This is a genomic window from Acidobacteriota bacterium, from assembly GCA_028875575.1.
Classification (GTDB): Bacteria; Acidobacteriota; Terriglobia; order Versatilivoradales; family Versatilivoraceae; genus Versatilivorator.
This window is the reverse complement of sequence record JAPPDF010000092.1, coordinates 1-57,671: the sequence shown is the minus strand read 5'-3', so window position 1 is coordinate 57,671 and position 57,671 is coordinate 1. Positions and strand designations below refer to the sequence as shown.

The window sequence follows — 57,671 nt, the reverse complement described above, 5'->3', positions numbered from 1 at the left end:
GACGCCAGGGCGGCAGGCCCGACCGCGGAGGCATGCGGGCCCTGGCGACCAGCCAGGACGGCGGAGCCACCTGGTCCGAACTCTCCTTCGACCCGACCCTCATCGAGCCGATCTGCCAAGCCAGCCTCATACGCCACGTCGGACACGGCGCCGCCGAGTCACCCTCCCGGCTCCTCTTCTCGAATCCGGCCAGCAAGACAGACCGAGTCGACCTGACAGTGCGGCTCAGCTACGACTCGGGAAAAACCTGGCCCGTCTCAAGACTCCTGAACCCCGGCCGCTCGGCCTACTCCAACCTGGCAATCCTCCCGGACGGATCGATCGGCTGTCTCTACGAACGTGGAAAGTCGATACCGTACGAGACCATCACCTTCGCCCGGTTCACCATGGATTGGTTGATGGGGGGAGGGTGAGGTGTTTGGCTGCGTTTGATGCTAGGAAGCAAGCGGGGGACGGGTAGAAGGATAGCTAGGCACTCACTTTTCCTGCAATACGAAGTGATCGGTCGCGGGAACACTCCGGTCCGCCTGATTCGGAGCAACGGGTTCGTGGAGCGGTTCCAACATATGCCGCTGGAGGAGCAGTCGCGCATCCAGGGCCATGAGAAGTTCTATGAGACCCTGAAAGAGAAGCAAAAGGGCTTAAAGGACTACCTTTTCCGCTACAGTGCCCCAAACCGCCTCGTCAAGACCTCAACTCTAGGAGTATACGCCTACTCAGTCCATCCGGGATATACTGTGCAAGGGTTTCAAGGGAGAAACTAGACTTCTGAGTAGGCTACCATCCCTGCCAGGCGGGCTATGAGGTGATTGCTGTCATTGCACATGCTAAATACCCGACATTAACACCAAATGTGGCAGGAAGGTTTTCTGGTTTTTGGGGTCGTGATTCAGGTATGTAGCTGGGTGGCTATTCATCTACCAAAAATCAAGGGAATCGGATATTGAAAACACTCCCACAAATCAGTGCGGTTTCGGAACAACTGCCTATTATCAGTCAAAATCGCCTTGGGGTTGAGATCATATGCGGTGCGGCAGGTAGTGGCAAAACATCGACTGCACTCCTGAGGCTCAAGTCGCTGTTTTTTATGTTTGCAGCTCGGCGAAAACGCCAAGGTGACCCTGAGCCTATACGAGCACTAGTATTGACCTTCAATCGGACACTCGCAGGATACGTTCGGGCGCTCGCCGAACAACAAGTTTCAGAAAATATGCACATCGACCTTGAGATTGAAACTTTCGGCCGATGGGCCATGTCACACCTTGATATTCCCGAGGTCCAAGACAACTTAGCGAGGGTCCACTTGAGAAATGCCGCGCAACGGATAAGTGAACTTACCCCTGACTATGTCGTCAATGAGGTCGAGTATCTAACAGGGAGATTCGCTCCCGAAGACATCGAAGACTACATCACTGTGGAACGGACTGGTCGAGGGACCCGTCCACGGATAGGACGAGAGTTACGCCGGCGAATTCTCTCCGAGGTTGTTGAGCCGTACCAAGCATGGCTGGACAATCAACAAGCATTAGACTGGAACATGGTTTCCATCGAAATGATGCGTGCCGAAAATCCTATTGAATACGACGTTGTGGTCGTCGATGAAAGCCAAGATTTTTCTGCAAATCAACTGAGGGCTATTCGTCATCATCTCGCAGCCGAACACGCAATTACATTTGTTATTGATACAGTCCAACGTATTTACGCTCGAGGATTTACCTGGGCGGAGGCAGGGTACTTAGTACGGCGGGAGCGCTCACATATGCTGCGGACGAATCATCGAAATACTCGAGAGATAGCTACCTTTGCTGCTGGAATTCTAGATGGAATAAGCGTCGAAGGAGACGGAGCTCTGCCAAATTTACACGCCGCTCAAAGGCAGGGGCAACTGCCGATTGTGCTCCATGGGCTATACAATAAACAAGCTGAATGGGCTATAAACTATATTATCGATAAGGTCGATCTGGGGCGAGAATCGGTCGCCTTTTTGAAACCGAAGGGTGGAAAATGGTTCTCAGAAATTGAGCGCCGTTTGAAGATCCATAACATTCCTTACGTGGGCATTACACGTAAATCAGAGTGGCCAGACGGGCCGGAGAACGTAGCACTTTCTACGTTTAATTCTGCAAAGGGCCTCGAATTTGACTATGTATTCATTCTTGGCCTCAACGATAAAAATACGCCCCATGATGACGTGGAAGTTGACGACAGAGTGTTTGTGCTTCGCCGTCTCCTTGCCGTTGCCGTTGCCCGAGCAAGAAAGGAAGTTGTCATAGGTTACAAGCCAGGAGAGGAATCCAGACTTGTGAGCTATTTTGTGGACGGTACATTTCGTGAGATAGGGGTTTGAGCTTACAAGAAATTATCCGTCAGCGAGGGATTGAGAGCGCGTTGCACTTTACAACCAATCGAGGGTTGGTAGGTACGCTTGCTGTCAAAGCACTATTGTCACGTTGCAGGCTTCAAAGTGAAAATTTATTGGAGCATGTCTTGCATGTTAATGCTGCAAGGCGTCCGGAAGCCGCAGCCGATTTTGACAAAAGCGCGAATTGGCTAGATTATGTAAATCTGTCTATTTCTGAGATCAATACGCGGTTTCTAGGGGTATCCAAACGCTGGCACAATAATGCCGATGTATGGTGGTGCATTCTAGAGTTTGGCTCCACCATTATGACTCATGACGACGTGCTCTTCGCAACGACCAACAATTCCTACCAGCTGTGTAAGCGTGGTGTTGGAGCGCACGGATTACAAGCACTTTTTGCACCAGTCGTACATCGCAAAGAACGGTGGTCTGTGATGCGCCTAGGTAGACCAACCCATTTGCCAACCTGCGAACAGGCTGAAGTTCTTTATCCTAATTCACTGGATACGAAGTATCTCAAGTGTATTTATGTAGAGGAAAACGATCATCACGACGTGGTAGGTGGGTGGCTCCAAGAGTTTGGCTTGGACGACGTCGATGTGATTGTGTCAAGTGCAAAATTCAAAGGACGCCCAAATTGAATCTCGAAAACCAATCTTCAACATGGGAATCAACACCGCATGTTGCGCGGGAACGGGCTGTTGTCCAATCTGCACTTTGGGCGGCAACTGGCGATGCATTAGGTTGGATCACCGAGTTGTCGCACGGGCTCAGGGGTGTAGTTCGACGAACAGGGGTTAGTAGAATAACTAAACCTGTAGCGTGGAAACGCATCATCGGTGGTCGAGGTGGCCCAAGGGTGAATCTGTTGGCTGGAACATATTCCGACGACACTCAAATAAGGCTTGCCGTCGCAAGGTCGATTCGCGGAGACGGATCATTCGATGTAGAGGCATTTGCGAAGGTAGAATTGACGGTGTGGCCAACATACGCTCTGGGTGCCGGCCTGGGAACCAAAACTGCAGCAGTTAGCTTGTCACGACGTAGCGTGAATTGGTATTCCAATTTCTACAATCGCGGCGGAAAGAAGTATACAGATAGTGGTGGTAACGGGGCTGCCATGAGAATTCAGCCACATGTTTGGTCCTCGTCGAGCGGCGGTGATTCCTTGATTGTGGACGTCCTAAGGGATGCTATTGTCACTCACGGCCATCCGCATGGATTCTGTGGAGCTATTTTTCATGCTCTCTGCTTGGAAGATGCATTTAGGAAACGTGAATTGCCGAGACCCGAAGAATGGGCAGTTTACATTGATCGGTTCTTGGACCTGCCTCGCCTGGTTGCAGAAGAACCTCAGCTAGCCGCTTTTTGGAAGCCGGCGTGGGAAACTAGTGCAGGGGTGTCATTAAGTCGTGCAGTTACAAAGATCAGGGATGATGGTCTACGGGATCTTGAGTTTGTCACAGAGTTGAAAGACTCTTCACCCGTAGAAGGCTACAAGCAGATAGTTAGGCAATTGGGATGCTTGAAGCCACAGTTCCGGGGATCTGGATTGAAAACCGCACTCGCAGCAATTGTACTCGCGTATCTTTTTCGTAATTTTGAAGTAGAAGACGCTTTACAAACTGCGGTTAATGAACTTGAGAGTGATACCGACACTATTGCCACTATGGGAGGCGCACTACTGGGCGTGATTTCGAGGCGGGAGCCCGATTGGCCCTTGCAGGACCATAGTTATATTGTCAGTGAGGCAAAGAGGCTAGCTGCCATTTCTCGCGGCCAACATCAAGACAGTTTCACATACCCTGATCTTGGAAACTGGGATCCACCTGCTAGGCAGAATTCTTCAATAGGATGGTTTAACGGTAAGCTCGCGATTGCCGGGCTAGGACCCCTAACCTCAGTAGGTACGGAATACGCTTCACGTGATGCCGTTTGGCAGTGGTTTGAATTGCCTTTTGGCCAGACGATTCTGGCCAAGCGCAAGTCAAACCTACAGGATAGAATTGTGTTTTCTCAACTTCCAGATCCTAGGCAGCGGGCGGAAACAAAAAGAGATGTGACAACTACACGTAGTGGCAATGAACCGCGACAGAAAGGATTGGCATTTCAGGATCGTCGTTCAGAAAAGCAAGCTGGGAAGTTAGGTAGAGATTCGCCTTCTCAGCGGTCCAATCAAATTCACCGGGGTACGGTTGATTCATGGACGGATGATGTGATTTCATCTGGTTTTGATGACTATACTCTTGGAAAGTCCCTGAACTACTGCATAGATCAAACACGGTCTGTCGACAGTGCAATTGGTTTCGCTGCAATAATCGCCAAGGCAAAACTCGCACGCCAACGTAAACGTCGATAAAGCCTTTTGTGACCTATCAATAAATCCTCTCCTTTGAAAAGGATCTATTGAGAGAGCTTCTTCGAGGTTTGTTGTTCAGCCTGTTGAGGCTTTCCGGACCGTACTCCATTGAGAAAAATGATCCGGGCAAGATGGGTGCGGTCGATTTATAGAAGCCCTTTCATCCCGCTTGACGAACACAGGCCAAAGTCACATCTGCAAGTCATCCAGAAACTCGGACGCGGGGGCGACTCCCGATATCATCAAATAGTCCCGAGCACGGGTGCAGGCGACATAAAGCAAGTGTCTCTCTGTGCTGTAGACATCCTCGAGGTCCGCGTCATCCGCGACGGTTTCGATCCGTTCCTGTAGTGGAATCACCTCGTCGTCACAAGCCATGACCGCAACAGCGCGGAACTCCAATCCTTTAGCTAGGTGCATGGTGCTGATTGATACGCAGTCGTTGTTCGTCTCCACGCCTTCATCCAGGACCTGGAACGAGAACCCGGCGTCGCGGACCGCCCGGCGCGCTCGGTCAAGTTCCTTCCCCGAGCGCACGAATATTGCCATTTCCTGAGTCCCCACACCGCTGTCTCGGCGTTCCCGCAACCATGCGGCAACAGCCGCACCTTCTTCTTGCTCGGTCTCGAACAGATGAATTGCCGGGCGTTCGCCACTGAAGGCTGAGACCGTCCCGCGCCGATCCTCTACGTTGCCATCGACATCGGCAAGTTCGGGACCGAGCAATCGATCTGCCTGCATCCGGATCTGATGGGAGGTTCGATAGTTGAGTTTGAGAGTCTGAGATCTTCCCCGAACATCGACCCCCAGCGCTTTCCAGGAAAACGGCGTTTGAAAGATCCGCTGCCCTAAGTCGCCTGCAAAAAAGAGGCCGTTTGGCCTGTGGGCACCCAATGCCGCCAGAAAACGCAGTTGGGCAACGCTGACGTCCTGTGCCTCGTCCACGATCACGAAGTCGAACGGTGGGTTCCGTCGATCCTTGAGAGTCGCCACCAGCAAGCTGAACAGTTCGGCCTGGGTGCGCAGACCACGGTCCCGAAGTTCAGCCTTGACCCGTGCAAAGAGGGACCAGAGCGTCATGCGCTGTTCTACAGGCAAGCGTGTCTTGCGGCCAAGCCGCTTTGCGTCTCGGTAGGCTTCCCAATGATCCAACTGCCAGGCGTCAACGACGTTGTCCCACTCGCTCAACAGGAATCGAGAGCTGAATTGGTGCGGTGTCTCTGCTTCTCCGGCAGTTCTCGTAAGTAGGTCCCGAACCATTTCGCGGTTGGCGATCCTTGGGCGGCCGAGCTGAGCACGAAAGAGCCGCTCGCCAACCCTGTCGATGGCGTCGACTTCCAGACGTTCTGCAAGCCGAGGCTCGTTGTAAATCAACCGCCGGAGTTTCGTCCGCAGAACATCAGCCAAAGTGTCTGAAATCGTGGTTAGCAGAACCCTGGCGTGCGGGTTGGCGCGCGTGAGAAACACGGCCCGGTGGATTGCCACGATGGTCTTTCCTGTGCCGGCGGCACCGGCCACGCGAAACGGGCCGCCGTAGTCGGTCTCCACGATTTGCCGTTGCGCGGGATGAAGAAAGACTGCCCACTTGTCCCAGGGATAGTCGAGGGCGCGCTCCAGTTCTTCCATATTGCTCATCAACCGGAAGCGGCGCTGTGCGTCAGGATGATCGAATGGATCGGCGGCTACCCCGTATTGCGCTGTGGATTCTGCTACTTTCCGGGACTCGGATATTTCAAAGGGAACGGCGGCCGAAACTTCCGGCTGAACGATTTGCGGCGTTACACCTACAGCCAACTCGAGCAGTGCCTCCCCTGCCTCGCTCGGCAGATGATCGGTCAGTTCCAGAAAATTGTCCTCATTGGCGTTGCGTACATCGTCCAACCATTCAGCCGGGACGCCGTAGCTCAGCAGATCGTTCTCGGAGATGCCTGAAAAGAGGGGTGGCTTGGGTGACACTTCCTGATCCGTTGCCGCACAACTGGGCACGGTGATTTCTTGAATCGTTTTTCGCAATTCAATCAGTTGGGCCGCGCCCGTTTTGGGGTGGGTTTCCAGTTTGCGCCGCTCAGCCCATTTATAGGCGCTGTCGTGGTGATCCACGTAACAGAGCATCAGGCTGTTCTGGTCTCGGTGCACAATCATTCGGACATCGCGGCTGACGCGGACGGACCAGAAATTGGGATCTTGGGATTTATCCAGCTTGTGGAATCGCAATCCGGGCCGAGCCGGATTCAATTGAAGATCGAAGGCAGTGGTCTTTGCCGCCTTCTGCTCGTTGCCAGTGAGCTTGGCGAGGCTGTCGATGAAGGTGTTGGCGATTCGGAATTGCACTTCATGCCTCGGGTGAGGCGAGGTGGAAGGTTACCCTGACGCGCTTGGCCCGGTCGTCGTGAACGATTTCGGGCTCGGTCCTATTGAACCCACGCATTGCCCTGCGCATCACGGGCCAGCCCCTGCCCCGCTACTCCAGGAAGCTCATGACCTGCATGTAGTTTGCCATCGACTCCTTCCTCGACCGCGGATGACCACCGGCTCGGACGCTTTCGACGCTCGGGGGAAAAATGGGGACGTTCTTGAATTAGTGAAATAACTCTCCCAGTTTGTTATTCCTGACTGACCAAAACGGCAAAGCAGATGCCTTCCCGAGCACTTCGGCACATTCGCAGGCACAGACACGGCGATGCGTCCTCAAAATGCGTCCGAATGGTTGCACCAAGCAGTTCCCACAACGGTATCCTGGACTTTTCCTTCCACTCTAGGCGTCGAGAGAAACACCAGACCGGGTAATTCCACTATTTCAACAACGTCCCCTATTGAACACTACGAGTCTGCGCCGCAAAATGTTAATCGCACGGAATGATGCAGGTCAGGGCAGACAGACTTTCCAATGATTTCCTCACGCGATCAGCCACAATGACCCGTTGCTTGATCTGACGGATTCAACGGGTGTTTTTATGTGGGGTGGGTACACGTACACCTTCGGTTGGAGCCGCCCGACGGGCGGGGTAGCGCACGTACTGCAGGTCCGACTCGGCCTGTTGTTCCCGTAGTTTCTGGAAGATTTTCTTGATGTCGTGGCCGCACTGGGCTGCAAGTGCGTCTCGTATTGCGCGAACCTCAGACACAATAGGGTCATTTCTCATCGTCGATGTCCTCCATTAATTCTTCAGGGGTGCAGATCACCGGAGATTCAAAACCAGCTAGCCGACAGACCGACTCGATCCGCGGCCTTGTCACCGCATTGGCGAGGTGGCGGAAGTTCCAAGTGACAAAATACTCGACGCCGTTGGCTGCGGCGATAGCAATGTGCGCGGCGTCTCGCATTGCGGTCTCGGGCACGGCCCTGGCCCTGATCAGTCGTTCGGCTAATTCCTGCGCTTCTGCAGTCGCGTCGAGCGACGAAAGTGAAGCGAGCAGGGTGAGCCGGGTGTGGACGGCGTCAGGGTCACCAGCGCCGGCCTCTTGGCGAACCAACTCGGAAATGACCAACTCGAACCTTTCCGCCGCGGTCGTCCACCAGTCTCGGGTACTCTGCTGATGTCCAGCAACAACTACGTCGCGCGCCGGGCGGGCCGTCAGGTAGCTGATAACGGTGGTTTCGATGTATACACGACGTTTCATCAAATATCCGCTCTCTCACACCCGAAAGACCTTCATCACTTCATCCCCGAGGTGGTTGATGACCTTGACGGCAATTCGGCCGGAATTGGGCTTGGGGAACGGCCGGGAGGTGTCGCTGTGGAGGGTTTCCCAGGCTTCCTGGTTGATTTCGGCCCTTAGGGTGGTCTTGAGGGATTTGTAGGGGTCATTGGCGCCGAGGAAGTAGGCGTGGCGGACGAAGAAGCTCTCCTGGTTGTAGTCGGTGTCGACGAACCAGCAGGCGATGCCGTCGGCGTTGTCGCTGCGGATCTCGCCGGTGTTTGGGTGAAAGACGTCCACGCCGTTGACCTTGACTTGGATTTGGTTGTCTTCCGCGTCGATGATGTCGATATCCGGTTCGCCAAAGATGACGAAGAGGTTGCCCTTGCCGGTGTTCTTGAGGTCGTCGGCCATGTGGAGGTCGGCGTTCATGCGGGCCTTGAGGATGGGAATGCGGCCCAGTTTGCTGAACTCAGAGGCGTGGGCGTCGTAGTTGAAGGCGCAGGCGATCAGGACGTCGAAGTCTGCGTCGGCGGCTTCTCGGGCGGCTTGCACGAGATCGGGTCGGGAAACAGTGCCGAATTCGGGGCCGATGAAGACGCCGGCGCGTCTCTGGGGGCCGGCATCGGCGTTGCCTTCGACGTAGGTTCCCTCGGCGCAGACGAGATCACCGGGCCAGGGTCTGAGAGACGAGAAGGCGATGCGGTCCTCCTTGTGGGCTTGCTGGACGCCGGAGGTCTTGAGATTGTCAAGTATCAACCCGGTGAAGTCCTGAGTGTCGCCGTAGCCGAGCCGGGCTTCCGCGACGTTTCTAGCTCGATCATCGGCCTGTTCAATGAGTTCGTCGTCCTCATTCACGCCCAGAAGGCGGTGGGGCGAAAGGCTTTCCACCGTAAAAGGTCCGGCAACGCGGACTTTTTTCTTGTCTTCGTAAGGCTTGTCGTAGAGGTATTCGTAGTCGGCCTTGGCGGCGATCGAGGCGTCGATTTCGCGCTGACGAGCGACTATCGCCTTCCAGAAAGCTTCATGCATAGGAAGCGCCGCCTCAGTCCATTCCTGGGGGATTCCTCGCGGAATTTCCCACTCTTCAAGTGTTTTGGTCCGACCAATAGCCACCGACAACCGGTTGCGGAGCGGTGCCAACCGCTCCTCATGCTTCTCACAGATCACGTCGATTTCGGTATTGTTGGCGATGGACTTGAGAGTGATGTGAGGGACGCGTTCGTACACGAAACCGTGACGAATGTCGCTGTAGGTAGGAGCTTCCGAAGGAACCTTCTGAACAAGCTCGCCTTCCTTGATTTGTCCGTCGCGGCTGTCGGCGAGAAGGTAGTAGGGGAAGCGGGAGCCCATGACGCGGGAGCGGGCCAACGCCAAAGCGACCCTGGAAGTGTCAATGGTGATCCAGCGGCGTCCCCATTGCTCGGCGACGTACGCGGTGGTACCAGAGCCACAGGTAGGATCGAGGACGAGGTCGCCGGGGTCGGTAGCCAACAGCAAGCACCTGCTGACTATTTTTGCATTCGTTTGGACGACATAGATCATGTCCTGAACGTTACCCGCAGTGTCATCCCACATGTTCGTAAACTCAATCACAGGTGAATCCTCAACGACAAAAAACTTAAAGCCAAGGCCCTCCTTGTCAGTGACGGAAATGCGCCCGGCGTACTTCAGCCTCTGGAACTGCTCCGGATTGCCTCGCCAACGACGGCCTTTGCGCGGCCAGTAACTATTTCCGTTCATCTCAACGGCAAAGTGTTCCCCCGTCCCTTCTAGATCCTGAATTCTGAATACTCGTGTTCCTTCGGGCACGAGCCATGGAGCCCGTTTCTCGTCAGTTGTCAGCGGTCTAGTTATGCCGTCAGGAAGTTCTCCCCATAAGGCGAGCTTCTTAGGATCCTCTGTAGAACCTTCATTGACCTCGCGGGATCTATACAGTTTGCGGACCTTGCAGGCATCAACGTCCTTTGCGTACCAGAGAATGTAGTTGAATGCGTTCTTAATTGTCTTACTGCTTGGAGCGCCCTTTTTCCAGACAATCGTCGCAACTGCGTTTTGTGGGCCAAAGACCTCGTCGACCAGTATCCTCAAGAGATGCACATTTTCGTCACTGATCTGTACGAAGACCGACCCACTGTCCGCCAATAAGTCTCGCGCCACTGTCAATCGATCCCGCAGATAAGTCAGATAGGAGTGAATCCCATCCCGCCAGATATCCCGGAATGCCTTCACCTGCTCCGGCTCGCGGGTGATATGCAGGACATTGCCGTCCTTGACATCGCGGCTGGTGGTAGACCACTGGAAGTTGGAGTTGAACTTGATGCCATACGGTGGGTCGATATACATACATTGCACCTTGCCGCGCAGCCCCTCCCGCTCCGCCAGTGACGCCATCACCTGCAGGCTGTCCCCGAGGATCATCCGGTTCGACCAGTTGGCGTCGTGCTGGTAGAACTCGGTGGCGGCCGCTTCGCTGGGCAGACCGTTGAAGTCGGCGAACAGGTCGGCCTGTAAGGGGGATCTGCCGTCTTCCTTCTTCCTCTCTTTGCTTCGCTGCCGTAGGTCGTCGATCAGCACCTTCGGATGCACCTTTTCCTGAATGAATAGCGGCGGCGCCTGCACCACCAGATCCGACCAGTCCTGGTGGTCCTTGCCGCGCCAGACTAGCTGCGGGTCGAGGTCCCGGTTGCGGCGCTGATAGGCGACCTGGATGGGATTGCGGTCGTCCTCCGCCATCACCGCCTGGTACTCGGCCGTGGGAATGTTGGTGCGCTTGACCTTGCCGTGGGTGAGGGTCGCCACGACTTTGGGCTTCCTGGGCCTTGATGTTTTCGCCATCGGTCAGCTCATGTCCTGAACGGGTTTGCGATGGTCACTCCGTCAATTTGCTGTCCGTGCTGCAGGTCTTCGCTGTAGAGGGTTTTACAGCCCGCTTCGAGCGCGGCGGCAACGATCAGGCTGTCGTAGAAGCTAAACTGATAACGCGACTGGATGTCCAGGGATGATCGATAGAGGCGAAGACTCGGCTGAACCCGCAACAAGGGCGCGAGCACAGATTGCAGGTACTTTTCCATCTCATTCCTGTTCAGCTTAATTTCCGCCTTACGAATCGCCGTGTTGAGACATTCCTGGACGACCTGAGAACTGATACAGGCAGTTCCGCTCGCTATCCCATGCCGGATCAAATGTTCTGCAATCGCGGCCTTGCGGGTGTCAAGTCGCTCAAGCTGATACACGAAGACGTTAGTGTCAATGAAATTTTCAACGCTCATTCATTTCATCTCGCGTCAACTTGCGTCCAACGCGCAACTTGCCTTGCAACTCACGCATGACTCTCATGGCCTCGGCAGCCTGCCGTTCACGCCCAATTATCGCTCTTTCGATCATCTGGTCGAACGCCCGTTCCACTATGGCCTCGAAGTCCGACTGCATCTCGTAAACGTCCGTAAGTTCGGCAAAGGCCCAGCGGCCGTAGCGGCCATGACGGTTCACCCCGGGCACCCAGTAGGTGTCCATGGTGGCCTTCTTCTCCTTGGCATCCTCCCTTCGATAGCCCTTGATCTCGACGACGAGGTGCAGGAGATCGTCTTGACCACGGCCGTCGTCGACCAGAACGATGAAGTCCGGGAGATAGGTCCGGGTTTCGGAGCCGTAGCGGTAGGGAACCTCCAGGCCCAGATTGTGGTTCTTGACGTATGCCCTGACGCGAGGGTGGGATTCGGCCACGCGGCAGAATTCAGCTTCCCAGTCGCTATCGAGAACGACCCAGTTGACGTGGCAGCGGCGGGCATCGGTCTCCCATCGGCTGGTCCTGGTCGTATTGAAATTCACGTGGGCTGTCGAGCCGAACGGGTTGTAGGGATCCAGCACCGCCTTGACCGGCCGGCTCTCGATTTCCGCTTGAGTTATGGCGTCCGTGATGCGCCCGCAGGCCATGTCGGCCAGTTCCTGGTACATGAGCTGGGCAGGGTAGGTGCCGCCTTTGCAGACGAGGCAGCTTTCGAGCCATTGCCTGGTGATACGCTTGAGCTGCCCGAAAAGATAGAGCCTGGGTTCTTCACCCGGGTCGCGCCACTTGGTGTCGAGCAGCCGGTGGGTGAGATGGAAGAGCAGGGTCGAGGGGCGCAGGTCGTTTGTGTGAACCAAGTTGAGATCGACACCCTCACCGATGATCCCCTGGTTCCTGGTGATCGACGGACCAACCAGGTCCGGCGTGAGGTGCAACACCGAGTCAGGAATGAAGTGGGCCTTGAGCCGCTCCTGGGGCAACTCCACCCGGTATCCGGCCACTCGCGGGAAGCGGACTTCCAGTGGGTCCCGTTCGGGCCGCACGGCCTTTACCTGAACAGTCTCTCGCGGCGGCACTGGCTCTACCACAACAGGCTTGGCCGTGAAGTCGAAGGGGATGCCCAGGACATCGGCGTACTCGACGTTGAACTTGCCGCAATCATTGAGGTCGTAGGATTGGCGGCGCAAAGCCCGGCCAACCACCTGTTCGCATAGCAACTGGGTGCCGAAGGCGCGCACGCCCAGCACGTGGCTGACGGTGTTGGCATCCCATCCTTCGGTTAGCATCGACACCGACACCACGCAGCGGATCGAATCTCCCAGCCGGCCGGGTTTGCCCACGGTGTTCATGACCTCGCGGAGCAGGTCCTGGTCGCTGATTTTCTCGGCCTGGAGGCGGTCGCCGGTGCGCTCGATGATTTCCCTCCGAAAGCGGTCGATCTCATCGGCGGCCATCTTACGAAAGCCCCGGTCCAGCGCGTCGCCGGACTCCAGTTCCTCACTGTTTATCAGGAGGGTCCGAGGCCTCGGGTACGGGTTACCATGCTCGTCAAAGTTGCGAAATAGCTCCAGTCGCCCGTTTCGGAGTGAAGTGGAGCCGCCTTCGTTCTTGCGGTGAAAGCCGGAGATATAGTCGTAGACTAGTTTGGAGGTTGAAATGTTGTTGCAGACCACGATGAAGCAGGGCGGTACTTCAATGCCCGCTGTTTCCCAAAGGTCGAAGATCTTCCGGTAGTGGCCGTAGAGGGCTTCCAGGGCGGTTTGAAGCTCCACGGGCAGGCTGAGGGGATCGAGGGAATTGGCCTTGCCACTCCCCTTCCTCGGCATCCGGGTGCGGATGTGTTCCCACAGGTTGCGAAACTTGGGAGAGTCACCGCCGGGGATATTGTCGGCCACAGGCACCCGGGGCAATTTGACGATGCCGCATTCGATGGCGTCCATGAGCGAAAAGTCGTTCATGGTCCAGTGGAACAAGGTACCTTCGACATAGCCCGAACCGCGCAGAAAGAAGGGCGTCGCCGAAAGATCTATCACGCGGTTGATGCCCAGTTTCCTGCCGACGATTTCCAGTCCCGATATCCACAATCGGGCGGCTTCCCTGTTTTTTTCGGCTTCCTTGCGGTCATCTCCCTTGAGCGTGCCTTCCTCCTTCTCGCCCGGCTTTTCGCGATAGCAGTGGTGTGCCTCATCGTTGAGAACCAGGACTTTCTTGACTCCCATGAGCTCGGGCATGACCCGCTGGAGCATCTGCCCCTCGGTTTCCAGGGTTTTCAGCGATTCGCCCCGCCCCTGAAGCAGGGACCGGCCGCCCTTGGACAGTGGCAGGCGCTCACGTCGCTTGAAAGCGTGATAGTTGGTGATGACAATCTTCGCCTTTTCCAGATCGGGGAGCATGTCGCTCGGAACCAGCTCACGGCTTTGGTAATAGCTGTCCGGATCGTTGGGCTGCAGCACGCGCAGGCGGTCCTTGATGGTGATCCCCGGGGTGACCACCAGAAAGCCGCGGGTGAACCTGGGACTCTGGGGGCGGCGGACCGCATTGATGGTCTGCCAGGCAATCAACATGGCCATGACGGTGGTTTTGCCTGCTCCGGTCGCCAACTTGAGAGCCAACCGAGAAAGGCCCGGATTGGCTTCATTATTGGTATTGGCAAGATGTTCGAGAAACCGCTTGCCTCTGGGACCGGCCTGCGGCGCCACTTCAGTGAGCCAAACGGCGGTCTCCAGGGCTTCAACCTGGCAAAAGAAAGGGCGAATACCGGTGAATCGGTGGTGCCGCCAGTGACGGACCAGACGGGCTGTCTCCGGGGTGACTTGCCATTGATTCGGGTCTGGGAGTTTCCGCCACTGATCGACTTGTTGACGAACTGCATTGATAATTGCGGTGTGCTCGTACTGCTGTTTCTCGGTCGATAGACCCTTCCCCTCATCGAATATCAATTTGGCTTGTGTCTTGGCCGCCTTTTGCTTTTTTGGCTTTGGGATTGGTGTGATGAAATCGGCCGGTCGGCGGCTGTCGATGATCCTCTGAGTCGGCTGGCCGGTTTTATCCAGCTCCCAGTGTCGTTTGGGGTACTCGTAAGGCGAGTTGAGGACGGGTTGTTCGAAGAATGGGTTCGTCAATGGCCGCGCTGCTCCTCTTTGTTGAGTACTGCCGCTTGGTCCAAGGTAGTTGTTACTGGTACTGCGGTATTAATTTAGCGCAAACGTTGCTCTGATATCTTCCAGATGTTTCATGAGGCAGTCAATCTGCTTTGCTGGCTATGTTGGATGGTACGCGGCTGGAGTGATGGTTAGTGGATCTCTGGTTCCAAAAAAGGCGCGGTCTCCGGAGATCCGGTTGCGGTTCAGTCGGGCATGGTGTGGGTGACCAGGAGAGCCGCCAGGAGGCCTAGAGCGGTCGCGATGCCCGCCATGTGATGGTCGCGGCGGTAGGCCTTGGGAAAGATCTCGGTGGCGAGCGATGCGATGACCGCGCCTCCCGCGAAGACATGCATCAGCGCGAGATACTCTTCCGGCGCACCGTGAAACAGCAGGTTTCCGGCTACCGTAGCCACGACCAGGACCAGTGCCGTGCCGAACCATAGCGCCAGGATGCGGCCGCGCCGCCAGCCCATTGCGCGCATCCCCTTGGCGCCGCTGGCGCCTTCGGGCAAGTTGGAGAGAAAGATAGCGGTGGCGAGGCCTGCGACCTCCCAAGCGCCGGCGCCGATCAGCATCACTCCCAGTGCGACGTTCTCCGGCACCCCGTCGAGGGTGACTGCGGCCAGAAGGCCGACGCCGCCCTCATCCCCCCAGCGTTCGTCGATGAGATAGTCGATGAGGGCGAAAGTTCCCGCCCCGATCAACAGCGCCAATCCCGTCGCGGTCAGGCTAATGAATTCGCGAGCGGGCACGATCAGCTCGAGCACCGCGGAGAACATCAGTGCGCCGCCGCCCGCGGCCAGGACAAACCCCTCGGTACGGTCGCCGAAGCGACCGTACAGTCCCCACAGTGCGCCCAGAACAAGCGCCAGGGAGACGGCAGCGGCGACGGCAAGCAGAGTCACGGAATGCGGCCCCAATGATGGGATGGATGCGGGTATCGGAAAGGTGGGAGCAGTCCAGCTACTCCCCAACCTTCTTCCCCTTCGGCAACGGTTTCCAGCGCACGGCCTGCAGGGTGTAGCGGCGGCCGGTGGGGCGGCCCACACGGCTGAGCTGGCCGTCGCCGGCCAGGGTGACGATGGTGCCATCCTTCAGCACCACCGAGCCGGAGTAGCCGTGGCCCCGGGTGAGCTTGTAGAGCTCGGGTTCCCAGGTTTGGCCCTCATCCCAACTGACCCGGGCCAGCATGGCGCCCCCGTCGGCGTAGGGGTAGCGGTTCTCGAAGGTGGCCACCACGCCGCCTCCCGGCAGAGCGACCAGGTCTCCGTGAGCCTGGCCGTACATGCGGGTGAGGGGGCGATGGCTGTGCCAGGTGCGTCCCCCATCGTCCGAGTTGGCCAACTGCACCGTCTTGCTGTCGTGTTTCCCGCTTTCGTTGCGAAAGGCTGCCAACATCCGCCGGCCGCCCAGGTGCAGGAAGCCGGTTTCGGCGACCCGGGGTACGACGGAGTCCAGCTTCCAGGTCTTTCCGTTGTCGGTGCTGCGGAAGATAACCATGCCGCCTTCGCGCTTGACACTCGGGTCCAGCGATCCTCCGTATCCATCCAGATTGGCCAGCAGCTCACCTCCGCCCAGGCTGACGATGTGATTGCCGTCGCCCCCGGCTTTCTTGAAGGCATGTTTCAGGGGATCGCTGGCTTGCCAGGTCCGGCCGCCGTCGCTGGATCGGGAGATGACCTCCGGGTAGGTGGGGTTCTCCGACTCGGGGTCGATGGGGAGCAGTCCCCGGTGAGCGTGGGCCAGAAAGATGTATTCGTCGTTGCCTCCGAAGGCGGCGGTGCTGACCGGTTGTCCCTCCCGGGCGCCGGCAAGGTTGTCCAGCTTCCTTCCCTGCCAGCTTCGGCCTGCGTCGGTGGAACGGTAGAGGTAGCGGCCGAAGGCGGCGTGGATGGTACCGTCGCCGGTCCGGCTGACTCGCCCCGTCAGCTTCCAGGGCGAGTTGGGAACCGGCAGTCGCAGCCGCTGGGCGGGCAGCGTTCCCAGCTTGCGATAGACGGCTCGCATGGCTCCCAGGGTGGTCAGGGGCGAATCCAGCGCCCACTTGCCGGCCGGCTGCCAATAGGGATCGGCCTCCAGCACCTCGATCGGATAGTCGAGCGACGGGTCCTCACGGCTCTCGAAGATTTGAGCCTGGACGGGGGAGGCGGCAACGGTGAAGACCAGTGCGCCAAGGAGAATAGCAAGGGTTATTTGGTGTCTCATGGGCGAACATTTTTCAGAATGTGGCGATATTGTCAAGTGAGGGAGTGGGGAAGGGGAGGCAGAGCCAGGGTGTGGCCCCGCTTTACCCCCCGCCGCGTCAGCCTTCGCTTGGCGGCTCGGCTTCGGTGATCCCCCCGGGAGCGCGGGCGTCCCTCCCGCCCAAAGCCTGGCACAGCCTCGGCCATCTTTGCCCATTGCGATCAACCGGGAACGGCACCCTGGCTTTCCGTCGGCCTGGCGGTTGCCGACCAGGCCGACCTGGTGGCTGGCTGAAGCATCGCAGGGAACCAGCGGAGGCCAAGGACATAAGGATGCGGGCGGGACGCCCGCGCTCCCGGGGGGCTTAGAACCGGAACACGGCCAGCACGGGGAGGTGGTCGCTAGCGGCGATGCTTTCGGGGTCGTTGGGGTCGAGGGCGGCCGCTCCGCGAGCCACGATTTCGATGGACTCCAGGCGGTCGGCGATGTCGGGCGTGCAGAAGATGTAGTCGATGCCGCCCCGGGTGCGGTCTCCCTTGAGGCTGGTGGCGGTATGGGGCAGGCCCAGGTGGACGAATCCATCCACCAGGCCCATCTCGTGGAATCGCTTGTAGAGGCCGTGGGTCCGCTGAATGTTCCAGTCGCCCATCCAGATCATGGGACGTTTCAGGGCTCGGTCCAGGCGGCAGACTTCCTCGATGAGGTCCATCTCGGCGTCCGGCGCCGGATCGTAGTGTCCACCGTAGATCAGGATCTCCTGTCCTCCCGGCAGGCGAACCAGTGAACGCCCCAGAAACCGCTTCACGACCACTTGGCCCTCCATCTCCAGGAAGGTCAGATTCAGGTTGTCCAGCAGCGGGTATCGACTCAGGGTGGCGCCGGCGCAGTGCTTGTGGTGGGAGGCCGGGAAGAAGCTGGCCAGGTATCCCAGTCGTTCGATCAGCCGGAGCTGCAGGGGCTTGTCATAGTCACATTCCTGCAGGGATGCCAGGTGGGCGTCCAGCATCCCCAGGGTCCTGAGCTGGATATCCAGCTTTTCTTGGGGGTCGCTCTTCCAGCGCGCCGTTCCAAGGTCCTCCGGGTAGCCTCTGAAGTTGTGAATGTTGAAGGTCAACACCCGAAGCCGGAGCCCGGTGTCGCGGGCCTCGACCGGCGGTGGCGGCAGGGTGGCGTTGTGGGCCTGCAGGGCTTCCAGGGTCTTGATGACAGTGCCGCTCATGCTGAGCCACTTCCGCTCGCTTTCCGTCTGGTCGGTTCCGGCCGCAATGGCCGACAGGGCGATCAGGAGGACGAGCAGCAGAGCCAATGCTTTGTTGTTCATGGGATCAAGACTCCGGAGCGCAATCGATGGCCCTGCCCCCTAACGTCGCTGGGGGGTGGGGAGGGGTTGGTCAAGCCCTGATGGAGTACGGCGAGCGTTTTTCGTGAAACCGGGCCAGCTTCAGGTAAAAGACAAGCAGCAGTGCGGAATACGTCAAGGGGTACAGAACCAGTATAAACAGCGTGCCGGCCAGATCCATACGCGGCGGGGTCAGGAACAAGATGGCCACAAGCGCTATCGGCACAGCGGCCAGCAGCATGGCCATCGTCATGATAGCCACAGCCCTGTTGGGTGTGATGCGGAGCACCTGTCGGCATCGGGGACATGCGATCTCGGCCTTTTCCAGGGAGCCCAAATTGAATCCCTTCCGGACCACTTGGCGAGGCAATTCATCTTGGCATTTCGGACAGTTGGGTGCCATAAGTCCTCCCAGGGTTCAAGTCTTGGCCGCATCGGTGAGACTATCTGGTCCGCTCCCAGCGGCTGGCGTCGATGCCGGGTCCCTCATTGGCCATGTTGGGAGGTTTGTTCCCCCCTTCGAAGTGCCAGATGCGGGTGTTTGGGTCGCCCATGAGTTCCCGCACGTCGGAGGGCACCTTGGCCAGCTCCTCCGGGTCCCACGGCTTGATCTTGTCGCTGGGTCCGGCCCATGAGGGGCGGTAGGCGAGGCCCAGCATCTCGCGGGCGTAGGTGCCGATGTTGGGGTAGTTCCCGTGAAAGACGTTCTGGTTGATCAACACTGCCGAGCCCGCCCGGCAGGTGACCATGGCCTGCTCGGGATGCGCGTCATAGCGCAGGTAGGGATTGCCGTCATGGTGAAAACTCAGATGGGAGCGCGGCACCACCTTGAAGGCCGACACCTCGGGAGTGAGGTCCTGCAGGTAGTAGAGCACTCGAATCAGGCGGGGGCAGCTCTGCTCGTAGCCAAAAATCTCCGACCCCCAGGGCTGCCCGTCGCAGTGCAGGCTGATTCCGGGATGGCCGGGCTCGGAGCGGGAGTAGTCATAGCTCATGAAGATCAGCTCGGGGCCGCACAGCGCCTTGAGGAAGTCAATGAGCGGCGGATGGGCGATCAGCTCGGTGATAGCTCCGCCCCGGAACTGGATATCCTGGCATCCCCTCTGATAAACGCTGTAGTCGACGTGGAAGGTCTCGAACTTGCCGGTCTCGGCCTGAAGGCGCCGGATGTGGTCGGGGTCCAGCAGGTCGGGGAGGACCAGGTAGCCCTCCACCTCCAGGTGTTCTATGCGTTTCCCCAGGGTCATTCCGGCCCAATCAGTCTCGACGATGCGGTCTTTGCGATCATTTTGTTTGAGCACGTCTCTCAGTTCTCCCGTAGCAATCGAAGAGGTGCGGCAGGCCCGCACCGCGGGCCGCCTGCAGGTCAGCCACAGTTTACCAGATGGTGTTCGTCCGGCAGACTTTCGGTGACTTTTTCAGGGGAGTTTTGAGGGCAGGGATTGGGGTGGGCTGTGGGGTGGCTGTAATCGAACATCGGGGACGATTGCTGTCGCTGCCTTCGCGGCTCAGCACAAGCGCATACTCTATCCACTGTTGCGAGTCGGCGGCAAGGCCAGCCCGCGCCAGGTTTACACCCACTGCTAAGTGCTGCCGCGGCTTCGCCGTTCGTCTCGAACCCCCGGACTGACGCCCGGGGTATCATTCCGCTATTGAGGGGGGAGTCGGCGCGAAAGCCAAGCCCGGATTCCCATCGCACCACGCCCCGGGCGAATCGCACCGCCGTGGTATGATGCCGCCTTCGGGAGCAACGAGGAGGGGCAACAATGGAAACACCGTTGGAGGGGATCAACCGCCGTCAATTCCTGAGCAGCACTGCGGTTATGGCAACCACACCCGCCTGGGTCGGAGCCGCAACGGCGGCTGCCGGCCAGGAGTCGGGGAAGCCGGCAAGCCTGGTGGAGGTTATGGCAGAGCTGGCGCCCCAGGGAGTTTCCCTGAAACCGGGTCCCGGGTTCGCCATGGAGCGGAACGGAGAGATGCTGGACTGGAATCTCGAGTCCCTCGAGTCGGAGTCCGCCGATCTCTGGAAGTTTCGCTACCGCTCCCAGGACGGGCTCGAGGCTGCCGGAAGCCTGCGGTTGGACCGGACCCTGCGAGCGGCCGAATACCGGGTGAAGCTGACCAACACCTCCGACGGGCGTTCCCAGCCCCTGACCCGCCTCTATTCTCTCTTTCTACGGCTGGGCGGAGTCACCGATCCCCGGATCATGGCCTGTTCCGGGGCCGGCAGCGCCTCCTATTTTCCCCACGCCCGCGAGTTCCCTTCGGATGCCTTTCGCCCCCGCTGGATCGAACCCTTCCACTACCGTCCGGTGGAGTTCGCCAGCCACCGGAACCTGAGCGGGTGCCCCACCGGCTCCTGCGAGGTAGCGGTTCCCGTCAAGCAGCGGGGCTTCGGTGAACGCTGGACCGGGTCCTCTTCCCAGGATCTTCCCCTGTTCATGGTCAGCCAGGGCCCCGATTCGGACCAGCCCGGGCTCTTCTTCGGCATTGAATGGTCCACCTTCTGGCAGGCCCGCGTCGCCTATGACGGATCACCCTCCGACGTGAAAATCGAGGTCGGTCCCTTGATCAAGGACCTGGTTCTGGATCCGGGGGAGAGCCTGGACCTTCCGGTGGTCCACCTGGGCTTCTTCGAGATGGGCTTCGAGTCGGGCACCAACGGCTTGCGCCGCTACATTCACCAGCGCCTGACGCCCCACTACCGTGGAAAACCCATGGTGCCGCACGTGGCCTACACGCTCTGGCCCGGCATCAGCGTGACCTACACCGAGGAGGAGCTCCGCCGCCAGGTGGATGCGGCGGCCGAGGCCGGGGTGGAGATGTTCTGCGTGGACGCCGACTGGTACAAGGGAGGGCATTCCCGGGGCAGGGGCAACTGGGAGGTGGATCCCGAGAAGTTTCCCCGGGGGTTGGAGCCCTTTGCCGACTATGTCCGCTCCAAGGGGATGGGGATGGGACTCTACTTCGAGGCCGTAGCCTTTCCCTGGACCAGGCTGGCCCGGGAACATCCCGAGTTCTTCTACAAGCTTCCCGAGGGGTTCCACCCGCTCAAGTACAACTTCAGCTTGCCCGAGGCCTGCGACCACTGGATCGACCTTGTCGGCGGCTTCGTGGAGCGCTATGACCTGCGCTATATCCGGGCCGATTTCTATACCGATCCCATGCGGGGCGAGGAATCCTTTCACTGGGACCTGGTGGACTCCGACGGTAAAACCCGCTTCGCCCACGTGCGCGGGCTCTATCAGGTGTGGGAAACACTGACCAGCCGGCACCCCCGCCTGATGCTGGAGCTGAACGCCGGGGGCGGCAACGCCATTGATCTGGGCAGCCTGAGGCGTCACCACTGCGCCTGGGCCAACGACATGAGCGGGCATCCCCACTCCTGCCGCATGATCCAGCTCGGAGCCAATGCCTTCATCCCCGCCAATTACATGGGCCTGGCGGTGGGACCCGACCGGGAGGGCCGGGACCACGGTCTGGATGTCGGCTTTCCGGACCAGGCCTTTCTGAGCCGCATGACCGGGCAGATGCTTCTGCACGGCGGGCTGGCCGCCTGGCCGCCGGAAGTATTGCGGCGCGCCAAGCACTGGGTGGGGATTTACAAGAAGATCCGGCCGCTGCTGGTGAAGGACTTCTACCGGTTGCTGTCGGTGCCCAACAGCGAGGCCGATTGGGACGCTGCCCAGTTCTGCGACGGCTCCAACGAAGGAGCCGTTTTCGTCTTCCGTTACCTGGGGCGCCGCCCTCGCCAATCCGTTTTCCTGCAGTCCCTGGACGCCGGCCGCCGCTATCGCCTGCGGGACGAGGGCACCGGAGAAAGCCGGGTCCTGTCGGGGAGTGAGCTGATGCACGGCGGTCTCACGGTTCCGCTGGCTCCCAATTCGGCCAGGTTGTTCTCGTATCGGGCGGTGTGACTGGGGTGGGGCGGTGCGCGGTGGGTCGGTTGAGGGATGGATGCAGCCGCCGCGGCGGAACCGGATTCCTATCCTCCCGTGCCCCCCGGTAGCGCCGCGCCGGGTCCAGCCTCCATCCGGAAGTAATCGAACTCCATGGCTCGCATTCTCATTGCCGGTTGCGGCTACGTGGGGCAGGAATTGGGTCTGCGCCTGGTTCGCGAGGGGCACTTTGTTTGCGGCTTGCGGCGCGGTCCGAGTCGGCTGCCGCCGGGGCTGCGCGGGTTCAGCGCCGATCTCACCCGGCCGGAGACGCTGGGGGACCTGCCCGGGCCCTTCGATGTGGTGTTCTACACGGCCGGGGCCGATCGTCGCTCGGAAGCGGGCTATCGATCGGCCTACCTACAGGGGCTGGGGAACCTGATTGGGGCGCTGCAGGGGCAGAACCCTCCCGTGCGCAGGATATTCTTCACCTCCAGCACGGCGGTCTACGGCCAGTCCAGCGGCGAATGGATAGACGAGGATTCAGCGGCCGAGGCCCGCCACTTCCGGGGGCGGTTGCTCAGAGAGGCCGAACAGGTGTTGCTGGAAAGCCCGATCGCGGGCACCGTAGTTCGGGTCGGAGGGATCTATGGGCCGGGCCGGCAGCGGCTGATCGACAGCGTCCGGCGAGGGGAGGCCTGCTGTTTCGAAGGGCCGCCCCGCTATCTGAACCATGTCCATCGAGACGACTGCTCGGGAGCGCTGGCTCATTTGATGGGGGTCGACAACCCGCGGTCTCTCTACCTGCTGGTGGACCAGGAGCCGGCCGAACAGTGCGGGGTCCTGCGCTGGATCTCGCGGCGGTTGAGGGTTCCGGAGCCGTCCCGGGTGTCCCCGGAGCCAGGCAAGCCCGCCCGGGGCACCAAGCGGTGTCGCAACACCCGGTTGCTGGATTCGGGCTACGCCTTTCGATATCCGACCTTTAGGGAAGGGTATGAGGCGTTGATTGCCGGAGCGCCCCATTAAAAGATGTCGAAGCGTTCCTGGGGGAAGAGGGGGTCGCTCTTGATCACCAGGTCTTTCTTCAGGCTCGACTCCAACTCGTCGACGACCGAGGCCTCGGTGGTCTTGAGGGCCTTGGCTACCCTGGGGTGCACGCGGATCGTGATCTCCGGATCTTCGATGGCGCTGGCCATCTTCCGCGCTTCCCCTTGAATCTCGTAACAGACGGTTTGGGGAGATTTCACCATTCCCGACCCGCAGCATTCGGAACAGGGCTCGCACAACGCTTTCAGCAGCGATTGCTTCACCCGCTTGCGGGTAATGGCCACCAGGCCGAAGTCATTGAATTGAAGCACCTTCGAGGGTGACTTGTCCCGCCTCAGAGCCTGCTCCAGCGTCTGGGTCACCTTGAGCCGGTTCTTGCGGTCCTCCATGTCGATGAAGTCGCAAACGATGATGCCTCCCAGGTCGCGCAGCCGCAGTTGACGGGCAATCTCCTTGGCTGCCTCCATATTGGTCTTGGCAATGGTGTCTTCCAGCTTGTTCGACTTGCCCACGTACTTTCCGGTGTTCACGTCGATGGCCACCAGGGCCTCGGCCTGGTCGATGACGATATAGCCTCCCGATTTCAGCCAGACCTTGGAGCGCAGGGCCTTGTCCAGTTCCGCCTGGACCCCGAACTCCTCGAATATGGGTGTCTCCCGGGTGTAGAGCTTGACCTTCTTGACCAGGCTGGGCTGGAATCGGTGGATCAACTCCACGATGGAGGCGTAGGCCAACTCGTTATCCACCCGGATCGCGGAGAATTCGCGGTTGAACTGGTCCCTGAGAATCCGCTGCACCAGGTTCAATTCCCGGTGGATGATGGCGGGGGCGGACTTCTTGTCGGACTGGGTCTTGACCTCCGTCCAGAGGGCCCGAAGAAAACCGATGTCGGCCTTGAATTCGTCCTCTCCCTTGTACTCACCGGCCGTACGAACGATGAACCCGCCCGGCAGATCCCCACGGTTGTCCTGGATGATCCTCCTGAGTCGCTGGCGCTCGTCTCCGGAGCTGATCTTGCGGGAGACTCCGATGTGGTTGACCGTGGGCATGTAGACCAGGTAGCGACCGGGAATGGCTATGTGGGACGTAATCCGCGCTCCCTTGGTCCCCAGCGGCTCCTTGGCGATCTGGACCAGGATCTCCTGACCCTCCTTGAGGAGGTCGGCGATCATGGGTGCGGGGGAGGACGCCTCCCGACGCTGCCGATCCTCGCCGCGATTCTGGGAGCGGCGCCGGTCGGGTGACCGGCGGAAGAACCGTGGCGTGCTGGGACGACTGCGATACTGGGCGTTGGAGGCCCGAGGCCTGGAAGCGGGGCCGGAGGATGTCTTGGCTGCCCCGACCGTTTCGCTTTCAGGTTCGGCGGCCTCTCCTGTCGAGTTCGGATCCTCGGGCTGATTCGGGTCGGATGGGCCTTCGCCGGCGCTTGCGGACGGCCCGTCAGCTGGAGAATCCGGGCTTTCGGCGACCTCGGCCGGAGCCGGTTCCCGAGCCTGGTCCGTCTCGGTCGAGATTGCGTCCTGTTCCTCGGGGCTGTCCACCGCGGTCGAGGCTTCGGCTGCCGCCACCTGTTCCCCGGCGTCATCGTCGGTTGCGGCGGCAGCGGCGCCGGGTTCATCGGCGGCGACCTCCGCGGCCGGCTCGGCGACCTCGGGAGTCGGTTCTCCAGCGGAATCGGTCTCCTCGGCGGCGTCCGATTCCGGTGGCGCCTGCGCGTCCGTTTCCCAGGCAGCTTCAGCTTCCTCGCCCGGTTCCTCGGCCCCCGACTCTGCCTGAGCCGGGCCGGGAGGGGTCTCCTCGGTGGCTGCTTCGGGCTCTTCCGACAGTGTCACCGAGTCCGCGGCTGCCTCGGAAGAGGCTTCCGTTGTCGGCTCGGAGTCGCCGGTGGATGGTCCGGATTCGGCGGTTGTCTCCTCCACTTCGACTGTCACGGATTCGGCGGTCGGCTCTTCCGCTTGGGCGGTCGGTTCCTCCACTTCCGCGGTCCCGGCTTCGCCGTCGGCATGAACCTCCGCTTCAGTGTCCGGGCCCTTCGCTGCTTCAGGGGATGCTGCAGAGGCATCTGCCTCAGCGCTCTCGGTGGCAGCTTGCCTGGAACGCCTTCTGCCCCTTCTACCCTTGAGGGGACGGGACTCGGGCTCGGTTGCAGGGGCCGGCTCTCCTGCCGCGGTAGGTTCGGGCTGGACCGTCGTTTCCTCTGCTGCGGACGGTTCGGACTGAGCGAGGGGCTCGGTTGTTGAGGCTGTCTCGGCTGTCGCAGCCGGTTCGGACTGAACGGTGTCCTGAGGCTCGCCTTCGGGTTCCACCGCCGGGGGCGGCTCGGAAACCGCCGCGTATTTGGCCAGTGTTTCGCCGGGAAGGACGGAAAGGGACTCGGGTGGGCCGGAAACCGAAGCTGGGGGTGGGGGCGGCGCGGGGCTTTCCGCCGCTGCGGCGCTGGGCTCTGAAGGAGCTGCCTCCTGGCGCTTCCCTCGCAAGCGGCCCCGCCTGGCCCTCCGGGGGCGCATGCGACGGTCCGGATGGCGGGCGCCACCGGAGTCTTCTCCGCCCGGTGCGGGTTGCCTGGCGGTTTCGGGACCTGGGGCCTGGTCCGGCTTGGCGACAGGCTCGTCGGCCGTGCCTGCAATCAGGTCATATTCGTCAGTGTCTTCGAAAAAATCGGAGACATAGAGAAAGGCATCGCGTTCCAGGCCGACGTTGACAAAAGCCGACTGCATTCCCGGAAGCACCTTGGTCACTCGACCCTTGCAGATGCTTCCTACGATTCCTTGGTCTCCTTCGCGCTCGATGTGGATTTCAACGACTTCGCCGCCCTCCAGGATGGCGGCCTTGGTTTCTTGTGACGAAGCGGAAACAATAAGCTCCTTCGACATGAGGTACTCCTCCTTGGTGAAACACTGAGGAGCTGTTCGGTGGGGCAGAGGGTGGGTTGTAGAGAGTCGAATGCCCGGGTTGGTGGGGCATACTCGACCCTAGATCGAGCGAGAGTCCTGTCGATCCCATCATGGATCTAATCCTTTGGCCATGCCAATGCCTGGCTTCCGCTGACGAGCAAGTCGGGCTCGCCGGGAACACTACCGTTCAAGCTCTTGGGTGTTTCTCAATAGCCCCGATCCGCTCGACAATCCCTGTCGAGCCGGGATCGAGTTGCAATATTTGGAACAAACGTTGGTAAATTTCAGGGCCGGCTCGGAGCTTCAAACCCGGCCGCCCCAGTTAGCGTCAATAGACCAGAAGTCCGGTCGGAATCCTATTTCCGAGACAGGACACTAGTAAATGTACCGTCTCATTCCGACGTTGATGATCAATCCCAGCAATATGAACGTGGTGAGCATCGAAGACCCTCCATAGCTCAGCAATGGAAGGGGAATACCCGTGATGGGCGCCAAGCCCACCACCATGCCGACGTTCACCAGGATATGGAAAAAGAGCACGCTCACCGACCCCAGCACGAGAAACACTCCAAGCTTGTCGCGCGCGGTCTGTGCAATGCGTATCGAACGCATGATGATCAGAAAGTAGAAAGCCAGAATAATGAACGATCCAGCGAATCCAAGCTCTTCGCCTACGACCGAAAATATGAAGTCGGTATGGCGTTCGGGAAGAAAACCCAGCGCCGTCTGGCTTCCCTGGGTGACTCCCTTCCCCAATAGACCGCCGGAGCCCATGGCTATGCGGGACTGGATCGCCTGGTAACCCTGGCCGCTAGGGTCCCGTTCCGGCTCCAGGAACGTGTAGACACGCTCCTTCTGATACGGCTTGAGACTATACCATCCGGCGGCACTAATCAAGGTCACCACGACAACCCCGGCCAGGATCCACCTGCGGCGGAGCCCTCCAAGCACCAGGCCGACGGCAAGCGGCGGAGCCAGGGTGATGGCCGAACCCAGGTCGGGTTGCAGCAGAATCAGTCCCAGGGGGAGTCCAACCAGAAGGCAGGCCTTGATGATATGGCTGGAGGTGAGGAAGTGGGTGCGGTTCTCGCTCAGGAACCGGGAAAGCGTCAGTACGATTGCCACCTTGGCGAATTCCGCGGGCTGGATCTTGAAGGCGCCCAGCGGAATCCATCCACGCGTGCCGTGTATGGCCGGGGCAATGAACAGGACCAGAAGCAGCGAGAGTACTGCAACCAGGTAGATGTAGGGCACCTGCTGGGACAGGAGTCGATAGTCCAGGCTGACCACCAGGGCGAGGACTACCAGTCCCAGGATGATGTAGTAGAGCTGTTTGACGTAATAGGATTCCGACAGCTCGTATTGGGTGGCGCTGTAGATCTCAACCACGCCCACGGCGGCGATGGCCAGGGCCAGGGACAACATCACCCAGTCACACTGCTTGAGATAGGGCAGGATCTGTTTTGGCAAGTTAGGTCGTTTCTCTGTCTCGGAGGAGCACTAGTCCGCATTTCTCACCAGGCCGCTGACGGCATGACGAAGGGTAGTTTATCTCTCAGTACCTTGATTGGCTCCATGTCAAGGGCTTGGGCATCACAGACGGCGCTGGGCATGCCCTGGCTTGTCCTTTCCCCTTCAGCGCGCACAGGCTCCCTCGACCGTAGTGACCGCTACGCTCTTCGGTCGCGAGCACGCGCTGAAGGAAACAATGCCTGCACCATGATCATGCCCCCTGGTGAGAAATGCGGGCTAGTTCACCCTTTCGGAAGGCAGGGAAAAGGTGATTTGCTCCGAGGAGACCCCGGGTTGAGACTGCTTTTTCTTGTGCTTGTCGAAATAGACCTGGAACATGGCCTGAAGGACAGGCGCCGCACTGGCGCCGCCGCTTCCTCCCTGTTCCACGAAAACGGCAGCCGCAATTTCCGGAAGGTCTCTGGGGGCGAAGCCGACGAACCAGGCGTTGTCCTGGAACGATTCGCCATCCACTTTCAAGCGCGCCCGCCCTTCCCGACTGATGACCTGGGCCGTCCCCGTTTTGCCGCAGACATCGAATCCCTGCACGGCAGCCCGCCGGCCGGTGCCGTACTCGTTGACGACACCCCACAGTCCCTGACTGATGAGCCGTACTGTTCGGGGTTGGAGAGGAGGGTCCGGCTTGAATGCGGCAGGCAAGCGCGTGCCCGCGCGAGTGCGATCCTCGGACGGTACCACGTGGGGCACGTTGTAGACTCCTCCCATGCCCAATCCCCCCAGGGCCCGGGCGAGTTGAATGGGGGTCAGAGAAACCGCCCCCTGGCCGACGGCCACCGAAATGGTTTCTCCGGGATACCAGTTGGCATTGTAGATTCGCCGCTTCCATTCGGGCGAGGGGATGACTCCCGGATTTTCGCCTAGCAGATCGATTCCGGTCTTGTATCCCAATCCCATGGCCTTGGCATGGACCGCAATCTTGTCAATCCCCAGTTTTCGACCCAGGCGATAGAAAAAGACGTTGCAGGAAGACACAATGGCGCTGTGCAGATTGACCTCTCCGTGTCCTTCCTTTTTCCAACAGGCGAAGCGGCGGCCGTAGATCCGCGTGCCCCCGGTACAGTACTCGGTATGGGTCGGGGTCAGTACCCCTTCCTGCAGGCCGGCGACGGCCAGGAATATCTTGAATACCGAACCCGGGGGAAAGCGGCTCTGAATCGCTCGGTTCTGCATGGGTTTTTGGGGATCCAGCAACAGTTGGTCCCACTTCTGCCGGCTGATGCGGGTGGCGAAGCTGTTGGGATCGAACGCGGGGCGGCTCAGCAGGCAGAGCACCTCCCCGGTCTTGGGATCAACGGCGACGGCTGCTCCTGCCTTGTCTCCGAAGGCTCTCTCAGCGGCCCGCTGAATATCGATATCGATGGTCAGGCGCAGGTTGTTTCCGGCGTAGGGCGGGATCAGGTCGATGGTTTCGATCTCGCGGCCGCGACTGTCGACCCGTACCGTCTTTTTCCCGTCCACCCCCCTGAGGATGTGGTCGTAGACCCGTTCCACGCCCTTTTGGCCAACGATGTCGCCGGGTTTGGCCGTGTCTCCGAATATCCCCGATTCCAGTTGATTCTCCGATATCTCGGTCACGTAACCCAGCAGGTGAGCCGCCACCTCGTCTTCAGGATAGTTTCTGATGGGATGGGGAACCACCTGAATGGCCGGAAGCTCCTGGCGGTGGGCCTCGATGAAGGAAATATCGCCGATTCCGGCATCCTCCTTGAGGACCAGGGGCAGGTGCCTGGGCCGGCGTAGCTGCTTCTCGATTTGGGACTTCAGGAAGCCGGGCTCGAACTGGAGGCCCTCCGTCAGGAGATCAAGGGAGGATTCGAGCTCGGAGAGGTCCTTTCGGGTTACGCTGAGAGTATAGGAACGGCGGTTGTTGGCCAGCGGCCTTCCATAGCGATCCAGGATCTTGCCTCGAGGCGCCACCCAGCGGATGGATCGGACCTGATTCTGCTCGGCACGGGCGGCGTAATGGTTGTGGCGCAGGATCTGCACCTTCCACAGTCCGGCCAGCAGCAGCAGGAACCCCAGGATGATCGACACCTGAAGAATCGGGATTCGAGCCTGAGCGGCCTCCTTGTCTTTGTAGAAGTCTCGAAGTTGCATCGATCAGCGTGCTCGTTCTTTCAGGATTCGATCGAAAAGAGTGAAGATCGGCAGCCCCAGGCCGGCGCAAACCAGACCACCCACCAGCAATTGGTCGAACATGAGGCTCTCGTACCGGTCCAGGAAAGCAACCCGCAGGACCCAGGAGAGGGAGCCGGAGACCAGAAAGGCCAGCCCGAGAATGCTGGTGCGCATAATCCAGCCGTCCATCGCAATCATGGTGCCGCCCACGTAGACCAGGATGCACACCGACAGATTACAGAATCCGCTGAGTCCCAGAAGGTGGACGCCCTGACTGTCCTGCAGCAGGCCGACCAGCGCTCCCAGGAAGAGTATCCAGGGCAGGTTGGCTTGGGTCAGCGTCATGTAAACCAGGACGATCAGCGGCAGATTCAACAAGGAAGCGGCATTGGGGAAGAAGTGGGCGGACACGCCTTCAATGACCACCATCCCCGTCAGCAGCAGTACGTCCACCAGGGACTGGATGAGGGATTGCATCATCCGGTCGACTCTTTCTTGAGAATCAGGACCTCTTCAAGTTTTTGCATGCGGGCGGCGATGGCGACCTTGACCTGCTGCAAACCGGTCTGCAAAGAGGTCGCCGACAGCACGCTTCCAACCAGCAGTCCCTTGGGATATATCCGATCCAGTCCCGAGGTGATCACTCGCTCACCGGGTGCAGCCTCTTCGGAGGGGGGGACATAGTGAATGGTGGCCGTCTGTTGGCCCGTGCCCCTCAGGACGCCGGTAGCCCGGCTGGTTTCCAGCAGGATGCCCACGCCGCTGTCCAGGTCGGAGATCAACTGGACCACCGCGCTGTTCCTGGAAACGTGCACGATTCGACCCACCACGCCTTCGGAGTTGATCACCGGGCAATCCCAACTGATCCCCGAGCTGGAACCCTTGTCCACGACTCTGGAGCTGTAACCCATGCGATCGTCTCCGCCGATCACGTTGGCTGCCACGCTGGGTCGGTTCAGAGCGGCCTTGACCAGATCCAAAACCTCCAACCGTTTGAGCCTGTTGACCTCTTCCTTGTAGACCAGGAGGGTTTGCCGGTAATCCTCCACCTCGCTCTTGAGGCGCTCATGCTCCTCCTTGTCGACCCTCAAGCGGACGTAGTCCTCCCATAGCCCGCTCAGGCTGCTGACGCCTCCGACAGCTCCCCTCAGGAAGGGCAGAACGAACTCCATGGCCCAGGTGCGCAAAAGGGGAGTGGAACTGGCCTTCGGGATCTGGGAGGAGAGCAGGGCCAGGTGAGCCGCCAGGGTTACAATGACGATCAGCGCTTCTCTTCGCGACTGGAATAGCGGCTTCATGGATGCCACGCCTCCGGAGGGCTCTCAACCCATGCCGGTTTGTGGTCCGGTCGTGACGTCGTCAGTAGGAGTCGACGGAGATTTTCTTGAGGAGATCGAAATCTCCCAACATTTGTCCCGTACCGCGGACCACGCAGGACAGGGGATCTTCCGCCACGGTGACCGGCAGCCCGGTTTCCTCCCGGATGCACTTGTCCAGGTTCCGAAGCAAGGCGCCTCCTCCGGTCAGGATAAGGCCCTTGTCCACGATGTCGGCCGAGAGTTCGGGAGGGGTTTTTTCCAGCACCGCCCGGATCGCATTGACGATGGCCCCCACGCCCTCCGCCAGAGCTTCACGAATCTCGCCGTCGGTAATGACCACGGTTTTCGGGATTCCCTCGACCAGGTTGCGTCCCTTGATCTCCATGGTGACCGGTTCGTCCAGGGGGTAGGCCGAACCGACTTCGATCTTTATCTGTTCCGCGGTGCGTTCGCCGATCAGCAGGTTGTGCTTGGCTCGGATGTATCGAATGATGGAGTCGTCCAGCTCGTGGCCGGCCAGCCTGACGGAACGACCGTAGACTATCCCGGACAAGGAGATAACGGCGATGTCGGTGGTTCCGCCTCCGATGTCCACCACCAGATTCCCTGAAGGTTCCGAGACCGGCAGCCCTGCCCCGAGCGCCGCCACCATGGCCTGCTCCACCAGGTAGACCTCGCTGGCCTTGGATCTGTAGGCGGAGTCGATGACCGCCCGCTTCTCGACCTGAGTGATTTCCGAGGGAACTCCGATGACGATCCTGGGGTGGACCAGCAACTTGCGGCCATGGGCCTTGCGGATGAAATAGGTCAGCATCCTTTCGGTGATCTTGAAGTCGGCGATGACGCCGTCCTTCAACGGCCGGATGGCAACGATGTTTGCCGGGGTGCGTCCCAGCATGTACTTGGCCTCCCGGCCCACGGCTTCCACCGCACCGTTGGATTCGTTGACGGCCACGATGGAGGGTTCATCGACAACAATTCCCTTGCCCTTGGCGTAAACCAGGGAGTTGGCCGTGCCCAGGTCAATGGCGAGGTCGCTGGAAAAGAGGTGGAAGGCGGTTCGAAAACTCATGCGGTCTACAACTGAAACAGATTCAGGTAGCGTTGGGAAAAATCATGCCTGGACCGCGGACGAAGCGGGCGACAACCCTGTTGCGATTGCCCCAGCATAGCAAAGTTTCCCTTAATTTACAAACACTTAACCGGCACTTGTGCGGGGGATTGCTGTCCGACGTTTGCGGCTCTGGTATAATGGCATTTTTGAGGTTTGTCCGTTGTTGGCATATGGCTGTCGCACTTTTGACGGCTGCTCAACAGGAGAGTGTGAAGACCAATGATCCTGGATCTCATGCGTCGGCGAAAGCGGTTGTTCGCCTGGTTGTTTCTGCCGCTGCTGGTGGTAGGGCTGGTGGCTTACCTGATCCCGGGAGCCGGCATGCAATGGGGGCAAGAGATCGGGGCGCCCTTTGTCGCCCGGGTGGGCGGCGCCGAGATCTCGCCGATGGAACTGAGGGATGCCCTGTTCCGGTTCCTGCGCAGCAGCAACGTGCCCTACGACCGCAAGCTGTTGCGGCAGTTGAGGATCGAACAGCAGATCCTCAATCAGCTCATCAGCCGGGAAATCGTTTTGCAACAGGGACGCCGGCTAGGGGTGGACGCGACATCCGAGGAGATTCAAGAGAAGATCCTGACCGTTCCGGCCTTCCTTGAAGAGGGGAACTTCTTTCTCCAGCGATACAAGGCGATCCTGCGCCAAAACGGACTGACGGTGGAGCAGTTCGAAGAGTCGATTCGTTACGAGATCATGCAGGAGAAACTGCGTGGTCTGGTCACCGAGTATGTGAACGTCTCCGATTGGGAGGCCGAGGAAGACTATCGGCTTCGGAACGAGAAGGCCCGAATCCGCTACGCGGTCGTCGACCCGACTTCGTTCGAGGATTTGGAGTTCATCGCCATGAAAGAAGTCCAGGCCCACTACGAGGAGAACAAGTCAAGCTACCGGCTTCCCGAGCAACGCCAGATCGAGTATCTCCTGGCGGACATCGGCCGGCTCAGGGCTACCTTCGAGCCCACTGCCGAGGAGATGCAGGACTACTACCGCGACAACCGATCCGAGTTTCAGGTTCAGGAACAGGTTCAGGCTTCTCACATTCTGTTCAAGACTGCCGGCGAGTCGCCCGAGTCCGTGCAGAAGATTCGGCAGAAGGCCGAGAAGGTTCTGGAAGAGGCCAAGGCGGGCAAGGATTTTGCCCGATTGGCGCAGCGGCACTCCGAGGACGGTTCGGCCGCGAACGGGGGAGACCTGGGGTTCTTCGGCCGCGGCAGGATGGTGCCTGAATTCGAACGGGCGGCATTCGGCCTGGCCAAGGGTGAGATCAGCAGCCTGGTGACCACCCAGTTTGGATTTCACATCATCAAGGTGCTCGAAAAGCAGGTCGCTCGGACCCAGGCTTTCGAAGAAGTGGAAAATCTCATCAAGTCTTCCATTACCAGCGAGAAGGCCGAGTCGGCGGCAAGAGACCTGGCCGACAAGGCCTACCGGCAAACCAGGAATGAGCGCTCCTTAGAAGACATTGCCAAGGAATTGAATCTGGTGACGGAAACCTCGCCCTTTTTCTCTCCGGGAGCAGCGATTCCCGGCATTGGAAACGCACCGGATCTGTCAACCAGGGTGTTCTCCATGACGGAGGGGGCCGTGAGCGCACCCCAGCGGGTTCCCAACGGATTCGTTCTGGCCCGTCTGGTCCAGGTGAAGCCCTCCCAAGTTCCTGAATTCGAGGAGGTTCGTCGCAGGGTGCAACAGGACGTGAGAACCAGGAAGGGCGATGCTGAGGCTCGATCCAAGGCAGAGGACCTGGTCAAGAGAGTGAAAGCCGGTCGAAAGTTGTCGTCCGCGGCGCGGCGAGACCGAATCGAGGTCAAGCTCAGCGATCCCTTCAGCCGCAATGGCTCCATCCCCGATCTGGGCGCGAGCACCCCGCTGGATGAGTTTGCCTTTTCGGCCAAGGAAGGAGAGGTCAGCGAGCCCATCCAGGTGGGCAGGCGGCTGGTGGTGGCTGTTCTTACCGAGAGGCAGGATATCGATCCGAACCGTTTCGCCACGGAAAAAGAGGAGATACGCAACCGGTTGTTGACCCGTAAGCGGCAGACTGTTTTCGATGCCTTCCTGGAGGGAACCAGGACCCGGATGCAGGAAAAGGGAGAAATCCTGGTGAACCAATCCCGCCTGGACGAAATTTCCGCCCAACTCTGAACCTTGTCGGGAATACACCTGTTTCATCCTGTATCAGCCGTCCCGTCGGATGGGACGGTGGCGCAACTAGGTGAAAAGTGGATAGTGGCGAGTGATTAGTGGATAGTTGTTGGATCCACACGCAAAGCATCTTGGCGGTGTTGGCGCCGTTCTTCAAAGTGTGCTGCCAGGTCATCACGGACTTTCCTGCTCCCGAAAATCTCTACGAAACACTTCTCTGATATACCCCGGTTTCATTCCTAATGAGACTCCCCATCGCATGGGGAGTCGGCGAGACCAGGGCGGAGCCCGCAGTCGAGCCGGAGGGTGGCAGACTCGGCGTCCCGGGAGCGACTACCAGCGGCACGACCGTCAACCCTTTGGGCGTCGGGGGCATCACAACCAGCATTCTCTTGGGAGTCGATCCAGCCATTCGATCAGCAAGGAGGAAGGCCATGCGAATCCTTGAACGGGCAACGTGGTGCCTGACAGCCGTATTACTGATATCACCGGCGAGCTGGGCTGAGGACCGAGGCGCCGGGCGAGAGGCGGCCTTGAGGAGGGCGGTCGGGGGAAGGGAAGCGATGCAGGACCGCGTGAGGGCCATCCGCCTCAGCCGACCCAGTCTTAATGGCACCCTGCAGAAACTGCGCAGCCAATTGCAGCAAGCCAATCAGGAGGGTTCTGGGGACGGCGACTACGACAACTATTCCATCGTGATACCGATGGTCACCAGTGAGGACGGAGCCCGAACCAACGTCGGCCTCAACAACTTCACCCGGTATTCGGTACAGAAGGGTAGGGCCGACCCGAAAGCGAGCGTATTGATTCTACTGTACGATCCATCCGGAAACCTGGACCGAGTCGGTTTCTTTGACGTGCGGTCGAACCAGATGCTTCAGATCAACGATATCTTTAGCCATAGAGATATGGTGCCTGAACCCGGAAGGGGGACGGCAACCACAGGATGGTTGCTGATCTTCTCGGATGAACCCATCACCGCTTGGGCTTCGGTCATTCTGGACCGGGCGGACAACGATCCCGCCATGGAGTTGGCCATCGCGGACCAGATCTTCAAACCCGCAGCTTTCGTAGAGAGCAAGGGTACTCCCTGGAACCCGCTCCTCATTAAGTCCTCGGTCAAGGCGGGATCCTTCAAGTCTCGGTTGGCGGTGGTTAACGTTGGCCAAGGGACGGGAAGCCTCCGGATCAAACTATTCGACCGAAACGGAGCCCTGCAAAAGACTCTTCCTTCCGTCGATGTCCGAGCCAATGGCATGTTTGTAAGCGACGACATTCGCTCGTCGGTGCCCGGCACCTTCGGTCAGATCATCATCGAGGTCGACTACCCCAACCCGGAGCGGATCGAGGGTGAGCCGGTAATTGTGGCCACCTCCCTGGTGGAAAGTACCACCGGTCCCTTCGCCGGGTTCTTTCCGGCCTTTGCCCTGCCCCAACCGGAAACCCCTGCGATCGCCGGAATCTGGGAAGGCGACCTGACCGGGACGATCACGAACGCTGAAATCAAGGTGACGCTCCATCAGGAAAGGGACATGCTGTACGGGGCGCTTGAAATTCTGAGCGGGACCTTCCCCACCATTGACCGGGTATTTCTCATTGAAGGGGAGGTTGTCAACGGAACAATTCTCTTGGAAATTCAAAATTTCTTTGATGCTCCCCCTTCCAGGGATTCTCTTCCCCCCCTTATCGGCTACCGGTTGTTTGCCGAGGAGGTCGACGGGCAAACGATGAGCGGCGATACCATCTACTTTGACGAGATGGACCGATTTGACAAGGGGAATTTCAGGTTGGAACGGATACACGACCTTTACGATCCCAAAGAAACAGAATAGGAGTGCCACCGGCAATCCCACCCTTCGCGGGGAGAACTTCTTTCTCCCCGCCTTTTTCTTCGCCCGCCTTTTCTTCTGCTTGACAACCTGTCTGCTTGCTTACAAGCTTTGGGGCCGGAGGTTTTCAGGCCATGCCCAAAGAGTGTCCCAGTTGTCAGCAGATGCTTGACGACAGTGCAAGCTTGTGCCCCATCTGCGGAGCGCCGGTGGGTCATGTCGATCCCAATCCCAAGCCGGTGAACGTTCCTCTGAACCAATCGTTTTCAGATGCCGAAGAACCTGCCCCCATCGAACCGTCACCGCCGGCAGCGTCCTCGCCACCCCCCTTCCCACCCGCTCCCGGTCCCAGCTTGAACAAGCCGGCCTTGATGGCCGGAGTCATTCTGGGAGTGCTCTCGGCCATGCCCTACGTGAGCACCTGCTGTCTGCTCTGGGTGGCAGGCGGCGGAGTCCTGGCTGTCTACTTTCTCCGGACCGAGACGCCGGGGCTGATTTCGTCCGGGACCGGCGCCAGCCTGGGGCTGCTCACCGGCCTGTTCGGCTCCCTGGTGTGGCAGATCCTGGAGATTCTGGTCAGGTTGGCCTCCGGGCCGGAGGAACTGCGAGATGCTCAGGAACAGATTGGCGCGATCGAAGGGCTCCCCCCCGAGTTTGTGGAGGGCCTGGAGCAGGCGATGGAGTTCTTGAAAGATCCGCTCGACCCTGTATTCATCATCGTCAGCCTGTTGACCAAGTTGATCCTTTGCGGGATTTTTACCACCCTGGGTGGAGTCTTGGGCGCCTATCTGTTCGGGAAAAGCCGCGCCAACCAGTCCTGAAGGTGAATCCGTCCAATTGGTGCCGGCAGCACCCCGAGGGTGGCGGCAGCGGGTGATCGTGGCGTGGGGCGGCGTTTCCTTGGGGAAGCAGTGGGTTCCCGAACGGGTGCTTCCGATTCGCCGCATTCGCGGCTCTGTTGGCGCGGGACCGGAACGACCCCGGGCTGGCGCCCGGGGCTACCCTGAGCCGCAGCTACGCTGCTCTAAAAGGATGGCTCGTAGGGGACGTCTCGCTGGGTACCCCACGTCAACCGCAGCTCCGCAGCTCTCCCCTAACCCACATCGCTGCCGGGGGGAACGTGCGTTTCTATCTAGAATAATGCCCCGGGCCAGAGCCCGGGGGAGCCATCGGGCAACGTCGCGTAGGGGAGTTAAGCTGCGAATGCGGCGGCAGCACGTTGCCGTGGGCGTCAGCCCATGGAAAACGTCCGGGCAAGAGAATAGGAAGGATCGGGGTATTGACCGTGAATCGGGAAGTAACCTGGGGCTTGGCGGGATGCGGCGACATTGCCGAAAAGCGGGTGGTGCAGGCCATTCAGGTATCGGCACGGGGCAGGCTGGCGGGCTGCACTCGCCGCGACCCTCAACGTCTGGCCGAGTTTCAGTCGCGGCACTCCATCCCCAAGGGCTATGCCGACTACCGGGAAATGCTCGGCGACCCCGAGCTGGCGGCCGTTTACCTGGCGACGCCCGTTTGGCTGCACAGCTCCCAGACCATTGAGGCCGCCGAAAACGGCAAGCACGTGTTGTGTGAGAAGCCCATGGCCATGAACCCACAGGAGTGCCGGCGCATGATCGATGCCTGCCGCGGCAACGGGGTCAAGCTGGGTGTCGCCTACTACCGGCGTTTCTATCCGGTGGTGCTGAAGATGAAGGATCTCCTGGATCGAGGGGCGATTGGCCGGCCCATTCTGGTGCGGTCCACCCTGGTGGAACATGCCCGGTTGAATGAGGGAGGCCATCCGGGCTGGCGATTTGTGCGGGACCAGGGGGGCGGCGGTCTGCTGATGGATATGGCCAGCCACCGGCTGGACGTGCTGGTCATGCTCTTCGGACCTCCCGAGTCGGTGTCGGCCTTGACCGATACCCGCGTCTGTCCCATCGAAGTCGAGGACACCGGAAGTCTGCTCATCCGTTTTGCCGGGGGGATTCACGCCATGGTCTTCGCCAGCCACTGCGTCGATCCTCCGCGAGACGATTTTGAGATTCTGGGTACCGAGGGCTGTTTGAAGTCGGCGCCTCTTAACGGAGATCGCCTGGAATTGACGGGAGCAGGTGTCACCACGTTTTCGACTCCCAAGGCGGAGAATGTCCATCGGCCGCTGGTCGAGGATTTCAATGGCGCAATCCTGGAAGATCGCACTCCCGCCGTTCCGGGGGATGAGGGGATGAAGGCTTCTCTGTTGCTGGAGGCAGCCTACCTGTCGGCCCAATCGGGGCAGGTCGTTCGTCTGGATCGTTTGACGGATGGCGGCAAGAGTTGAGACCCATCCTTTGCCAAGGAGACTGACGGCATGGCGGAAATCGGGTTTGGAATCATCGGGTGCGGAGGGATCTCCGATGTGCATGCCCAGGCCATTCAATCCATTCCCGGCGCCCGGCTGATCGGTTTCCACAACCGGACCCGGCCTCGCGCCGAGCGTCAGGCCGAGCGCTACGGCGCCAGTTGGGACCTGGACCTGGATCGTTTTCTGGAGCGCCCCGGAATGGATGCCGTGAGTGTCTGCACTCCCACTGGAACACACGGTGAGCTGGGGATGCTTGCGGCCCGGGCCGGCAAGCACGTCATGGTGGAGAAGCCCATTGAGGTGAGCCTGGAAAAGGGCAGGCTTCTGACCGCTGCCTGCCGGGAGGCCGGCGTCCGACTGGGAGTCATTTTTCAATCTCGTTTTCTGCCGGCGGTTCAAAGGATTCGGGCTGCAGTCCAGGACGGGGCTCTGGGGAAGTTGCTACTGGCGGAGGCGGCGGTGCAGTGGTTTCGCAAGCCCGACTACTTCCGGTCCGGCCCCTGGCGGGCTACCTGGGCCCTGGACGGCGGAGGGGCGCTGATCAACCAGTCCATTCACACCATCGACCTGCTGCAATACCTGGTGGGCCGGCCCAGGTCGGTGTTTGGATTTGCCAAGAATCTTCTGCATGCCTCCATCGAGGCGGAGGATACCGCGGTGGCTGTTATAGAATTCCAGGGCGGGGCCTTGGGCGTGCTTCAGGGAGCCACCTCCCTGCGGCCGGGGTTCCCGAGGCGCCTGGAGATCTTCGGCGAGAAGGGCAGCCTGCTTCTGGAGGGGGATGAGATCGCGCGCTGGGACGTGCCGGGGACGAGCAGCGGCAAGGAACATCGAACGGCAGCCGGGTCGGGGGACTCCGATCCGTTCTCGGCATCCATGGAGTCGGAGGTGACCAACCATCGACGCCAGTTCCAGGATTTCATGGCTGCCATTCGGGAGGAACGGTCTCCCCTGGTGGACGGGGAAGAGGGCCTCAAGGCCCTTGAGATTGTTCTGGCGGTCTATCGCTCGGCCAGAGAGAGAAGGCCGGTGGAGTTCCCGCCGGATTGATGCGAAGGAATTCATAGGAGAACGTCATGGCACAAACGATCGGATTCATCGGTCTGGGCATCATGGGGAAACCCATGGCCAGAAACCTCATCAAGGCTGGGTATCCACTGGTGGTCTACAATCGGACCGCTTCCAAGGCCGCGGAGCTGGTGGAGTTGGGAGCACGCCAGGTCGGGTCGCCCAGGGAGGTGGGAGCCAGTGCGGAGGTGGTCATCACCATGGTGTCCGATTCCCCCGAGGTGGAGTCGGTCATTTTGGGCGACAACGGGGTGATCGAGGGTATTGCCGAGCATGGGGTTGTGGTGGACATGAGCTCCATTTCTCCCATCACCACCCAGCGGATCGCCGCAGAATTGAAAGGCCGGGGCGTCGCCATGCTGGACGCTCCCGTCAGCGGCGGCGAGATCGGCGCCATTCAGGGGATCCTCTCCATCATGGTCGGGGGCGAGGAATCGGTGTTTTTGCGAGTCAAGCCCATTCTGGAGAGCATGGGCAAGAGCGTGGTGCGTGTCGGAGAGGTGGGGGCGGGAGGGTTCGCCAAGCTCTCCAATCAGGTGATTGTGGCCGGTGTGCTCCAGGCAGTTTCCGAGGCCATGGTCCTGGCCAAGAAGGCCGGTGTGGACATCCAACTGGTGTATGAGGCCATTCGCGGCGGCATGGCCGGCGGACGGACCCTGGACATGAAGATCCCGGCCTTTGTGGAGGGCAAGTTCGAACCCGGTTTCAAGATGGACCTGCACATCAAGGACATCAAGAACGCTCTGCTGGCCGGCAAGGCCCTGGGAGTGGCTCTGCCATCCACCGGCCTGGTGCACGAGATGTTTTCCTCCTGCAGTGCCCAGGGCAAGGGACAGAAGGATCATTCAGTCATTTTCACGCTGATGGAGCAACTCGCCGGGTTGAGGTAGTCGTTCCGCGGCTGGGCGGCGGAGAAGGTGTACCGTCCCCCGAAGGTCGGCAACTCCTGCAGCCGAGGCCGCTTCAGGAGAGTGGCGCTTTGCGATTCCAGGAGCATGTGACGCCGTATCGACTTGTTCGCTGTGAGGACCTTGAGTCCCTGCGTTCCATGATGGTGAATGGCGCATTCGCCTGCGCGTTCGAGGGTGACCATTCGATCCTGGTCCCGATTCCGGACGCAGGAAGCCATGCCGGGGACGACTGGGCCTGCTTCCGCATTGACGCGGATATTCCACTGGGCGCGGTCGGAGTTGCCGCCGAGGTCACGGGGTTGCTGGCGGCAGCCGACATAAGCGTGCTGGTGATGAGCGGCTACCGTACCGATTACTTTCTTGTCCGTGACTCGCAGCGGCAACCGGCCCGGGATGCCTTGATCGGTGGGGGGCATGATGTCGACGTGCATCGTGAATGCGTGTAGCGCTGGGGACGTTGTTGAATTACTGGAGTAACTTGGACCGGTAGCTCCGGAATCGCCTTTGTTCAATAGCGTCACCGACGCCCTCTTGAAAAGTTATTCCAGTAATTCAACAACGTCCCCTACCCCCCCTGCCAGCCCGAGGCATTCAGCAAGCCGCGTAGGCGGCGGAAGCAATCATTCCTGGTGCTCGATCCCAAACAGTCCGGTGGGCCTGCAAGGCGGGTTAGTCGGAGGGTTCCGGGCGGTTTCCCGAATCCTTGACGAAAATGAAGACGTGCTGCCAGGGAAGAAAATCGAGCCGGGACTGAAGTCGGAAACCCATGGGCAGGATTTCCAGAAGGACCTGCTTGACCGTCATCTTGTGTTCCGGCCGGATGGGCACCGTCGGATCCTCGCCACGGTATTCGACCACAACCATGCGGCCGTCCTCCTTGAGGGAATTGCGGATCTTGGCGACCATCTCCTCCGGGTGCTGAAACTCGTGGTAGACATCCACCATGAGCACCAGGTCCACCGATTGGGCGGGCAGAATCGGATCCACCGGCGTCCCCAGGATGGACCGGACATTGCTGATGTTCCGCTTCCTCATTTCCACCCCTAGACGCTCCAGCATCTCGGGCTGAATCTCCACCGCCAGGACTCGACCCTCGGGACCCACCCGCCTGGCGATTCTCCAACTGAAGTAACCGATTCCGGCCCCCACGTCCGCCACCGTCATCCCGGGTTTGATCTCAAGGGCATCCAGCAAGCGGTCGGGCATCTCCGTCTTCTCGCGCTCGGGGCGATTGAGCCAGTCGGCCCCGCTGGCGCTCATCACGGGAGCAATCACGCGCCCCTTGTAGCGAGGTGGACCCTGGGCGATGCTGTCGGAGGCGGCTCGAGGGAGTGCCGACGCCAGGGCCGCTGTCAGAAGCAGGGAATAGAGGAGGTTAACGAGAGGGTGCTTTGAGCGGATGCGGAAACGGTTCTGGGAGAGTTCAGGCAATCTCACCGGCACTTCTTCTCACGCTTGGCCCTGCGCTGTTCGTACTCGGCGCGCATGGCCGCGAATTTCCGGGCTTGGTCCGGATTCAGCTCTTTGCGAATCCGCTCCGCCATCTGTTGGCGAATGGTTTCGAACTGGGGCTTGACGCTCTTGTGCAGCCCGCGGAATTGCTGGTGGGATTCATCCAGTATGGCCTGTATTTGCGTCCTCTGCTCGTCGGAGAGGTCGAGCCGCCCCTGCAGTTTCTCAATAAAGGATCCGCGGGAGTGGTGGTGGTGGCCCTTGCCGGAAATCGACCAAAGAACGGTCCGACTAAGCGAGGCGCCGGCCACCGCCCCCAGCAGGAAGACTACCGCAATGATCAGCAGGGCCTTGAATTTAGAAAGATTCATCATAGTCGTCATCCTCCGCGACTCCAATTGCGGGGTCTCCCATCAAAGTCCGGACGACCAGATTCCGATCTCCGGCAACAGCTTCCGAGAATATGGCTTCCGTCACTCCCTCCTGCTGCTCAGAGAAGGATTCGAGCAGAGGGTCCTCCCACTGGGCAACGACCGGTGCTTCCGATGGTCCTTGAAGGTAGGCCATGGCCCCCAGGAGAATCGTCACAAGCGCCATCACCGGAATGGCTCTGAGGGCCATCGCGCGAAGCGGCAGCCAGAAGAGGTAGACCTCCCGGTGGCTCTCCAGGCGGTTGACCAGCCTCCGTGCAAATCCCGGGGAGGGTTCCGGAGCGTCGTTCAACTTGATCATCCGCATCAGCGCTCGTATCCACCCCAGGGCGCGCAGGTGCCGACTGTAGTCCGAACGACCGGCCAGGTGGCGCTCAACCATTTGCTTCTGTTCCAGAGGCAGCTTGGACTCTGCAAACTCTTCCAGCAGCAATCGCACGTTTCGATGGCCCATATGGCTACTTCCTCCGAGGGAGCCTCCCTTTCTCATAGGCACGCCGCAACCGGTTGCGCGCCCGGAACAACCTCAGCTTTACCGCGTTCTTGGAAATCTTGAAAATCTCGGCCAGATCCTCGACGGAAAAGTCCTCCATCTCTTTCAAAACGAGCAACATGCGATCTCCAGGCGGCAGCAGGCTCAGCAAGCGGTCCGAGATCTCCCGCAACTCCACGGTCTTGGCGATATCGGGAAGCCTGGATTCCGTGAGCGACGGCAGACTCTCAAAGGCCGCGGCCTCACTCTCGGAAAGATCCGAGTAGTTGATCTGAGGGGTGCGCTTGCGCTTGCGCAAATGGTCATAACACTGGTTGACTACGATGCGGTAGAGCCAGGCTTGAAAGGAGGAGTCCAGACGAAACTGGGACAGAGAAAAGTACAGCTTGGTAAAGACCTCCTGCGCGACGTCTTCTACCTCCTCCGGGGATCTCAGGACCTGGTAGATCAGACCGAACACTCTTTGCTGGCAACTGCGGACCAGTTCTTCAAAGGCCTGCACATCGCCTTGCTGGCTGCGTCGAACCAGTTCGGTCTGCGGCGTCATGGCCCCGGCGTTCCCGACCGCAGCCCGGCTGTTTGGGACATACATTTACAACGAAGCCGCGGCTGCTTCGGTTTCTTTTTTTTGGTGGCGGTGGCGTCCGGCCTCACTGGAGGCCGGCTCATGGAATGTGCCCGACTACCGATTCCAGATCCAGGGAAACCCCGATGGAACTCCAGGCCATCGGCAGAGGGGCCACTACGATTATGACGGTTCCGGAGAGGAACTGGAAGCACCGGTGCTCAGTGGAGTCCCCCGAACCGGCGGCCGGGGGACAGTCAAAAAATCATCTTGACATGGTACAGACAGATGTCTATGCTGACGCGTGTCTGTATGCAGAGGTGGCGTCAATTGCATGTGTGTCGCTTCAACGACTGCCACCCCTGGTTGCAGACAGCAGCAAGGAAACTCCCGGAACGCAGGGCATTGCCGGCCTTCAGGAGGGGAGCCTCATGAGAGCGTTAACCGAAAAGCAGCGCCGGGTGTACGAGTTTATTCAGGACTACTTCATCCGTCACGGACTGCCTCCGTCGGTGAGAGAGGTAGCCCGGGCGCTGGGAAAGTCAGCCCAGGCCATCCAGCAACACATCGAGGTCCTGCGGGCCAAGGGTTATCTGGACCACCAGCCTTCCAAGTCGCGCGCCAACGTGCCCCTGGCAGGGGTTTCCGAGAATGAGCGGGTGGTGGATCTGCCCCTGCTGGGACGCATCCAGGCCGGCCTCCCGATTCTGGCGGAGGAGAACCGGGAGGGGACGATTCCTCTGCCACGCGAATGGGTCGGGGACGAAACCGTCTTTCTGCTCAAGGTGGAAGGGGACAGCATGATCGACGCTCACATTCTGTCGGCGGATATGGTTCTGGTTCGAAAACAGCCCCTGGCCGAAAACGGAGAGATCGTGGTGGCTCGGGTCAACGGAGACGAGGCCACGCTGAAACGTTTCTATCGATTGGACGGAAAGATCCGTCTAAAGCCGGAAAACCCCCGCTACCAGGTCATTGAGCTGGGAGCGGATGAGGTTGAGATCGTTGGGAAGGTGATCGGAGTCTTGCGGAGATTCTAGGATTCGCGCCCGGGGGACCGTCGGATGAAATTTCTCCCGTGCCGTCAGGAAGATCTATTTTGAGGAAAGATAACCAGGAGGTTTCCATGGAACTGACACTGCCGGTGGAGACGGCTGAATGGCTGGACCGATTTCGAGAAAGGGTCCACAGAGAGCGTCAGATCCTGGGGATGCTGATCGCCTGGGGGTTTGCCGGTGCGGCCTTCGAGATTCACCGCGATATTGAAGCTCGATTGAAAAGCATTCGGGAAACGCAAGGGCCGTCAGCAGATTCTCGGATCCCTGATTTTTCCGACCTGCTGGGACGGGAAATTCGCCGGATTCTCCGCAGCCACTACCTGGAGAGTCCGGGTGTTCCCCGGGCTCGGCAGAATCGCCGTTTTCTCCAGGCCGCCTACCTGAATGGGTTCGAGAAGACGACCTCCCGTTTGATTCAGCTCTATGGTCCGTATTGGGGAGATCCGCCGGATATCTCCGAGGACTTGGAAGCAGCCTGATCGACCATTCCTCGTAGGGCCGGCGCAAATTCGTCCCGCCACCTGCGCAGCTCCCCGCAGTCGGTTTACCCACGGTCCGATTCTGGCGTAAAATGGCTCCGGTCGAACCCTCCTTCCTGTCCCGGTGCCGATGATCGAGTTGAGCCAACCCGCGCAGTGCCTGTTCTGTCCTCAGAGGCGCAGGATCGCGCTGATCATGAAAATCGTGCTGGCTTTCAGCGCGGCTCTGATCGTCGGAGTTCTGCTGTTCCTGAGAGCCTGGCAAAGGGAGAGCAGCGCCTCTCCGGCGGTCGTCCGGACCGGCGAAAGGGCTGCGTCCATGGTGCCGAATCGGTCGACGGCACCCTTGGCCGACACAGGGGAGCCGGGGTTGCTGACGGCCCAGGGTCGCGAGAGGCTTCAACGCCTGCGCCGGCAGGGTAATGCGGTTCAGGCGGAGTTGAACGGGCTCCTGGCGAATCGCTCGCCGGCTCTGGACAGGTCGCGCCGGTTGTTGAGGGGCCGGCTCAAGGAACTGCTGGTGCAAAGGGTGCTGCTGCTTGGGGAGTACGCGGGCAACCCGGGGGAAGCGAGGGCCGCGGAGCGGAATCAGGTCCTGTCGGCCGTGGATCGGGAGCTGGAGCTGCTCGAGGAACAACTGGCGCTCTTGAATCGGACCGCTGCCCGGAATTGAACTGCTCGCCCCCGGAATTTGCCCCAGCCGTTTCCTTCAAACTCAGGGTTGTTTTTTCGCCCTGTCCGTCCCGAAGGAACAAATTCAATGAAAACGCCCTCATATCGAGCCTTCAAGTCCTTTGCCGAATTGGCTCGGATTCGCCCGCGATCCCCCAAGGCGGTCCCGGAAAAGCCCAAGGCCCCGGGTGGATTGCCCGAGACTCTCAGCGACGGCGATCTGTTTGCCCTGTCCATGCGGGATGTAGTTCCCCTGGGTTGGAGTTCCATTCCATCCCGGCCGACTCCGGCATTGGAGATACCGGACCCCATCGACGACGAGGAAGAAGGGTTGCGCTTGCTGCAGGAGTTTGTTTCGGGGAAAGGGCGTTTCGACTTGACCATGAGTGGAGAATACCTGGAGGGGACGCCGCATCCCGAGGGCCGCCGCTGGATCGGTGGCTTGAGGAAGGGGCGTTTTTCGGTGCAGGCTCACCTCGATCTCCACGGATTGATCGCCACCGAGGCCAGGAAGGCGTTCGAGGATTTCATCCATTCCAGCCTCAAGCGGGGCCACGGTTGCGTTCGTGTGGTTCACGGTCGGGGAAACCACTCGCCGGAAGGCCAGCCGACATTGAAGGACAAGCTGTCGAAATGGCTGGACACGCGGCGCATGAGCCGTCACGTCATCGCCTATGCATCGGCTCGCCTTGCGGACGGCGGCGGCGGAGCCCTCTATATTCTCTTGCGGCGCCGCTGATCCGCACGTGGAACCGTCAGGCCCGCCGGCCTGGTGATTCGAAACTCGATCCTGGCCAAGCCCTCACCCCAATTCCGGCAGTCTCGGCCGGATAATCTCTTGTTTCCGGAGGTATTGCATGTCCAACCCACCACTGAGCAGCCGAACCATCCTGCAGGGCAGGGATCGCGCCCCCGCACGGTCCTTCCTGAAGGGCATCGGGTATACCGACGAGGACCTGTCCAGGCCCATTGTCGGAATCGCCAATACCTGGATCGAGGCCATGCCCTGCAATTTTCACCTGCGGACTCTGGCCGTAAAGGTCAAGGAAGGTGTGCGGGCTGCCGGCGGGACCCCCATGGAGTTCAACACCATCGCGGTGAGCGATGGAATCACCATGGGTACCGAAGGAATGAAGGCCTCGCTGGTAAGCCGTGAAATTGTGGCGGACTCGATCGAGCTGGTGGGCCGGGGCTACATGTTCGATGCCATGATCGCCCTGGTTGGCTGCGACAAGACCCTGCCGGGAGGCGCCATGGGTCTGATGCGGCTCAATGTGCCCTCGCTGGTGTTGTATGGGGGTTCCATCGCCCCGGGGAGGCATCGAGGGCGGGACATCACCATCCAGGACGTCTTCGAAGCCGTGGGCGCCAATGCGGCGGGACGCATCAGCGATGCCGAGTTGCTGGAGATCGAGAACACGGCCTGTCCGGGGGCGGGCGCCTGCGGCGGCCAGTACACGGCCAATACCATGGCCACGGCCCTCGAATTCCTGGGCCTGTCTCCAATGGGTTCCTCCAGCGTGCCGGCCACCGATGCCCGCAAGGATGGGGTGGCTTTCGAGGCCGGAAAGCTGGTGATGGACCTGGTCCGGAGCGGCACCTGCCCCGGAGACCTGATTTCTCGTCAATCCTTCGACAACGCAATTGCCAGTGTGGCGGCCACGGGTGGATCCACCAACGCCGTTCTGCACTTCCTGGCGCTGGCCCGAGAAACGGGGGTGGAACTGGAGATCGACGACTTCGACAAGATCAGCTTGCGGACGCCCTTGATCGCCGACTTGAAGCCCGGAGGACGGTTTGTAGCCGTGGACGTCGATAAAGCCGGCGGGGTGCCTGTGATTGCTCAACGGCTGGTGGATGGCGGATTTGTGGATGGTGCTCAAAAGACCGTCACCGGCCGGACCCTGGGAGAGGAATGCCGGGAAGCCAGAGAAACGCCGGGCCAGGAGGTGTTGCGCCCGCTGTCCAACCCTGTCAAGAACACGGGTGGCCTGGTGATCCTGCACGGCAACCTGGCCCCGGAGGGATGCGTGATCAAGGTGGCCGGCCACGAGAGGCTCTACCACCGAGGTCCGGCGCGCGTCTACGATCGGGAGGAGCCGGCCATGGAGGCGGTGACCCGTGGAGAGATCCAGGCGGGTGACGTGATGGTCATTCGCTACGAGGGCCCTCGTGGAGGACCTGGCATGAGGGAGATGCTGGGGGTTACGGCTGCCGTGGTGGGAGCAGGGCTGGGCGAGAGCGTGGCCCTGCTCACCGACGGGCGATTCAGCGGCGCCACCCGAGGACTCATGGCCGGCCACGTGGCACCCGAGGCAGCGCGCGGCGGCCCCATCGCAGCGGTACGCGAAGGGGACATGATTGTGGTGGACATCGACCGGCGTCGGCTGGATGTCGAGCTGTCCGAGGAGGAGATTGGGCGGCGCCTGTCCCAATGGACCGAGCCCGAGCCGCGCTATTCCTCCGGGGTGTTCGCCAAGTACATGGCTCTGGTTTCTTCGGCCTCACAGGGAGCGGTCACAAGACCCACTGCGGGTTAGCGCTGTGGCTTACCCTCGGCAGAGAGGGATCGGCGGCGGGGACATGCCGCGCAGGTGAGAGACTCTCCCTTGGAGTCGAACAGGTCGGGGCCGCCGCAGGAGCCGCGCAGGCAGGGTCTTTTGAAGAAAAGGCCTACTGCCATGAGGACCATGACCACACCCACCACAACCAGCGTGACAAGGAAAAGACTCACGATCCACTCTCCCTCTCCGTGTCCGGACCAGTCCCGGTAGGCTTGCCCCCGAAATGACGCTGGAAGGCCGGCGTTTCCCTCTCACGGAAGGATCCCTCGCGGGTCCGCACCAGGAACAGCGCCGCCAGATCCTGCTCGGCCGCCAGGCGGTAGCCTTCGTCTTCCCCCAAGACCATCAGGGCCGTGGCATAGCCGTCGGCCCGCATGCAGGAAGTGGCCACCACGCTGACGGAAGCCAGCTCGTGCCTGACCGGACGGCCCGTCCTGGGATCGATGGTATGGGAGAGGTGTCCATCCTCCGCCTCGCGAAAATTTCGGTAGTCTCCGGAGGTGGCAACGGCCAGGTTCTCCAGGGGAAGGATTCGCTGGAAAGCCCTGCCGCCGGATATCGGTTTCTCAATCGCAATCCGCCAGGGGTTCCCGCCGGCATTGCGGCCGCTGGTTCTCACCTCGCCTCCCAGTTCCACCATATGCCTGGTGAGGTTCATTTCGGCCAGGACTTCCGAGATCCTGTCGACGGCATGCCCCTTGGCAATTGCCGAGAGGTCCAGGTAAAGGGCCGGCTCCTGCTTGAGAATCGTCGAATCCCGGGGGAACAGTTCAATTTTGGCCCAACCGCTTCGCAACTTCAACTGCTCTATCTCGGCGGCCGTCGGGGGCGATGCGGGGTGAGGCGCGGGCCCGAAGCCCCAGGCATTGACCAGGGGGCCGACCGTTATGTCGAAGGCTCCGCCCGTCATCCGGCTGATTCTTTGGGCTTCCGCCAGCACGGTGAAGGTTTCCCGGGAAAGCGGTTGGGGGGTGGTTTCCCGCGAGCGGTTCAGGTGGGAAATTTCGGAAGCTTCCCTGTAGGTCGACATCTTGCCGTCGACATCCTGCAGTTGCGCCTGAATGGCCTCGCGCACCGCCTCCTGCCGTTGTTCCGGCAGCCGGGATGCCACCACCTTCACCTCGAAGGTCGTCCCCATGCTGCTTCCCTGGAAGCGGTATTCCTGGACGAAGTCTGGCGCCTGACATCCCGTTGCAACCGTCAGCAGGACCAGCAGGAGATACCCGGCCGCCGATCCGGGACGGCCTGGTTGCCGAGCGGCATGAACGGCCGACTTCGAAGTCGTAGGTCCGCGTCCCGATGGCTTGTCCCGGGCCACGACCCGGCCCGAGCCCGGCTGACGCCCACGGCTACCTGTTGCCGCCGCATTCGCGGCTGTCAAGGAGGCTGGCTCATGCAGCGTTTTTGCAGATGAGTAACGGGCTTGCGCTTGAGTTTGGTTCACCGGTGTTTGCCGCCGCTGCGTTCGCGGCTCTAACCCCCTATGTGACGTCTGCGTCCCAATGGCTCGTCCCGGGCCACGGCCCGGGACATATTCCAAATAGAAAAGCACGTTTCCCCTTGCAGTGTTGTGGGTTAGGGGAGAGCTGCGAATGCTGCGGCTGACGTGGGTTACCCGGCGAGACGCTACCTACGGGCCATCCTTATAGAGCTGCGTAGCTGCGGCTCAGGGTAGCCCCGGGCGGCAGCCCGGGGTCGTATGGTTTCTACGCCAACCCAGCCGCGAATGCGGCGAATAGAAAGCACCCGTTCGAGAACGCATTGCTTTCCCAATGAAATACCGCCCCACGTCACGCTTACACGCTGCCGCCACCCACGCGGCACTTCCTGTGCTACTGATTGTCACTCTCGGGACGCCGCGTTTGCCCCCCTCCGGCTCGACTGCGGGCGGAATCTCCTATGTGGCGATCTCGCCGATTCCGTCCCCCCACCGGTTCGACTGCGGGCGGAGCCCTTGTCTCACCGACTCCCCCTCCAGGGGGGAGTGATACTTGAGGCTTGCACAAGGCGTATTGCCCGATTCCTGGGTGCGATGTAAAACATGTTCGCGGTCTAATGTGTAAACGACGTGGCCGTTTTGTACCGAAGCCGAGCCGGCAGGCGAAGGCTGATGCGGTGGGGGGGACACCGGGCTGCCAGGTTGCGGCCAAGCCAAGTCGCTTCAGCTACACCGGCTGTGAAATACCGGCCTAGCCGCCGAAGTCGTCGAAGGCGATGTTCTCCGGCTCTACCCCCAGGTCATCCAGCATCTTGAAGCAGGCATTCATCATCGGGGGGGGACCACAGATATAGTACTCGATGTCTTCCGGGGCGGGGTGGTCCTTGAGGTAGTTGTCGTAGAGGACCTGATGGATGAAACCGGTGTAGCCGGTCCACTGGTCCTCGGGCAGGGGTTCCGACAGGGCCAGGTGCCATTTGAAGTTGGAATTTTCAGCCTGGATCTGGTTGAAGTCATCGAGGTAAAAGGCCTCGCGGAGGCTGCGGGCTCCATACCAGAAGCTGACCTTCCGCTGAGTGTTCAAGCGGCGAAACTGATCGAAGATGTGGGAGCGCATGGGGGCCATGCCGGCGCCGCCGCCGATGAAGACCATTTCCGCCTCGGTGTCCTTGGCGAAGAACTCGCCGAAGGGGCCTGAGATGGTGACGTCGTCGCCCGGCTTCAGACCGAAGGTGTAGGAGGACATCTTTCCCGGAGGCGTTCCCTTGGGGCTGCGGGGAGGCGGGGTGGCCACCCGGATATTGAGCATGATGATCCCCTTTTCCTCCGGATAGTTGGCCATGGAGTAGGCTCGGTCCACGGGCTCCTCCACCGTGGACTGAATCTCCCACAGATTGAACCGGTCCCAGTCCTGGCGGAACTCTTCCTCGATTTCGAAGTCCCTGTATCCGACGGTGTGGGGTGGACAGGTGATCTGGATGTATCCTCCGGCGCGGAAGGGCACCTCTTCGCCGACAGGCAGCTCCAGCACCAGCTCCTTGATGAAGGTGGCCACGTTATGGTTCGAACGCACCTTGCAGCGCCACTGGCGAACGCTGAACACCTCTGGCGGGACACCGATCTTCAGGTCCTGCTTGACCTTGACTTGACAGGAGAGCCGGCACCCTTCCCGAGCCTCCCTGCGGGTGATATGGGGGGGCTCGGTGGGCAGCATGGCGCCGCCGCCCTCGAAGACGTCCACCTTGCATACGCCGCAGCTCCCCTTGCCACCGCAGGCCGACGGAATGAAGATCTTACGGGCCGCCAGGGCGCCCAGCAGGGTCCCTCCCGCGGGCACCTGAATGGTGTTGTCGGCATCGTCGTTGATCACGATGTTGACTTCGCCGCCGGCCACCAGCTTGCTCTTGGCGACCATCAGCACCACCACCAGCGAAAGGATGACCACGGTGAACATGATCACGCCCAGAATCACAGTCACAGTCATCAGGAACCGTCCCTCCTGCGATGCTTAAGTGTCCTGCCTCCTAGAGCTGAATGCCTCCAAAAGCCATGAATCCGATGGCCATCAGGCCGGTCAGGATAAAGGTCATGCCCAACCCCCTCAGCGCCGGGGGAACATTGCTGTAGCGCATTCTTTCCCGGATGGAGGCCAGAGCCACCACCGCCAGGAACCAGCCGATCCCGGAACCCAGTCCGAATACCACGCTCTCACCGAAGTTGTAGTCCCGCTCCACCATGAAGAGGGAAGCGCCCAGAATGGCGCAGTTGACGGCAATCAGGGGCAGGAAGACTCCCAGTGCCGCGTAGAGGGTGGGTACGAAGCGGTCCAGGGTCATCTCCACGATCTGGACCATGGCGGCAATGGTTCCGATGTAGCAGAGGAATCCCAGAAAGGAAAGGTCGTAGCCGGCCAGATCGGGATGGAGCCAAGCCAGAGCCCCCTCCGTGAGGGCGTATTTGAACAGCAGGTTGTTGATCGGCACCGTCACCGTGAGCACGAAGATCACCGCCAGGCCCAGGCCGAAAGCGGTGTTGATCTTCTTGGATACCGCCAGGAAAGAGCACATGCCCAGAAAGAAGGCCAGGGCCATGTTCTCCACAAAAATCGTCTTGACGGCCAGACCGAGATAATGTTCCAGCATGCCGTTCAGCCCTCCTCTTCCACCTGGTCGTGCTTCCAGACACGCAGCGCCCAGATGAAGCCGCCGATAATGAAAAATGCGCCGGCCGACAACGTCATCAATCCGTTGGGCGAGTACCACCCTCCCTCCGTCGCCAGGGGGAACACGGTGTGGCCAAAGAGTTTTCCGGACCCCAGCAGTTCCCGGAAGAAGCCGGTGGCCAGCAGTATCAGGCTGTAACCAAAGCCGTTGCCCAGGCCGTCCATGATGCTCAGGCTGGGCCGATTCTGCATGGCGAAGGCTTCAGCCCGCCCCATGATGATGCAATTGGTGATGATCAAACCCACGAACACCGAAAGTTGCTTGCTGATGTCGTAGAGGTAGGCCTTCAGGAACTGATCGGCGATGATCACCAGGGACGAAATGATGGTCAGCTGCACGATGATGCGGATGGAGCTGGGGATGTTGTTGCGAAGCAGGCTGACGAAGAAGTTGGAAAAGGTCAGAACGAAGATCACCGCCCCGCACATCACCACCGAGGTCTCCATCTTGGTGGTCACGGCCAGGGCCGAACAGATCCCCAGCACCTGCAGAGCGATGGGATTGTTTTCAAAGAGTGGATCGAGTAGCGCCTTGCGCCCGGGACCTGCCATTTCGCTTCCTCAGGATGACTTGCGGGTGTCGCGAAGTCTCTTCAAAAAGGGTCCGAATCCGTTTTCTCCCAGCCAGAACCGCAGCATGTTGGTGACGCCCCGGCTGGTAATGGTGGCGCCGGCCAGTCCGTCAACCCGATGAGGATCCTCCTCGGGAGGACCGGCCTGCCCCTTGATCACTTCGATCACCGTTTGACCGGCGCCGTCGAAGGCGAGCCGGCCGGGCCAGCGGGCCTTCCAGCGGGGATTGTCGACCTCGCCTCCCAATCCGGGGGTCTCGCCGTGTTGGTAGTAGGTGAGCCCCCGCACCGTCCTGGTATCGGCATCCAGGGACAGGAAGCCGTAAAGCGTGGACCAGAGCCCGTATCCCTCGATGGGGAGCACCACCATCTGCAGTTCCCCGGAGTCGTTGAGAACCTGGTAGACCACGGCGTGATTGGGCAGACGACTGATGCTCGAGTCGTTGGGCGGGGCTTCACGGCTGGAGTCGGGATCGTTGCGGGCTTTCCTCTGGTCAAAGGCAGAGGGGTCGATGTCCGGAACCTCCTCTCCGGACTGCAGGTCGACGACCACCGGCTTCACCACCCGAAATCGTTCCTGAACCTGTGCGGCGTCCAGTCTTTCGGTGGGTCGAGCCAGGCCTGCCGCCAGCAGGACGTTCTTGCGTTTGTCCAGGGCCGCGTTGGCCTGCTGCATTTCGCTGAGCGACACCGCCGAGGAAGAGACCAGCACGGCGCAGGCGACGCAAATCAGGCCGGCAAAGAGAATGGTGTAGCCGACGCTATGCTGCATAGCGGGCCCTCCTGCGCTTGACGTTGGCCTGAACCACGAAGTAGTCGATCAGGCCGGCAAACAGATTGACGAAGAGAATGGCCAGCATCATTCCCTCGGGGTAGGCCGGGTTGACCACCCGGATCAGGATAGCCAGGACCCCGATGCACAGACCGTATATGTACTTCCCGGTGTTGGAGTGGGAAGCCGAGACCGGGTCGGTGGCCATGTAGACTGCGCCGAAGGCCCACCCCCCCAAGACCACGTGCCAACCGAAGGGAACCGCCAGCAGGGGATTGGTGTCGGAGGCGATGGCATTGAGAAGGGTCGAGGCCGCCAGGGAGCCCAGCACCACACTCAACATGATGCGCCAGGAGCCCACCTTTGTCACGATCAGAATCAAGGCTCCGATGAGACACCCCAGGGTCGAGGTTTCGCCCATGGACCCGGGGATCAGACCCAGGAAGGCGTCCCACCAGCTCAGTCCCTCCAGGAGCACTTGATGCCCCAGGGTAGCCGCCTCGGCCAGCCAGGTCGCCCCGCTGACGCCGTCGGCGCTGGTTTGTGCCGCTACCCAGACCTTGTTTCCCGAAATCTCGGCGGGATAGGCAAAGAAGAGGAAGGCCCTGGCCGTCAGTGCCGGGTTCAGGATATTCATTCCCGTCCCCCCGAAGATCTCCTTGCCGACGATCACGCCGAAGGCAATGCCCAAGGCCACCTGCCACAAGGGTATGGTTGGCGGCAGGGTCAAGGGGAAGAGCATTCCCGTCACCAGGAACCCCTCGTTGATTTCGTGCTTGCGGATGACAGCGAAAAGAGCCTCGCAGTGGCCCCCGATCAGGAAGGTGACCAGCAGCACGGGAAGGTAGTAGAGCGCACCGTGCAGCATGCAGGCCATTGGGTCGCCCGGGTCGAACCCGCCCAGCCCCAATTGGATCATCACCGCCGTCTGCCAGGTCTCCAGGGGGAGGGCCCCCTGGGAGATGGCCCGATGGGCCTGCAGGCCGGTGTTGTACATGGCCATGAACACCGCGGGAATGAGAGAGATGACCACCGTCACCATCATGCGCTTCAGGTCGAGTCCGTCCCGGACGTGGGAGCCGCCCTTGGTGACCTGTCCCGGCGTAAACAGAAAGGTGTCGAGCGCTTCGTAGAAGGGATAGGCGCGTTCCAGAGCTCCGCCCTTGTGAAAGTGCTTGGCCTGTGAATCCAGAATGGTGCGCAGGATCTTCATCAGCCTTCCTTCTCGATAGTGGTCAGAACCTGTCGCAAGAGGGGGCCGTACTCGACCTTGCCCGGGCAGACGAAGGAACACAAGGCCAGGTCCTCTTCATCCAGCTCCAGGCAGCCCAGTTCTACGGCCTTCTCGGTATCGCCCGCCAGCAGGGCCCTCAGTACGAAAGTGGGAAGGATGTCGAAGGGGAAGACGCGCTCGTACATCCCGATGGGAACCATGGCCCTGGAGGATCCGTTGGTCGAGGTGGTGAAGCGGAATTTCCTGCCCGGTATCAGCTTGGAGAGGTAGGTGTTGATGGTGGAATAGCGGTTGACCCCGGGCGAAAGCCATCCCAGGAACTCCCGGGAGCGGTTTTCCGGGAGAACGGATACTTGTTGATGATAGCGTCCCAGAAAGCCGAACGCCTCGCCCGAGGCAGTCCGGCCGGAAAGGACCGATCCCGAGATAATGCGGGACTCTCCTTCGGTCAACTCTCCCTGGGTGAGATCCCTGGTGGAGGCGCCCAATCGCGTCCTGAGCAGACGGGGCTGCCGGACCGAGGGGCCAGCCAGAGAGATGATCCGCTCCGGGTGCAACTGTCCGTCAGCGAAAAGTCTGCCGATTTCCACCACGTCCTGGAAGTTCAAGTGCCAGACCAGGCGATTCCTGTCTACCGGGTCGAGGGTGTGAATGTGGAAGCCGACGGTGCCGGAAGGATGAGGTCCTCTGAACTCCTCCCGGCGGAACTGGGAGTCGGAAGGAACGGGGAACCCGCTCGCCGGGCTCTCGCAAATGAAGACCGGCCCTTGGGTCAGCCTGGCCACGGTCCGCAGTCCCCGTTCGAAGGCCGCCTCCTGTCCTTCCAGCGCCAGGCGGGCAGGAAGCGCGTGAGGGTTGCTGTCCGTGGCGGTGACGAAGATCGAGCGCGGGGTTTCGGCCGGGTTGGCCACCCTGCCGAAGGGCCGGGCCCGCAACGCCGTCCAGAGGCCGGATTCGAGCAGTAGTTCCTGGACTTCGGTCCTGGTGAGGGAGCCGGGGTGCCGTCCGGTATAGGCGCTGAAGGTGACACTGTCGGCGCGGCCGCCCAGCTCGGAGGCGTCCAGTTGAATGACCAATGACTGAAAGGCGCGCCGCTCCCCCCGGTGGATGGCCGTCACCCGGCCCGAGGCCGGCGAGGTATATCGAACCCCGGAGGTCTTCTTGTCTTCGAAAAGGAGTTGGCCTCGACGAACCTCGTCCCCGACCCGCATGTGCATGGTCGGGCGCATACCCGGGTAGTCGGCGGCCAGCAGGGCCACCTGATGCGCCGGCGAGGCTGTGTCAATTCGGTGCTCGGGCTCGCCGGCGATTGGAAGATCCAGACCTTTGGTGTTTCTGTGAAGCATTCGACCTAAGGGTGGGGCCACCGGAAAGTCTCTCCCGGCGTTCGGAGCCGTCGAGCGGACTCCGCCAAACCGGGACAGCCTCCCGGAACCGACTCATAGGAGTGTGGCGCCACCAGACTACCGGCCTCCTCTCCGGCCTCCTCTGTTGTCCCGGTCTTGGCAGAGAGGTGCAGCCACCGCTGTGACGGCGGCGGCATCGATCGAGGACGTCGACATTCGAGTGTAAGTGGAATTCAAGGCGGGCAACGGAAACATCATCCCTTACGCCATGTTGTGAATAATCTCACAAACGAAAGCTTAACACCATGCCGGCGCAGAACACAAACGAAAGTTGGGGGCGATTCAAGCAGAAATTTTGCCGGACCGTCTCCTGATTCGCCGCGGGAGGGAGTGGACGGTTCAAGCACTCTTGCCCCAGGGGGTACAATCAAGGAGTCTGACGCGCAGCCAAGAGGATCAGGGACTATCTAATGTCAGTTGCGCCACCGGAATCCGGGGAAAGGAATGATGCACCATGTTGATGAACCTGCGACCGTTTTGGGCGGATATGGGAATCGGTCTTTATTGGCAACTCATGGCAGTTTGGTTCGTGGCGGCGGCCTTGATGGGCTGTTCCGCCTCCGGACCGGGAAACCCGAAGGTGCCCAAGGGGGCCAAGAGCTCGGGTGGAAAGCAAGCTCGGATCGAAACCGAAATGGGCAACATTACCATTGAATTCTACGCGGACGACTCTCCCACGGCCGTGGAGAACTTTCGCCTGTTGGCGGAGCATGGCTACTACGACGGACTCACCTTTCACCGGGTGGTGGAAGGCTTCATGATCCAGGGGGGAGACCCCCGAGGGGATGGGACCGGGGGCGAAAGCGCCTGGGGAGGCGAATTCAACGACGACATCGATCGTGGTTCCACCCTTTACCGGCGGGGCTATCGCCGCGGCATTGTAGCCATGGCCAACGCCGGCCCCGATACCAACGGCAGCCAGTTCTTCATCATGCACGGCAATTCGCGCCTGCAGCCCAACTATGTGATCTTCGGCAACGTGGTGGAAGGCATGCCGGTGGTGGATGCTCTGGCAACTGTTCCGACGGCCCGCAGCAGCAGCGGTGAGATGAGCCGGCCCACCCGGCCGCTGGTGATTAAAAAGGTCGAAATCCTGCCCTAGAATTAAGCTAACTATCTCCGACGGAGGTTCCACCGGGAAGCGGTCGGCACCTGTCTGAAACACCCCTGTTTCAGCCGCCCTGTCGCACGGTCCGGAGCCGAGCCTACCCCCCCACCGCATCAGCCTTCGCCATTCGGCGCTACTTTGCAGCGTCGCGATTGCCCCCCTCCGCATCAGCCTTCGCCTGCGGCTCGGCTTCTGCGACTCCCCCTCA

At 60.4% G+C, this 57,671-nt stretch carries 47 protein-coding genes (1 of these 47 running past the window's edge); 19 read left to right on the top strand and 28 right to left on the bottom strand.

The features are described 5' to 3' along the window. The 4 genes from OXI69_15065 to OXI69_15050 form a co-directional block, all read left to right on the top strand. A protein-coding gene (locus OXI69_15065) for a sialidase family protein (GenBank protein MDE2667463.1) crosses the window boundary here: on the top strand, positions 1–413 show its 3' end. 757 nt of this gene lie to the left of the window's left edge; the window shows 413 of its 1,170 coding nt (coding positions 758–1,170); its start codon lies off the left edge, out of view; its stop codon occupies positions 411–413. Positions 414–943: 530 nt separating this feature from the next. Continuing rightward, positions 944–2,347, top strand: a complete 1,404-nt coding sequence (locus OXI69_15060; GenBank protein MDE2667462.1) for an AAA family ATPase — start codon at positions 944–946, stop codon at positions 2,345–2,347. Further along, positions 2,344–3,003, top strand: coding sequence for a DarT ssDNA thymidine ADP-ribosyltransferase family protein (locus OXI69_15055; protein ID MDE2667461.1), 660 nt, complete (start codon positions 2,344–2,346; stop codon positions 3,001–3,003). Before OXI69_15060 ends, OXI69_15055 begins: the two co-directional genes overlap by 4 nt. Then, positions 3,000–4,721 (top strand): ADP-ribosylglycohydrolase family protein, encoded by a 1,722-nt coding sequence (locus tag OXI69_15050; protein MDE2667460.1) that lies wholly within the window; start codon positions 3,000–3,002, stop codon positions 4,719–4,721. The genes OXI69_15055 and OXI69_15050 overlap by 4 nt, the downstream gene beginning before the upstream one ends. 189 nt (positions 4,722–4,910) lie before the next feature. On the opposite strand, the gene OXI69_15045 is transcribed toward OXI69_15050, so the two are convergent. The 10 genes from OXI69_15045 to OXI69_15000 form a co-directional block, all read right to left on the bottom strand. Next, the gene (locus tag OXI69_15045; GenBank protein ID MDE2667459.1) at positions 4,911–7,052 is read right to left on the bottom strand and encodes a UvrD-helicase domain-containing protein; all 2,142 of its coding nucleotides are present in this window, start codon (positions 7,050–7,052) and stop codon (positions 4,911–4,913) included. 801 nt (positions 7,053–7,853) lie between these two features. Continuing rightward, on the bottom strand, positions 7,854–8,342 hold the full coding sequence (locus OXI69_15040) for a type II toxin-antitoxin system VapC family toxin (protein MDE2667458.1): 489 nt from the start codon (positions 8,340–8,342) through the stop codon (positions 7,854–7,856). Between the two features lie 15 nt (positions 8,343–8,357). Next, positions 8,358–11,198 (bottom strand): site-specific DNA-methyltransferase, encoded by a 2,841-nt coding sequence (locus OXI69_15035; protein ID MDE2667457.1) that lies wholly within the window; start codon positions 11,196–11,198, stop codon positions 8,358–8,360. An 8-nt stretch (positions 11,199–11,206) separates the two neighbouring features. Next, on the bottom strand, positions 11,207–11,632 hold the full coding sequence (locus OXI69_15030) for a PIN domain-containing protein (protein ID MDE2667456.1): 426 nt from the start codon (positions 11,630–11,632) through the stop codon (positions 11,207–11,209). Then, positions 11,622–14,771 (bottom strand): DEAD/DEAH box helicase family protein, encoded by a 3,150-nt coding sequence (locus OXI69_15025; GenBank protein MDE2667455.1) that lies wholly within the window; start codon positions 14,769–14,771, stop codon positions 11,622–11,624. The genes OXI69_15030 and OXI69_15025 overlap by 11 nt, the downstream gene beginning before the upstream one ends. Positions 14,772–14,995: 224 nt before the next feature. Continuing rightward, a complete protein-coding gene (locus OXI69_15020; GenBank protein ID MDE2667454.1) occupies positions 14,996–15,697 on the bottom strand; it encodes a zinc transporter in 702 nt (233 codons plus the stop codon). A 58-nt stretch (positions 15,698–15,755) separates the two neighbouring features. Next, positions 15,756–16,997, bottom strand: a complete 1,242-nt coding sequence (locus tag OXI69_15015) for a sialidase family protein (protein MDE2667453.1) — start codon at positions 16,995–16,997, stop codon at positions 15,756–15,758. A 343-nt stretch (positions 16,998–17,340) separates the two neighbouring features. After that, positions 17,341–18,297 (bottom strand): endonuclease/exonuclease/phosphatase family protein, encoded by a 957-nt coding sequence (locus OXI69_15010; protein MDE2667452.1) that lies wholly within the window; start codon positions 18,295–18,297, stop codon positions 17,341–17,343. A gap of 70 nt (positions 18,298–18,367) precedes the next feature. Next, on the bottom strand, positions 18,368–18,568 hold the full coding sequence (locus OXI69_15005; protein ID MDE2667451.1) for a hypothetical protein: 201 nt from the start codon (positions 18,566–18,568) through the stop codon (positions 18,368–18,370). Between the two features lie 190 nt (positions 18,569–18,758). Next, positions 18,759–19,616 (bottom strand): phytanoyl-CoA dioxygenase family protein, encoded by an 858-nt coding sequence (locus OXI69_15000; GenBank protein ID MDE2667450.1) that lies wholly within the window; start codon positions 19,614–19,616, stop codon positions 18,759–18,761. 465 nt (positions 19,617–20,081) lie between these two features. On the opposite strand from OXI69_15000, the gene OXI69_14995 reads away from it, so the two are divergent. Continuing rightward, positions 20,082–22,235 carry an alpha-galactosidase gene (locus OXI69_14995; GenBank protein MDE2667449.1) on the top strand — a complete coding sequence of 718 codons (2,154 nt, stop codon included), beginning with the start codon at positions 20,082–20,084 and terminating at the stop codon, positions 22,233–22,235. 135 nt (positions 22,236–22,370) lie between these two features. Beyond that, on the top strand, positions 22,371–23,222 hold the full coding sequence (locus tag OXI69_14990) for an SDR family oxidoreductase (protein MDE2667448.1): 852 nt from the start codon (positions 22,371–22,373) through the stop codon (positions 23,220–23,222). Here OXI69_14990 and OXI69_14985 read toward each other — a convergent pair. The 6 genes from OXI69_14985 to OXI69_14960 all read right to left on the bottom strand — a co-directional run bounded on the left by OXI69_14985 (position 23,219) and on the right by OXI69_14960 (position 32,179). After that, a complete protein-coding gene (locus tag OXI69_14985; GenBank protein ID MDE2667447.1) occupies positions 23,219–26,116 on the bottom strand; it encodes an Rne/Rng family ribonuclease in 2,898 nt (965 codons plus the stop codon). The genes OXI69_14990 and OXI69_14985 overlap by 4 nt on opposite strands. Before the next feature lie 396 nt (positions 26,117–26,512). After that, the gene (rodA, locus tag OXI69_14980) at positions 26,513–27,607 is read right to left on the bottom strand and encodes a rod shape-determining protein RodA (GenBank protein MDE2667446.1); all 1,095 of its coding nucleotides are present in this window, start codon (positions 27,605–27,607) and stop codon (positions 26,513–26,515) included. 279 nt (positions 27,608–27,886) lie between these two features. After that, positions 27,887–29,767 carry a penicillin-binding protein 2 gene (gene mrdA, locus OXI69_14975; GenBank protein MDE2667445.1) on the bottom strand — a complete coding sequence of 627 codons (1,881 nt, stop codon included), beginning with the start codon at positions 29,765–29,767 and terminating at the stop codon, positions 27,887–27,889. A 3-nt stretch (positions 29,768–29,770) separates the two neighbouring features. Beyond that, complete coding sequence (locus OXI69_14970; GenBank protein MDE2667444.1) at positions 29,771–30,268, bottom strand: hypothetical protein; 498 nt, start codon at positions 30,266–30,268, stop codon at positions 29,771–29,773. Next, entirely contained in the window at positions 30,265–31,086 is an 822-nt protein-coding gene (locus OXI69_14965; protein ID MDE2667443.1) for a rod shape-determining protein MreC, read from the bottom strand. Before OXI69_14965 ends, OXI69_14970 begins: the two co-directional genes overlap by 4 nt. Before the next feature lie 61 nt (positions 31,087–31,147). Next, a complete protein-coding gene (locus OXI69_14960) occupies positions 31,148–32,179 on the bottom strand; it encodes a rod shape-determining protein (protein MDE2667442.1) in 1,032 nt (343 codons plus the stop codon). 261 nt (positions 32,180–32,440) lie between these two features. Here OXI69_14960 and OXI69_14955 point away from each other — a divergent pair, with 261 nt between their 5' ends. From OXI69_14955 to OXI69_14925, 7 genes are all read left to right on the top strand, one after another. Beyond that, a complete protein-coding gene (locus OXI69_14955) occupies positions 32,441–34,360 on the top strand; it encodes a peptidyl-prolyl cis-trans isomerase (GenBank protein ID MDE2667441.1) in 1,920 nt (639 codons plus the stop codon). A 563-nt stretch (positions 34,361–34,923) separates the two neighbouring features. Continuing rightward, complete coding sequence (locus OXI69_14950) at positions 34,924–36,192, top strand: hypothetical protein (protein ID MDE2667440.1); 1,269 nt, start codon at positions 34,924–34,926, stop codon at positions 36,190–36,192. 131 nt (positions 36,193–36,323) lie between these two features. Beyond that, positions 36,324–37,010 carry a hypothetical protein gene (locus OXI69_14945; protein MDE2667439.1) on the top strand — a complete coding sequence of 229 codons (687 nt, stop codon included), beginning with the start codon at positions 36,324–36,326 and terminating at the stop codon, positions 37,008–37,010. A gap of 464 nt (positions 37,011–37,474) precedes the next feature. Further along, the gene (locus tag OXI69_14940; GenBank protein MDE2667438.1) at positions 37,475–38,494 is read left to right on the top strand and encodes a Gfo/Idh/MocA family oxidoreductase; all 1,020 of its coding nucleotides are present in this window, start codon (positions 37,475–37,477) and stop codon (positions 38,492–38,494) included. Positions 38,495–38,524: 30 nt separating this feature from the next. Further along, positions 38,525–39,568, top strand: a complete 1,044-nt coding sequence (locus OXI69_14935; protein MDE2667437.1) for a Gfo/Idh/MocA family oxidoreductase — start codon at positions 38,525–38,527, stop codon at positions 39,566–39,568. A gap of 26 nt (positions 39,569–39,594) precedes the next feature. After that, positions 39,595–40,476, top strand: coding sequence for a 2-hydroxy-3-oxopropionate reductase (locus OXI69_14930; GenBank protein ID MDE2667436.1), 882 nt, complete (start codon positions 39,595–39,597; stop codon positions 40,474–40,476). 158 nt (positions 40,477–40,634) lie between these two features. Next, positions 40,635–40,943: an ACT domain-containing protein gene (locus OXI69_14925; protein ID MDE2667435.1), complete on the top strand. Its 309-nt coding sequence runs from the start codon at positions 40,635–40,637 to the stop codon at positions 40,941–40,943. A gap of 223 nt (positions 40,944–41,166) precedes the next feature. On the opposite strand, the gene OXI69_14920 is transcribed toward OXI69_14925, so the two are convergent. Genes OXI69_14920 through OXI69_14905 form a run of 4 tightly spaced genes read right to left on the bottom strand, consistent with a single transcriptional unit; the run spans position 41,167 to position 43,420 of the window. Next, entirely contained in the window at positions 41,167–41,934 is a 768-nt protein-coding gene (locus OXI69_14920) for a methyltransferase domain-containing protein (protein ID MDE2667434.1), read from the bottom strand. Then, positions 41,931–42,323, bottom strand: a complete 393-nt coding sequence (locus tag OXI69_14915) for a hypothetical protein (protein ID MDE2667433.1) — start codon at positions 42,321–42,323, stop codon at positions 41,931–41,933. Before OXI69_14915 ends, OXI69_14920 begins: the two co-directional genes overlap by 4 nt. Beyond that, the gene (locus OXI69_14910; GenBank protein MDE2667432.1) at positions 42,307–42,834 is read right to left on the bottom strand and encodes a hypothetical protein; all 528 of its coding nucleotides are present in this window, start codon (positions 42,832–42,834) and stop codon (positions 42,307–42,309) included. The genes OXI69_14915 and OXI69_14910 overlap by 17 nt, the downstream gene beginning before the upstream one ends. A gap of 4 nt (positions 42,835–42,838) precedes the next feature. Next, a complete protein-coding gene (locus OXI69_14905) occupies positions 42,839–43,420 on the bottom strand; it encodes a sigma-70 family RNA polymerase sigma factor (GenBank protein MDE2667431.1) in 582 nt (193 codons plus the stop codon). Positions 43,421–43,869: 449 nt separating this feature from the next. Between OXI69_14905 and lexA the strand changes: the two genes are divergently transcribed. From lexA to ilvD, 5 genes are all read left to right on the top strand, one after another. Next, positions 43,870–44,478, top strand: coding sequence for a transcriptional repressor LexA (lexA, locus tag OXI69_14900; protein ID MDE2667430.1), 609 nt, complete (start codon positions 43,870–43,872; stop codon positions 44,476–44,478). Between the two features lie 86 nt (positions 44,479–44,564). Next, positions 44,565–44,975: a hypothetical protein gene (locus OXI69_14895; GenBank protein ID MDE2667429.1), complete on the top strand. Its 411-nt coding sequence runs from the start codon at positions 44,565–44,567 to the stop codon at positions 44,973–44,975. A gap of 196 nt (positions 44,976–45,171) precedes the next feature. Continuing rightward, a complete protein-coding gene (locus tag OXI69_14890) occupies positions 45,172–45,648 on the top strand; it encodes a hypothetical protein (GenBank protein ID MDE2667428.1) in 477 nt (158 codons plus the stop codon). An 87-nt stretch (positions 45,649–45,735) separates the two neighbouring features. Then, the gene (locus OXI69_14885; protein ID MDE2667427.1) at positions 45,736–46,386 is read left to right on the top strand and encodes a Smr/MutS family protein; all 651 of its coding nucleotides are present in this window, start codon (positions 45,736–45,738) and stop codon (positions 46,384–46,386) included. A gap of 118 nt (positions 46,387–46,504) precedes the next feature. Further along, complete coding sequence (ilvD, locus tag OXI69_14880; GenBank protein MDE2667426.1) at positions 46,505–48,187, top strand: dihydroxy-acid dehydratase; 1,683 nt, start codon at positions 46,505–46,507, stop codon at positions 48,185–48,187. Here the strand turns inward: ilvD and OXI69_14875 are convergent. From OXI69_14875 to OXI69_14840, 8 genes are all read right to left on the bottom strand, one after another. Next, entirely contained in the window at positions 48,184–48,381 is a 198-nt protein-coding gene (locus tag OXI69_14875) for a DUF539 domain-containing protein (GenBank protein ID MDE2667425.1), read from the bottom strand. The two genes, ilvD and OXI69_14875, sit on opposite strands and share 4 nt — an antisense overlap. Then, positions 48,378–49,349 carry an FAD:protein FMN transferase gene (locus tag OXI69_14870; GenBank protein ID MDE2667424.1) on the bottom strand — a complete coding sequence of 324 codons (972 nt, stop codon included), beginning with the start codon at positions 49,347–49,349 and terminating at the stop codon, positions 48,378–48,380. The genes OXI69_14875 and OXI69_14870 overlap by 4 nt, the downstream gene beginning before the upstream one ends. 1,051 nt (positions 49,350–50,400) lie before the next feature. Continuing rightward, positions 50,401–51,633: an NADH:ubiquinone reductase (Na(+)-transporting) subunit F gene (nqrF, locus tag OXI69_14865; GenBank protein MDE2667423.1), complete on the bottom strand. Its 1,233-nt coding sequence runs from the start codon at positions 51,631–51,633 to the stop codon at positions 50,401–50,403. A 40-nt stretch (positions 51,634–51,673) separates the two neighbouring features. Then, complete coding sequence (gene nqrE / locus OXI69_14860; GenBank protein ID MDE2667422.1) at positions 51,674–52,288, bottom strand: NADH:ubiquinone reductase (Na(+)-transporting) subunit E; 615 nt, start codon at positions 52,286–52,288, stop codon at positions 51,674–51,676. Between the two features lie 8 nt (positions 52,289–52,296). After that, positions 52,297–52,923 carry an NADH:ubiquinone reductase (Na(+)-transporting) subunit D gene (locus tag OXI69_14855; protein MDE2667421.1) on the bottom strand — a complete coding sequence of 209 codons (627 nt, stop codon included), beginning with the start codon at positions 52,921–52,923 and terminating at the stop codon, positions 52,297–52,299. A gap of 9 nt (positions 52,924–52,932) precedes the next feature. Beyond that, entirely contained in the window at positions 52,933–53,715 is a 783-nt protein-coding gene (locus OXI69_14850; GenBank protein MDE2667420.1) for a Na(+)-translocating NADH-quinone reductase subunit C, read from the bottom strand. Beyond that, positions 53,705–54,928, bottom strand: a complete 1,224-nt coding sequence (locus OXI69_14845; GenBank protein ID MDE2667419.1) for an NADH:ubiquinone reductase (Na(+)-transporting) subunit B — start codon at positions 54,926–54,928, stop codon at positions 53,705–53,707. The genes OXI69_14850 and OXI69_14845 overlap by 11 nt, the downstream gene beginning before the upstream one ends. After that, positions 54,928–56,295 (bottom strand): Na(+)-translocating NADH-quinone reductase subunit A, encoded by a 1,368-nt coding sequence (locus tag OXI69_14840; protein ID MDE2667418.1) that lies wholly within the window; start codon positions 56,293–56,295, stop codon positions 54,928–54,930. Before OXI69_14840 ends, OXI69_14845 begins: the two co-directional genes overlap by 1 nt. Before the next feature lie 514 nt (positions 56,296–56,809). Between OXI69_14840 and OXI69_14835 the strand changes: the two genes are divergently transcribed. After that, on the top strand, positions 56,810–57,457 hold the full coding sequence (locus OXI69_14835) for a peptidylprolyl isomerase (protein ID MDE2667417.1): 648 nt from the start codon (positions 56,810–56,812) through the stop codon (positions 57,455–57,457). Positions 57,458–57,671: the final 214 nt, after the last annotated feature.

Excerpts from the sequence above, each read along its gene's own strand:
- OXI69_15040 (MDE2667458.1), bottom strand. The coding sequence starts at position 8,342 with ATGAAACGTCGTGTATACATCGAAACCACCGTTATCAGCTACCTGACG.
- OXI69_15035 (MDE2667457.1), bottom strand. The coding sequence starts at position 11,198 with ATGGCGAAAACATCAAGGCCCAGGAAGCCCAAAGTCGTGGCGACCCTC.
- OXI69_15030 (MDE2667456.1), bottom strand. The coding sequence starts at position 11,632 with ATGAGCGTTGAAAATTTCATTGACACTAACGTCTTCGTGTATCAGCTT.
- OXI69_15015 (MDE2667453.1), bottom strand. The coding sequence starts at position 16,997 with ATGAGACACCAAATAACCCTTGCTATTCTCCTTGGCGCACTGGTCTTC.
- OXI69_15010 (MDE2667452.1), bottom strand. The coding sequence starts at position 18,297 with ATGAACAACAAAGCATTGGCTCTGCTGCTCGTCCTCCTGATCGCCCTG.
- OXI69_15005 (MDE2667451.1), bottom strand. The coding sequence starts at position 18,568 with ATGACGATGGCCATGCTGCTGGCCGCTGTGCCGATAGCGCTTGTGGCC.
- OXI69_14995 (MDE2667449.1), top strand. The coding sequence starts at position 20,082 with ATGGAAACACCGTTGGAGGGGATCAACCGCCGTCAATTCCTGAGCAGC.
- OXI69_14990 (MDE2667448.1), top strand. The coding sequence starts at position 22,371 with ATGGCTCGCATTCTCATTGCCGGTTGCGGCTACGTGGGGCAGGAATTG.
- OXI69_14985 (MDE2667447.1), bottom strand. The coding sequence starts at position 26,116 with ATGTCGAAGGAGCTTATTGTTTCCGCTTCGTCACAAGAAACCAAGGCC.
- mrdA (MDE2667445.1), bottom strand. The coding sequence starts at position 29,767 with ATGCAACTTCGAGACTTCTACAAAGACAAGGAGGCCGCTCAGGCTCGA.
- OXI69_14970 (MDE2667444.1), bottom strand. The coding sequence starts at position 30,268 with ATGATGCAATCCCTCATCCAGTCCCTGGTGGACGTACTGCTGCTGACG.
- OXI69_14965 (MDE2667443.1), bottom strand. The coding sequence starts at position 31,086 with ATGAAGCCGCTATTCCAGTCGCGAAGAGAAGCGCTGATCGTCATTGTA.
- OXI69_14960 (MDE2667442.1), bottom strand. The coding sequence starts at position 32,179 with ATGAGTTTTCGAACCGCCTTCCACCTCTTTTCCAGCGACCTCGCCATT.
- OXI69_14955 (MDE2667441.1), top strand. The coding sequence starts at position 32,441 with ATGATCCTGGATCTCATGCGTCGGCGAAAGCGGTTGTTCGCCTGGTTG.
- OXI69_14950 (MDE2667440.1), top strand. The coding sequence starts at position 34,924 with ATGCAGGACCGCGTGAGGGCCATCCGCCTCAGCCGACCCAGTCTTAAT.
- OXI69_14945 (MDE2667439.1), top strand. The coding sequence starts at position 36,324 with ATGCCCAAAGAGTGTCCCAGTTGTCAGCAGATGCTTGACGACAGTGCA.
- OXI69_14935 (MDE2667437.1), top strand. The coding sequence starts at position 38,525 with ATGGCGGAAATCGGGTTTGGAATCATCGGGTGCGGAGGGATCTCCGAT.
- OXI69_14930 (MDE2667436.1), top strand. The coding sequence starts at position 39,595 with ATGGCACAAACGATCGGATTCATCGGTCTGGGCATCATGGGGAAACCC.
- OXI69_14925 (MDE2667435.1), top strand. The coding sequence starts at position 40,635 with ATGATGGTGAATGGCGCATTCGCCTGCGCGTTCGAGGGTGACCATTCG.
- OXI69_14915 (MDE2667433.1), bottom strand. The coding sequence starts at position 42,323 with ATGATGAATCTTTCTAAATTCAAGGCCCTGCTGATCATTGCGGTAGTC.
- OXI69_14910 (MDE2667432.1), bottom strand. The coding sequence starts at position 42,834 with ATGGGCCATCGAAACGTGCGATTGCTGCTGGAAGAGTTTGCAGAGTCC.
- OXI69_14905 (MDE2667431.1), bottom strand. The coding sequence starts at position 43,420 with ATGACGCCGCAGACCGAACTGGTTCGACGCAGCCAGCAAGGCGATGTG.
- lexA (MDE2667430.1), top strand. The coding sequence starts at position 43,870 with ATGAGAGCGTTAACCGAAAAGCAGCGCCGGGTGTACGAGTTTATTCAG.
- OXI69_14895 (MDE2667429.1), top strand. The coding sequence starts at position 44,565 with ATGGAACTGACACTGCCGGTGGAGACGGCTGAATGGCTGGACCGATTT.
- OXI69_14890 (MDE2667428.1), top strand. The coding sequence starts at position 45,172 with ATGAAAATCGTGCTGGCTTTCAGCGCGGCTCTGATCGTCGGAGTTCTG.
- OXI69_14885 (MDE2667427.1), top strand. The coding sequence starts at position 45,736 with ATGAAAACGCCCTCATATCGAGCCTTCAAGTCCTTTGCCGAATTGGCT.
- ilvD (MDE2667426.1), top strand. The coding sequence starts at position 46,505 with ATGTCCAACCCACCACTGAGCAGCCGAACCATCCTGCAGGGCAGGGAT.
- OXI69_14870 (MDE2667424.1), bottom strand. The coding sequence starts at position 49,349 with ATGGGGACGACCTTCGAGGTGAAGGTGGTGGCATCCCGGCTGCCGGAA.
- nqrF (MDE2667423.1), bottom strand. The coding sequence starts at position 51,633 with ATGACTGTGACTGTGATTCTGGGCGTGATCATGTTCACCGTGGTCATC.
- OXI69_14855 (MDE2667421.1), bottom strand. The coding sequence starts at position 52,923 with ATGGCAGGTCCCGGGCGCAAGGCGCTACTCGATCCACTCTTTGAAAAC.
- OXI69_14850 (MDE2667420.1), bottom strand. The coding sequence starts at position 53,715 with ATGCAGCATAGCGTCGGCTACACCATTCTCTTTGCCGGCCTGATTTGC.
- OXI69_14845 (MDE2667419.1), bottom strand. The coding sequence starts at position 54,928 with ATGAAGATCCTGCGCACCATTCTGGATTCACAGGCCAAGCACTTTCAC.
- OXI69_14840 (MDE2667418.1), bottom strand. The coding sequence starts at position 56,295 with ATGCTTCACAGAAACACCAAAGGTCTGGATCTTCCAATCGCCGGCGAG.
- OXI69_14835 (MDE2667417.1), top strand. The coding sequence starts at position 56,810 with ATGTTGATGAACCTGCGACCGTTTTGGGCGGATATGGGAATCGGTCTT.